We start from the raw sequence: 55,287 nt of genomic DNA, 5'->3' as shown, positions 1-55,287 counted from the left end.
TGGCCAGCGTGTTGCACCTTTACCGCGAAGACTGGATGCGCCGCATGTTGCTGCGTGACAACCGGATCGCCGACGCCAGCGTGATCGGCAATCTGGAACGTAACGCCTCGTTCTTCGCTTCCAGCACGCTGATCATCCTCGCCGGTATTCTCACCGTACTCGGGGCGTCGGAGCGGGCGGTATCGTTGCTGGCAGATATTCCGATGGTGCAGCAGGCTTCGCAGGGCATGTCGGAAATCAAATTACTGTGTCTGGCCCTGGTGTTCGTCTATGCGTTCTTCACGTTCAGCTGGTGCATGCGCCAATATAACTTTGCGGCGATTCTGGTCGGTTCAGCGCCGATGATCGGTGAGCGTCAAGTGACCGAGCAGGAACGCAAGGCCTTCGCTTCGCGTGCGGCACGGGTGATTTCGATGGCGGCCAACCAGTTCAACTTCGGCCTGCGTTCCTACTACTTCGGCATGAGCATGCTGGCGTGGTTCGTCAGCCCGTGGTTGTTCATGATCATGAGCGCGGGAGTTGTGGTGGTGTTGTATCGCCGGGAGTTTCATTCCGACGTTCTCGATGTCATGGTCTATACCCCTACAGAGGCGCCCGTCCCTGAGACAAACAAAGAGGCTGTTTGATGAGTATTCCGTTCTGGTGTGTGTTTATCAGTGCTTTATTGATCTACGTGGCGCGCATGCCGGTGGCCAAGGCCATGAAGGAACAGGGAGGGTATGACAATCATTTGCCGCGGCAGCAACAGGCGCAATTGACCGGGTTCGGTGCGAGGGCGCTGGCGGCCCATCAGAACAGCATCGAAGCGTTTATTTTGTTCGCCGTCGGTGTGCTGATGGCGCACACCACGCAAACCGCAGGCTGGCTGATCGATGCGCTGGCGATCATCTTCGTGATCTCGCGGATCTTGTATCTGTGGTTCTATCTGGCCGACCTGCCGAAGTTGCGCAGCCTGATGTGGCTAGTTGGCTTTGTCTGTTCGTTGTCGTTGATGATTAGTCCGACTTTTAGAACCGTGTTGCTATAAACCGGTAAATCGCAGACAAAAGAAAACCCGCACTTGGCGGGTTTTCTTTTCACACCAGAAAGCTTATTGCTTTTTGGCGGCTTCTTCTTGAGCAGCGGCGTTCGATTCAGCCTGAGCTTTGGCAGCTTCGGCGTTTTCTTTTGCTGCGTCGTTCACTTTATCCTGAGCTTTGTTCATGTCTTGCTGAGCTTGCTCAGCATGTTGGTTGGCATCTTGAGCTTTGTCCTCGGATTTTTTATCGCAGGCAGCGAGACCGAGGGAAGCGGTCAACATCAAGGCAATAGCTAAAGTCTTACGCATGGGGTGTATCTCCTTATGGAAAATAACTACTGGCCTTAAGAACTCGGCGCTACGGGTTAAGTTCCTCATTTGTTTCAGATATATAAGTTTGTTTTATCACGGAACTTTTGCCGTTTTTCTCACTACTGGCACAAGGCCCAAACGCGAGTAATTATCACATGGCCGTAAACCCCGTTTTTGAGCGCGCGACGCGCTTTTTATCGGCATTGCGTCACTGTCAGGTCTTGGGTCTGCAGGTGCACAGTGCCTCGAGCGCAGGTCTGACGGTGATCCTGCCTTACAGCGAAAAAATCGTCGGCAATCCAGAAACCGGAGTCATCCACGGTGGCGCCATCACTTCGCTGATGGACACCGCATGCGGTATGTCGACCTTGTGCGTGCTGCCGGAGTTCGAAGTCTGTCCGACCCTCGATCTGCGCATCGACTACATGCACGCCGCCGAACCGCACAAAGCCGTGTACGGCTTTGCCCAGTGCTACCGCGTCACCACCGACGTGATCTTCGCCCGAGGCTTTGCCTACCAGGACGATCCCGAGCAGCCAATCGCTCATGTCGTCGGCACCTTCATGCGCATGGGCGTTGGTCTGAAGGGCAGTAAGGGCTTCGCCGGCGCGATCAAGGGAGCCAGCCAATGAGCAACGATCTCAGGGAGCAGCTGCAACAAGCCCACGCGCAGGGCGATTACGCGCCGCTGCTGGCATTGATCCCTTATGCCGGGCTGATCGGTATTGAGTGCTCGCGAGTCGGCGATGAGCTGCTGTTCAAGCTGCCGGCGAACAAGGACAACATTGGTAACCCTTTATTGCCGGCGATTCACGGCGGAGTGATTGCCGGTTTCATGGAGCTGGCCGCGGCCCTGCATTTGCTGATCTTCACCGGCACGCCGGGTGTGCCGAAGATCATCGATTTTTCTCTCGATTACCTGCGCGCCGGGCAATTTCGCGACACTTGGGCCAGGTGTCAGGTCTGTCGTCAGGGCCGTCGCGTGGCCAACGTCGCGGTCACGGCGTGGCAGAGTACCGAGGGCGAACCGATCGCCACCGCCCGTGCGCATTTCAAAATCGACGAACCCTTGAAATCCTGAACAGCGCCCCAAACTCAGATGACAACCCGCCGCCGACCACTCGGGTCGCGGCCACTGCCATCTGATTGGAGTTTGATGACCATGAGTGTGGAAACTCAAAAGGAAACCCTGGGCTTCCAGACCGAGGTAAAGCAGCTGCTGCACCTCATGATCCATTCGCTGTATTCGAATAAGGAAATTTTCCTTCGCGAATTGATCTCGAACGCCTCTGACGCTGTCGACAAGCTGCGCTTCGAAGCCCTGGCCAAGCCTGAGTTGCTCGAAGGTGGCGCTGAGCTGAAAATCCGTGTGAGTTTCGACAAGGACGCCAAGACCGTTACCCTCGAAGACAACGGTATCGGTATGAACCGTGACGATGTGATCACCCACCTGGGGACCATCGCTAAATCCGGCACCGCCGATTTCATGAAAAACCTGTCCGGTGATCAGAAGAAAGATTCGCACCTGATCGGCCAGTTCGGTGTGGGCTTCTACTCGGCCTTCATTGTCGCCGACAAGGTTGACGTTTACAGCCGTCGCGCTGGCACCGACGCCAGCGAAGGCGTGCACTGGTCGTCCAAAGGCGAAGGCGAGTTCGAAGTCGCTACGATCGACAAGCCAGAGCGCGGCACCCGCATCGTCCTGCACCTGAAGTCCGGTGAAGACGAATTTGCTGATGGCTGGCGTCTGCGCAACATCATCAAGAAGTACTCCGACCACATCGCTTTGCCGATCGAACTGCCGAAAGAAGTCACTCCGGCCGAAGGCGAAGAGGCTCCAGCCGTTGAATGGGAAACCGTCAACCGCGCCAGCGCCCTGTGGACCCGTCCGCGCACTGAAGTCAAAGACGAGGAATATCAGGAGTTCTACAAACACATTGCTCACGACTTTGAAAATCCGCTGTCGTGGAGCCACAACAAGGTTGAAGGCAAGCTCGAGTACAGCTCGCTGCTGTACGTGCCGGCTCGCGCGCCGTTCGACCTGTACCAGCGTGAAGCGCCGAAAGGCCTGAAGCTGTACGTGCAACGCGTGTTTGTAATGGATCAGGCCGAGTCGTTCCTGCCGCTGTACCTGCGCTTCATCAAAGGTGTGGTCGACTCCAACGACCTGTCGCTGAACGTGTCGCGTGAAATCCTGCAGAAAGACCCGATCATCGATTCGATGAAGACCGCGCTGACCAAGCGCGTGCTCGACATGCTGGAAAAACTGGCGAAGAACGAGCCTGAGCAATACAAGGGCTTCTGGAAAAACTTCGGTCAGGTCATGAAAGAAGGCCCGGCAGAAGATTTCGCCAACAAAGAGAAAATCGCCGGTCTGCTGCGTTTCGCATCGACTCAAGGTGACGACGGCGAGCAGAGCGTCGGTCTGGCTGACTACCTGGCCCGCGCCAAGGAAGGTCAGGACAAGATCTACTACCTCACCGGCGAAACCTATGCGCAGGTCAAGAACAGCCCGCACCTGGAAGTCTTCCGCAAGAAAGGCATCGAAGTGCTGCTGCTGACCGATCGCATCGACGAGTGGCTGATGAGCTACCTCAGCGAATTTGACGGCAAGACCTTCGTCGACGTGGCGCGTGGTGATCTTGATCTCGGCAATCTGGACTCTGAAGAGGACAAGAAAGCCGCAGAAGAAGTCGCCAAGTCCAAGGAAGGCCTGGTCGAGCGTCTGAAAACCGCGCTGGGCGATTCCGTGGCTGAAGTCCGCGTGTCCCATCGTCTGACCGATTCGCCGGCCATTCTGGCCATCGGCGATCAGGACCTGGGCTTGCAAATGCGCCAGATCCTCGAAGCCAGCGGGCAGAAAGTCCCGGATTCGAAGCCGATCTTCGAATTCAACCCAAGCCACCCGCTGATCGAGAAACTCGATGGCGAGCAGAGCGAGGAGCGTTTTGGCGACCTGTCGCACATCCTCTTCGATCAGGCCGCGCTCGCGGCGGGCGACAGCTTGAAGGATCCGGCCGCTTACGTGCGCCGTCTGAACAAGCTGCTGGTTGAACTGTCGGTTTGATCACGTTGTAGGAAAAACCCGCTTCGGCGGGTTTTTTCGTTCTGGTGTTTACGCAATCAGGAGTCAGAAATGAGCCAAGTCACTGTACGTTCCGTGGTCTATCAGATTGACGGCCAGGCCTATGAAGGTCGCCTGGCATTCGACGCCGAGCACAAGGCTGCGCGTCCGGGGTTGCTGATGGCGCCGAACTGGATGGGCGTCAGCGCCGGTGCTGAAGACATCGCCAAAGCGGTGGCCGCCAAGGGCTATGTGGTGTTGATCGCGGATGTCTACGGCCAGACCGTGCGTCCGCAGAATGCTGATCAGGCGCTGGCAGCGATGATGCCGCTCAAGGACGACCGTGCGCTGTTGCGCAAGCGTCTGCAAGTGGCCTTCGAGCAATTGCAAAGCCAGGGCGAAGCGGCGGTTGATACGTCGAAACTGGCGGTGTTCGGTTTCTGCTTCGGTGGTTGCTGTGCGCTGGACCTGGCCCGCACCGGCGCGCCGGTAAAAGCGGCGGTGTCGTTCCACGGCACGCTGGATTCGCCGAACCCGGCGGATGCGCAGAACATCAAGGGCTCGGTGCTGGTGCTGCACGGCGCGTCCGATCCGTTGGTACCGAAGGAGCAATTGCCGGCGTTCGAAGATGAAATGAACGCGGCGAAGGTCGACTGGCAACTGCTCAGCTACGGCGGCGCGGTGCACTCGTTTACCGATCCGCACGCTAACGTGCCGGGCAAGATGATGTACGACGAAAAGACCGCCAAGCGCGCGTTCAAGTCGATGCATGATTTGCTGGATGAGGTGTTCAAGGGCTGATTTTTTCAGCGTCTGAACTGGTCTCTTCGCGAGCAAGCCCGCTCCCACAGGAGATGTGTGGTGTTAATGGGATTCTGAAAACACCCTCCATCACTGTGGGAGCGGGCTTGCTCGCGAAGGCTGACTTACAGGCGACACAGAATTCAAGGTAGTTCGATCCGCTCGACTTCCCCCGGCACCGTCGGCCAATCCCCGGCTGCCCATTTGCGTCGGGCCTCATCAATCGCGGCCGGATCACTGGCAACAAAATTCCAGTTGATTCGCCTCGGGCCATCCAGCGGCGCGCCGCCGAACACCACGGCGTGCACATCGCTTTCAGCAAACAGGCTCATTTCTTCGCCTGCGGGCAGCACGACCAGTGCATGCGGCTCGATCGCCTCGCCATTCAACTGCGCATCACCGCTCAACACATACACCGCGCGTTCTTCGTGTTCGGCCGGAATCAGCAGCGTCGTCGCAGTCTGCATCTTCAGTTCGGCATACAGCGTAGGAGAAAGCACCGGAACCGGTGATTGCAGGCAAAAGCCTGACCCGGCAATCATGCGAATCTGCACACCGAGGTGATCGCTGACCGGCAGCGTCACTGCCGGGTGATGGCTGTAATGGCCCGGGCCCTGCTCGTGTTTCTTGGGGGAGGCCAGCCACACCTGCAGGCCGTGCAGGGTGAAGGTCTCGGCGAGCAGTGGCGCAGGCGTACGCTCGACGTGGGCGATGGCGCTGCCGGCGGTCATCCAGCTGACATCGCCGGCGCTGACAACCTGGTCGGAGCCCAGACTGTCCTTGTGCTGCAATTGCCCTTCGAACAGATAGGTAAGCGTCGACAGACCGATGTGCGGATGCTGGCGGATGTCCATGCCTTTGCCCGTCGGATAAATCGTTTCCAGCATGTGGTCGAAAAACACGAAAGGCCCGACGTTGCGGCATTTGGCTGACGGCAGCGGTCGCAGGATCGGCTGGCCTTCAACGTCTTCGGCGCGCGGGCGGATGATCAGGAGTGGCGTGTCCATGGTGCATTCCAGGCTGAGCGGGAGATGCCAGAAGCATAACCCGCCGCTGGCATCGGGAGGGCTATTGGCTGTCGAAGCCTTGTGGGGCGTGGGTTTCAATGCTGACTTCGCTGGTGGTCATCAGCTTGTGAATCGGGCAGCGATCAGCGACTCGCAACAGTTCCTCGCGCTGGGCGTCAGTGAGTACCCCTTTGAGCGTCAGGGTCACATGCAGGGCGTATTTGCCTTTGTGCTCTTCGCTGTTGTCGCGCTTCACTTCGACGCCCACGCCGGTCAGCGGGATGTCTTTTTTCTTTGCGTACATCTTCAGCGTCAGCGCTTTGCAGGCGCCGAGGGCGGCGTCGAAGTAGTCGTGTGGCTCTGGCGCGGTGCCTTCACCACCGGCGGTTTTCGGTACGTCGGCAAAGAATTCGTGGTCATCGATCTGGACGGTATGACGAAAACCTTCGGCAGAGACGGTATTGACGGTAACAGTCATGGAAACCTCACGGGCGGCAGGAAAAAGCGTGCGATCAAAACAGACCTTGCAGTTATAGAGCATTCCCGACAGTGGGCGTTCCGCTTTTCGGCAGGGATGAACCCTTATCGTTCGGGCGCGGTCTAGGCTATGCCCATCTGCCGGAGATTACTTGTGTCCTTGTCTCGTTTGAGTCTTGCCTGCCTGCTGCTATTCGCCGGCAATGTAGGCGCCCGCGAATACACCTACAGCGATGCGCACCTGCACTACGTGGATTTCTTTCAGGAAAGCGCCGGTATGCAGAAATTGCTTACGGCCATGAAGGAAAATGCCATCGAACACGTGATGATTTCCGGCATTCCCGTGGCGAAGAAATGGCATGAAGACGAACCCAAGCGCCCGCGCTATTACGCCGGCGATGACGCCGATGCCTATTGGTACAGCGCCACGGATGTGATCATTGCCGACGCGGTGCAAAAACTCGCGCCAGAGCAGCGTCCGTACTTTCATCCATTCCTGTCCGGCTTCAATCCCAACGACAAGAATTCCGCTGCGCACATTCAGCGCATGCTCGACCTGTATCCAGGGTTGTGGCAAGGCATCGGCGAGGTGTTTACCCGGCACGACGATCTGACCGCGCTGACCTCCGGCGACACACCTAGAGCCAACAACGAGGCAATGACCAAAATCTATCACCTCGCCGCTGAAAACGATCTGCCGGTGATGCTGCACTCCAACATCACTTCAAAGCGTGAGAAAAATCCGCTGTATCTGCAGGAAGTCGAAGAGCCGCTGCGCAATCATCCGCACACGCGGTTCATCTGGGCGCACGCCGGCACCAGCGCCGAGATTCATCGGCATCAGACGCAATTGCCTTTCTTGTTACCCACTCTGACGCGCATGCTTGAAGCCTATCCGAATCTGTTTATTGATCTGTCGTGGAGCATGCTCACGCCGTACCTGCTGGACGAGCAGGGCAAGCCGCGCGCGCAATGGCTGGCGCTGGTGGAGAAATATCCCGAGCGCTTCATGCTTGGCTCTGACGTAGTAGGACGATTCAACAAACTCGGTCAGGAAATGCACAGTTACAAGCCGTTCCTCGATGCGCTACCGGAAGGGGTAGCGCGCAAAGTCGCGCGGGATAATTTCCTGGCGACATTGCCGCGCGAAACAGGCAAACCCGCTGAGCAGCGCTGAGCCGTCAGCCCAAGGGTTCGAACTCGCCGCTCGTCTGCCTATCGCCTTTTCGTCTTACGTAATTTCCAGACAATGCCGATACCTTCTAAAGCAACCCGCTGCAGGCTGACGCAGCGCTTTTGGAAGGAGCCAGAGTGATGAATATCCGTAGTCTCAATATTGCCCCGCGCGCCGGTCTCGGTTTCGGCCTGCTGGCCTTGATGGTGTTTGCCCTTGGGGCGTTCGCCTTGCTGCAAATGTCGAACATGCGTGCGCAGTCCGATGAAGTCGACAACAACTGGCTGCCGAGTGTAATGGCGGTCGGGGAGATGAGTCAGGACATGCTGCGTCTGCGCGCGTTGACCATGCGCCTGTTGCTCAACCGCGATGCCAAGGCTCTGGAGCAGAACGTCACCAAGCTCAACGAGCTGCGCAGCGGCTTGACTGAAGCGCAGCAGCGCTATGACGTTCTGATCGCGTTGCCCGAGGAGCGCGCGCTGTTCGATCGCTTCAAGGTTGCCGAGCACAAATATCTGGAGCTGCAGGCGCAAGTCCTACAGCTGTCGGCGCAGAATCGGGTCGCTGAGGCTTCGGCGATCCTCAATGATCAGATGAGCCCGCTGGCCGATGAGATTGCCGTGACTCTGCGCGATCTGGTCGAGATGAATAAACACAATGCCAATCTGGCCACCGAGGCTGCACGGGCGGTCTTCAGCCAGTCGCGGGTGTGGGTCGGGGTGATGATCGCCATGGCCGCGCTGATTACCGTTGGGCTGGCAGTGCTGCTGACGCGCAGCATTGTCGTGCCATTATCGCAATCGCTCAGCGTGGCCGAGGTCGTCGCCAGCGGCGATTTGACTGGCGACATTCACATCGCTGGCGCAGACGAGCCGGCGCGCCTGCTGCAGGCGCTGAAAAGCATGCAGCACAATCTGCGCGATACCATCCGCCGCATTTCTGAGTCGTCCACGCAATTGGCCTCGGCAGCCGAAGAACTCAGCAGCGTCACCGAAGACGCTACGCGGGGTCTGCACCAGCAGAGTCAGGAAATCGAACAGGCCGCCACTGCGGTCAACCAGATGACAGCGGCGGTGGAAGAAGTGGCGAACAACGCCGTAGCGACCTCCGAAGCCTCCCGTGAGTCCGACCGCATCGCCCGCCAAGGGCGCGAGCAAGTTCAGCAGACGGTGACGTCGATCGAGTTTCTCGCCGGCGATGTCACCAATAATGCCGCGCAGGTCGAGGCGCTGGCGCAAAAGGTTCATGGCATCAGCAAAGTGCTGGACGTGATTCGCTCGATCGCCGAACAGACCAATCTGCTCGCCCTCAACGCCGCCATCGAAGCGGCGCGCGCCGGTGATGCCGGGCGTGGTTTTGCAGTGGTTGCCGATGAAGTGCGGGCGCTGGCTCATCGCACCCAGCAGTCGACTCAGGAAATCGAGCAGATGATCGGCGGGATTCAGCAGGGCACCGATTCGGCAGTCAACTCGATGCAGCAAAGCAACGCACGGGCACGTTCGACCCTGGAGCTGGCCAAGGGCGCAGGTTCGGCGCTAGAGGAAATCGCTTCGGCGTTTACCTTGATCAACGAGCGCAATCTGGTCATCGCCAGTGCCTCGGAAGAGCAGGCAGCGGTGGCGCGCGAGGTGGATCGCAATCTGATGAACATCCGCGATCTGGCCATGCAGACATCTGCGGGGGCTAATCAGACCAGTGCGGCGAGTCAGGATTTGTCGCGCCTGGCGGTGGATCTGAATGGAATGGTGGCGCGGTTTTCTGTCTGAGTGAACAGGCGGCGCGACCCTGTAGGAGCTGCGGCACGCTGCGATCTTTTGATGTTGATTCAAGATCAAGGTCAAAAGATCGCAGCCTCGTTTCACTCGTCAGCTCCTACAGGGCAAATAAAAAGCCCCGCATTCGCGGGGCTCTTTAGGTCCAGCAGCAGGATCAGCTGCCTTTGACAGCCTTGCCGTTGACCGTGCCGTCCTGGAGCATGATGTTGTACTCCTTGCCGTCAGTCTCGACCTGTTGCAGACGCACCAGCAGGTAATCCCAATCCTTGGCGAACCAGAGCACGGTGATGCGCTTGCTTTGTGTCGGGTCGCGCACGCGTTCGACCTTGATCGCGTCGATCTGGCCGGCCTTGGTGTCGACCTTTTCCGACCCCAGCACACGGAAGTCGTAGGTATCGACTTCGCCGTCGTCGACGACCTGATAGCTCATGCTTTTCTTGCCGGCGGCGACGTCGTGCTGCAGCGCCAGTTGATAGGTCGATTTGTCGACCATGCCGCGATTCAGCGGGATCTTCACCGCATCGCCACGGTCAGTACCGGTCACCAGTTTGTTGGCCCAGTCGAAGTCCAGATCAGCCTTTTTCGCTTTGCCCAGACCGCCGCGTTCGAAGTGGTAGGACTGTGGCAGCAGGGTGTCCTTGTCCAGCTTCAGGGTGCTTTCTTCGGTCAGGCTGGCGATCATCATCGACGCCTTGAAGCTGAGTTTCCAGACACCGTTGGCTTCCTTGGTCAGGCTGCGTTCGGCGGTGCCGCTCATGGGCAGCTGCTTCCAGTCGGCGGTGTAGCTGGCGGAGAACGGTTGAAGGTCCGCTGCCTGCGCGAAGGGCAGGGCGAGCAGAGCGCAAGCGAAGAGCAGGGCGCGACGCATAATATCTCCTAGTGTCGAATCAAGTGGCCGCTGGCGGCGAGCAGCTGGCCGTCGAGTAAAGCACCCTGTTCACCGAGTGTCAGCCTGCCTTCGGCAAACCAGCGTACCGCCATCGGATAAATCAGGTGTTCCTGAACGTGGACTCGTTGCGCCAGACTCTGCGGCGTGTCGTGCAACTCTACCGGTAATACTGCTTGTACGACCAGTGGTCCGCCATCGAGTTCCTCGGTGACGAAGTGCACGGAGCAGCCATGTTCCGTGTCGCCGGCCTCCAACGCACGCTGATGAGTGTGTAACCCTTTGTATTTGGGCAGCAGTGACGGGTGGATGTTGAGCAGGCGACCCTGGTAGTGGCGCACGAAATCAGCGCTGAGAATGCGCATGAAGCCGGCCAGTACCACGAGTTTGGGGTTGAATTGGTCGATCAGTTCGATCAGTGCGGCATCGAAGGCCTCGCGGCCCTCGAATGCCTTGTGATCCAGCGAGCGGGTGGCGATACCCGCGTCGCGGGCGCGTTGCAGGCCGTAGGCGTCGGCGCGGTTGGAAATCACCGCAGCGATGCGGACCGGGCTTTCGCCGGTCCGCGTGCTGTCGATCAGAGCCTGCAAGTTACTGCCGGTGCCGGACAACAGCACCACGACATCACAGGGCTTCGGCATCAGTGAGCCTTGAGGTTCTTCAGCTCGACCTGCGCAGCGCCTTCGGCGGCCACGGCGATCTGACCGATGACCCAAGGCTGCTCGCCGGCGTCACGCAGGGTGTTCAGGGCAACTTCGACGTGCTCCTGAGCCACGCAGATGACCATGCCGACGCCGCAGTTCAATACGCGGTGCATCTCGGTTTCATCAACGTTGCCTTTTTCTTGCAACCAGTCGAACACGGCCGGGCGAGTCCAGCTGGCCACGTCAACTACAGCCTGTGCGCCTTTTGGCAGTACGCGCGGGATGTTGTCGAGCAGGCCGCCACCGGTGATGTGCGCCATGGCCTTGACCGCGCCAGTGTCCTTGATCAGCTTGAGCAGTGGCTTGACGTAGATGCGGGTCGGGGCCATCAGCAGGTCGGTCAGCGGTTTGCCGTCGAGCTGGGTGTTTTCGATGTCGGCGCCGGACACTTCGATGATCTTGCGGATCAGCGAGTAGCCGTTGGAGTGCGGGCCGGACGATGGCAGGGCGATCAGGGCGTCACCGGTGGCGACTTTCGAGCCGTCGATGATTTCCGCTTTTTCCACGACGCCGACGCAGAAGCCGGCCAGGTCGTAGTCTTCGCCTTCGTACATGCCTGGCATTTCAGCGGTTTCGCCGCCAACCAGCGAGCAACCCGACAGTTCGCAGCCAGCGCCGATGCCGGTCACAACCTGGGCAGCGGTGTCGATATTCAGTTTGCCGGTGGCGTAGTAGTCGAGGAAGAACAGCGGCTCGGCGCCGCACACCACCAGATCGTTGACGCACATGGCGACCAGGTCGATGCCGATGCTGTCGTGCTTGTTCAGGTTCAGCGCCAGACGCAGCTTGGTGCCGACGCCGTCGGTGCCGGACACCAGCACTGGCTGCTTGTAGCCGGCCGGGATTTCGCAGAGGGCGCCGAAACCGCCCAGGCCGCCCATGACTTCCGGGCGCGCAGTGCGCTTGGCGACGCTCTTGATGCGTTCGACCAATGCTTCACCGGCGTCGATGTCTACACCGGCGTCCTTGTAGCTCAGGGAGGGTTGCTTGCTCATGATCCAGGCCTTTAGGGGAGGGGATTCAGGGGGTAACGACCGAGTTCAGCGGGAACATCGAACTCGATGGGCGATCGCCTCACGCGAGTTTCGAGGGGCCCGGCTGTTGCCGGTCTGCGAAGGCGCGCGATTTTATCAGGCTTGAGGGGCAGCGGCCATCCTCGCACCGACGGGCAGGGCCATATCGGCGGAAATTTTTTGCAATCGCAGGCTATGACTGCCTGTATAAGGTGTGGCGATTAACCGTCTATCGTTAGGACTGTGCAAAAACTTACCGCCACTGCGTGAATGTTTTGCCAGGGGTGGGGGTCACAGCCTTGCTCAAACGGTTCACGCGGCGTGTTCCAGCCGCTCCTGTCGACGGGAATTTTCCATGCGTTTTTGTAAATTGTTATTTGTAGGCTGCCTGACACTGGTCAGCCTGGCGAGTCATGCCGAAAACCTCAAAGGTCTCTATCAGGTGCGTCAACCGGTCAGCGGCCAGGCGCCGCAAGAGCGTGATCGCGCCACGCAGGCGGCGCTCGACACCTTGGTGCTGCGCCTGACCGGCGATCCGAAAGCCGCGCAGAACCCGGGGCTGGCGCCGATTCGCAAGGATCCGCAGCAGATCATCAGCCAGTTCGGTTTTGACGCCGGGCCACCGGAAGTGCTGAAAGTCGATTTTGATCCGGCGACCACCGAGCAGGCCTTGCGCCGGGCCGGACTGCCGATGTGGGGCGCCAGCCGACCGTCGATCCTCGGCTGGTGGCTGAACGACTCGACCGAAGGCGCGAGTCTGGTCGGCGACGGCCAGGCCGCAGGCGCAACATTGCGCACGGCGGCGCAGCATCGCGGTTTGCCGCTGCGTTTGCCCCTGGCGGATCTCAGCGAGCAACTGGTGGCCACCGCGCCGGCGCTGGAGAGCGCTGACCCCGCGCCCCTGCGCAGTGCTTCGGATCGCTACAACGCGGACGCCCTGCTGGCGGTGCATGCTCGCGAAGAGGGCGGGCAGTGGCAGGCGAAGTGGCGCTTGTGGCTCGGTGATCAGAAAGAGGCCGGCAGTGTGCAGGGCGCCGATCAGGCCGCCATTGCCGATGCAGTGATGCTGGCGGTGGCCGAGCGTCTGGCGCCGCGATTTGTCGCCAAGCCCGGCGTCTCGGGTCAGCAGACCCTGGAAGTGCAGGGCATGAATCTGGAACATTATGCGGCGCTGCTGCGGTTACTCGAACCGTTCGGCGTGCGTCTGCAAAGCGTGCAGGGCGATCGCATCGTCTATCGGGTCAATGGCAGTGCCGATCAGTTGCGCGCGCAATTGTCGCTGGCGAAATTGCAGGAGCTGCCGGCCGAAGCGCCGGCTCCAGTGGCGCCTGCGCAGCCAACAGTGGAAGGTGCGCCGGCGGTTGCTGCGCCTACCCCTGCAGCAGCGGCGTCGTCGTTGCGGTTTCGCTGGTAAGTCTTTCTTTATATAGAAGCATCAGGAGTGGTAAATGGCCGATACGCGGCGTTGGTTCTGGCTCGGTGGGGTGGTCCTGCTTTGCGCATTTGTATGGTTGCTGCACCCGATCCTCACGCCGTTTCTGGTCGCGTTGTTGCTGGCTTATCTGTTCGATCCGCTGGTCGATCGTCTGGAACGGCTCGGTCTGTCGCGAACCTGGGGTGTGATCGCCGTGTTTGCCTTGTTCACGTTGATCGTCACCGCTCTGATGCTGGTGCTGGTACCGATGCTCGCCAAGCAGTTGCTGCGCCTGTACGAGCTGGCGCCGCAAATGCTCGACTGGTTGCAGCACACCGCAGTGCCGTGGGCGCAAGCGAAGCTGGGGCTGTCGGACGGTTTCTGGAAGTTCGACAAGGTCAAGGCTGCGATCAGCGAGCACATGGGCCAGACCACCGACATCGTCGGCGTGGTGCTGAGCCAGGCAACGGCATCGAGTCTGGCGCTGATCGGCTGGCTGGCGAACCTGGTGTTGATTCCGGTGGTGAGCTTTTATCTGCTGCGTGACTGGGATGTGATGATGGGCAAGATCCGCAGCCTGCTGCCGCGCGATCGCGAAGAGCGCGTGGTGTCGCTGGCGGGTGAGTGCCACGAAGTACTCGGCGCATTCGTCCGTGGCCAGTTGCTGGTGATGGTTGCGCTGGGCGTCATCTACGCCGCCGGTCTGATGCTCGTCGGCCTGGAGCTGGGGTTGTTGATCGGCCTGATTGCCGGTCTCGCGGCCATCGTCCCGTACATGGGTTTTGTCATCGGAATTGGCGCGGCGCTGATCGCCGGGTTGTTCCAGTTCGGTGGCGATCTGTATCCGATGGTCGGGATTGTCGCGGTATTCATGGTCGGACAGGCGCTGGAAGGCATGGTGCTGACGCCGTTGCTGGTTGGTGACCGTATCGGCCTGCACCCGGTGGCGGTGATTTTCGCAATTCTGGCTGGCGGTGAACTGTTCGGATTTACCGGCGTGCTGCTGGCGTTGCCAGTGGCGGCGGTGATCATGGTGTTGGTGCGCCATGTGCATGATCTGTACAAGGATTCCGGGATCTACAGCGGCGTCGACGAACCCGAGCTGTGATGGTGCGGGCGGCCCGGCGCTTGGCCAAGCAGGCCCGTATCGTGCTAACGAGGGCGCCAGAGAAACTGTCACAAAAGTAGTGCGTTAACGCAAACCTTTGATTTTGCTTGGAGTCTGTCGCATTGTGCGCTCAGCCTCGCGGGTATAAACTTCGCCAACTTTACACAGAGGCCACTAACGGTTCCTTTGAGAACTGTTCAGTCAGCATGAAACCGATTCAGCTGCCCCTAGGTGTGCGTCTGCGTGACGACGCCACCTTCATCAACTACTACCCAGGCGCCAATGCCGCTGCACTCGGCTATGTGGAGCGTCTGTGCGAAGCCGACGCCGGGTGGACAGAAAGCCTGATCTACCTGTGGGGCAAACACGGCGTCGGGCGCACGCATCTGTTGCAGGCAGCGTGCCTGCGCTTCGAGCAGATGGGCGAGCCGGCGGTGTATTTGCCGCTGGCCGAGTTGATGGACCGCGGCGTCGACATCCTCGACAACCTCGAACAATACGAACTGGTCTGTCTCGACGACTTGCAGGTGATTGCCGGCAAGGCGGATTGGGAAGAAGCGATGTTTCACCTGTTCAATCGTCTGCGTGACAGCGGCCGGCGCCTGCTGATCGCCGCCTCCACTTCGCCGCGCGAATTGCCGGTGAAGCTGGCTGACCTGAAATCACGTCTGACTCTGGCGCTGATCTTCCAGATGCGCCCGCTTTCCGATGAAGATAAATTGCGTGCGCTGCAATTGCGTGCCTCGCGTCGCGGTCTGCACCTGACCGATGAGGTCGGGCACTTCATTCTCACTCGCGGTACGCGCAGCATGAGTGCGCTGTTCGATTTGCTGGAACAGCTCGATCAGGCTTCGTTGCAGGCGCAACGCAAGCTGACCATTCCTTTCCTCAAAGAGACGCTGGGCTGGTAATGGTGGGCTTTTGCCAGCTTTCAGGCGCCAGAAAATCCACTTGAGCAGTGTGATCCGGGTGACGCACTTAGATGTAAACGCGAAACCGGGAAGTCACATAAAGTTCGATTGAATTTGCAAATGGGTTCGATAGCGGGCATAGTCTCGGCTTCTTTACAACTACCAGCCACGGTCGTGCCCATGCTAAAGCGCTTCGCACCCCTCGTGCCTCTCGCACTCGTTACCCTGTTATTCGGTTGTGCTGCTCATTCTCCGGTTCAAGAGCCGCCGCAACAGGTCAAGAATTCTGCTACTGCCCAGTCTTCCGTTATTTACCAGGAAGAGCTGGACACCGAAAAAGAACTCAACCAGTTCAACGGCAGCAAGCCTTATCAGCTTCCTGTCCTGGCTGACAGCATCCTCGAGCGCGGCATGTCCCTGATCGGCACCCGTTACCGTTTCGGCGGTACCTCTGAGGCCGGTTTCGATTGCAGCGGTTTCATCGGTTACCTCTTCCGCGAAGAGGCGGGCATGAACCTGCCGCGCTCCACCCGCGAAATGATCAACGTTGATGCGCCGCTGGTTTCGCGCAGTAACCTTGAGCCGGGCGATCTGCTGTTCTTCGCCACCAACGGTCGTCGCGGTCGTGTAAGCCACGCCGGGATCTATCTGGGTGACAACCAGTTCATTCACTCCAGCAGTCGTCGCAGCGGCGGTGTTCGCATCGACAGCCTGGGTGATAGTTACTGGAGCAAGACCTTCATCGAAGCCAAGCGTGCACTCGCCATGGCGCCGACCGTGGTCACCGCTCGCAAGTAATCCCGATGTCGCTGCGTTCGCGGCGACAAAACGGCACGGCAACGGAGTAGACCTAAACTTTACAAGGTGAAGTTAAAGTCTTACTTGAAGTTTGCCGCGTAGCCGCTAGAATCCTGAATCTATATTGATGGCAAACCGCCTGCGTGATGACGCAGGCGGTTTTGTTTCTGTCCATTCGGCAGAAAAAGCCGCAGCCAGATCAGGATGTTCTGCTTATGACGATGTCGGCCCGCCTCACCTTGATCCTTTGCGCCGCGCTGCTCAGCGCCTGCGCCAGTCGCACGCCGCCGCCAGCCCCCGTGGTTCGCGCACCGATCGTGTTCGCTCCCTCCCAAAATTTTTCCCCTGTTGCTGAAGACGTGTTGTTCCGCGCCCTTGGCCTGGTCGGTACGCCGTATCGCTGGGGCGGCAATACGCCGGATTCCGGCTTCGATTGCAGCGGCCTGATCGGTTTCGTCTACCGCGATGCGGCAGGGATCTCCCTGCCACGTTCGACCCGCGAAATGATCGTCATGCAGGCGCCGAATGTCGGCAAGGAAGGCTTGCAGACCGGCGACCTGATCTTCTTCGCCACAAACGGCGGCTCGCAAGTCAGTCATGCAGGGATTTACGTGGGTGAGGGGCGTTTCGTGCATGCACCGGCAACGGGCGGTACGGTCAAACTCGACAGCCTGTCGAAGGCTTACTGGCAGAAGGCGTATCTGAGCGCCAAGCGGGTGTTGCAGCCGGGGCAGTTGGCGCATAACCCGTAAATCAAACCTGAGAAACCAAAGTGTGCGGGCTGCTCGCGAATGCAGTGTGTCATTCAATAAAATATTGACTGATCTGCCGCTTTCGCGAGCAACCCCGCTCCCACATTTTTGGATCAGGTAAAGGTCGGAGTTATTTGCTGGCCGTCACTCGCCACACTTTGTTCCCGACATCATCTGCCACCAGCAAGCCACCTTGCTGATCGATCACCACGCCCACCGGGCGGCCCAGCGCGTTCTCGTCCTTGTCGAGGAAACCGGTCAGCACATCCACCGGTTGACCAGTCGGTTTGCCACCACTGAACGGCACGAAAATTACCTTGTAGCCACTGTGCGGTTTGCGGTTCCAGGAGCCGTGCTGACCAATGAACGCGCCTTCCTTGAATTGCGCCGGCAAGCGGTTGCCTTCGGCGAAGGTCAGGCCCAGCGAAGCCGTGTGCGGGCCGACGGCGTAGTCTGGAGCGATGGCCTTGGCCACCAGGTCGAGGTTTTGCGGTTTGACCCGCACGTCGACGTGTTGCCCGTAATAGCTGAACGGCCAGCCATAGAAACCGCCGTCCTTAACTGAAGTGATGTAATCCGGCACCAGGTCGCTGCCGATTTCGTCACGCTCGTTGACTGCCGTCCACAGCGCGCCGCTGGTCGGCTCCCAGGCGAGGCCGTTGGGGTTGCGGATGCCTGAGGCGAAGATCCGGTGATTGCCGGTGGCGCGATCGACTTCCCAGATCGCTGCGCGGCCTTCTTCCTGATCCAGACCGTTTTCGCCGACGTTACTGTTCGAGCCGACGGTGACGTAGAGCTTGCTGCCGTCCTTGCTGGCGATGACGTTCTTGGTCCAATGGTGATTCAACGTGCCGCCGGGCAGGTCGACGACTTTGATCGGTTGGGTCTTGATCTCGGTGGCGCCCGGCTCGTAGTTGAAGCGCAGCAGGCGATCGGTGTCGGCCACGTACAAGTCGTTTCCGACCAGTGTCATGCCAAATGGCGAATTGAGATTCTGCAGGAACACCGTGCGGGTTTCTGCGACGCCATCGTGGTCGGCATCACGCAACAGGGTGATGCGGTTCGGGCTCGGCACGCCAGCGCCGGCCTTGCCCATGACTTTTTTCATCACCCAGCCGCGAATGCCTTTGCTGTCATCGGGCTTGGGCGGCGCGTTGGTTTCCGCCACCAGCACATCGCCGTTGGGCAGCACGTAGAGCCAGCGCGGGTGATCGAGGCCTTCGGCAAATGCGGCGACCTGGGTGCCGGCCACAGCAGTCGGTTTTGCACCCTCCGACCAGCCCACTGCGGGGGCGATGTTCACTGTCGGGATCAGCGTCTTGTTCGGTTCGGGCAGCTTCGGTGACGGGCCGGTGCCGTCGGAGACTTGCAGGCTGGAGGTTTCACCGCAGGCGGCGAGCCCGCCAGCGACGGCGATGATAAGAGCGAGTTGGGCCTTGCGCATTGCTGATCTTCCCTATGAATGCATTCCTAATCATAGAGGAGGGCGCAGGCCCGATGGTTCAACTGCTCAACCGCGGGCTTCTTTGAGCAATACGGCGATGCCGGGGTGATAGTTGCCTGCGTCGTTGTGCAATTTGCGATAGGCATAGGGGAAATACCAGGCCACCGCGCAGGTGTGCTCTTTTTGCAGGTCGTCGACCATGTCCTGCAGTTCTTCGGGGCTGGCGCTGTGCTGGGCTTTTTGCGGGGCAACGAACAGGCAGCCGAGCTTGAGATCACTGGCGTAGCTGATGCGCTTGGCATCAACGGTGATGTCGAGCAGGGCCTGGGTCAGGTTGAGGTTGTTGACCCGTGGCCAGCGTTGCGTGGCCTGAATGAACGCGCGATCTTCGGCGCCGGCTATAAGCAGGTCAGCGCGTGCGTTACGCTCGCCTTCTTCGTTCTGTTTGCGCGTGGCCGTGTCGCTCAGGGTCACCATTTCGGCCAGCCATGCTGCTGCCGAGAGCAAACCGAGGTTGGCTTTTTCGTCGTGCCAGTACGGCGTGTCGTTGTCGCCGCGCACGCTGTTGTAGCGATCGATACAGTCAAACCAGCGTTCCAGCACCGGGCGCAGAAATTCCAGGCGCGGGTTGCTGATGATCATGCCTTGCATCGTCGTCATCCTTATTATTGTGATGGGCTTTTCGAGAAAAGCATGGCTCTTTGATATCATTTGTCACAGTCTGGCACAAGATTGCCGCTGCACAATTGATCAGCGGCGGTTATTCGCTCGCAAAGCGCCTCTTCAATTGACGCTCCACCCCCAACCCTCTAACCTTCGCCGCTTGTTTCAGGTGCTCTGTGGCCCCGCGTCGACAGAGTGAAACAGGGAAGCCGGTGAGGATGGTCTTCAAGCGAAGCCACGACGATCCCGGCGCTGCCCCCGCAACGGTAAATGAGTGAAAACTGCGCCTTGAGCCACTGCCTCGAAAGAAGCGGGAAGGCGCGCAGCCCGGCGAAACGCCGCTCATGAGCCCGGAGACCGGCCTGATCCATCTCAGCGGCATCACGGTGGGCGATGCCAGGCTTCTTGCCGTCTATTCTTGTGCCTGCCCGCCGTTATCCAGCCTCAACGGAGAGCTCCCCAATGAACGATTCCCCCGAGCGCGACGAACGCCATCTGGCGCGCATGCAGCGCAAGAAAGCCGTGATCGACGAACGCATCGCCAATTCGCCCGACGAATGTGGCTTGGTACTGGTGCTGACCGGCAATGGCAAAGGCAAGAGCAGCTCGGCGTTCGGCATGCTCGCCCGCGCCATGGGCCACGGCATGCAATGCGGTGTGGTGCAGTTCATCAAGGGCCGCAACAGCACCGGCGAAGAATTGTTCTTCCGCCGCTTCCCCGAGCAGGTGCGTTTCCACGTCATGGGCGAAGGCTTCACCTGGGAAACCCAGGATCGTCAGCGCGACATCGCCGCTGCGACCGCGGCTTGGGAAGTCTCCCGCGAATTGTTGCGCGACCCGGCGATCGGTCTGGTGGTGCTCGATGAGTTGAACATCGCGCTCAAGCATGGCTACCTCGATCTGGATCAGGTGCTCAGTGATCTGCAGGCACGTCCGCCGATGCAGCATGTGGTCGTCACCGGTCGCGGCGCCAAGCCGGAAATGATCGAGATGGGCGACACGGTCACCGAGATGGGCATGCTCAAACACGCCTTCCAGGCCGGCATCAAAGCGCAGAAAGGCGTCGAACTTTGAAGCAACCACGTCACTGCCCGGCGGTGCTGATCGCCGCGCCGGCCTCCGGTCAGGGCAAGACCACCGTCACCGCCGCGCTCGCTCGTTTGCATCGCAACCAGGGACGCAAGGTCCGCGTGTTCAAATGCGGCCCGGACTTTCTCGACCCGATGATCCTCGAGCGCGCCAGCGGTGCGCCGGTATATCAATTGGACATGTGGATGGTCGGCGAGCAGGAAAGTCGCCGGTTGTTGTGGGAAGCTGCGGCCGAGGCGGACCTGATTCTGATCGAGGGCGTGATGGGCTTGTTCGACGGCACGCCGTCCAGCGCTGACCTGGCGCGTCATTTCGGTGTGCCGGTGCTCGGGGTGATCGACGGCACTGCGATGGCGCAGACCTTCGGCGCCTTGGCGCTGGGCCTGGCGAAGTATCAGCCGGACTTGCCGTTCGCTGGCGTGCTGGCCAACCGCGTCGGCACCTTGCGCCACGCGCAATTGCTCGAAGGCAGCCTCACCGAAGGACTGCGCTGGTACGGCGCGCTGTCTCGCGAGACTGGCATCGAGTTGCCGAGCCGCCACCTCGGCCTGGTCCAGGCCGGCGAATTGAATGACCTTGATGTACGCCTCGATGCGGCCGCCGATGCGCTGGCCAGCAGCTGCCAGGTCGCGCTGCCACCGGCCGTGGAATTCGCTGCGCCTGACGTCATCGCCGCCGAGCCTCTATTAAGAGGTGTGCGCATCGCCGTGGCTCGTGATGAAGCGTTTGCCTTTACCTATGGCGCGAGCCTCGATCTGCTGCGGGCGATGGGCGCCGAGCTGCATTTCTTCTCGCCAATCCGCGACACGCAATTGCCCGACGCAGACAGCCTCTATCTGCCGGGCGGTTATCCGGAGCTGCATCACGTCGCGCTGGCGCAAAACACCTCGATGCTTGCAGCGATCCGCGCGCACCATGCGGCGGGCAAGCCGTTGCTCGCCGAATGTGGCGGAATGCTTTATCTGCTCGATTCGTTGACTGATGTCGAAGGCACCCGTGCTGAACTGGTTGGTTTGCTCAAGGGCGATGCGGTGATGCAGAAGCGTCTTGCGGCGCTGGCGTTGCAGGCGGTCGAGTTGCCGGAAGGTTCTTTGCGAGGGCATACGTATCATCATTCGCTGACCACCACTGAGCTGGCGCCGATTGCCCGGGGCTTGAGCCCGAATGGCGGGCGTGGCGCTGAGGCGGTTTATCGTGAGGGGCGGATGACGGCTTCTTATGTGCACTTTTATTTCCCGTCGAATCCGACCGCGATTGCTGCGTTGTTTGCGCCCGACCGTGAGGCCGTCTTCGCGAGCCAGCTCGCTCCCACATTGAATGGTGAGCTTCCTGAAGAAATGAGATCCCCTGTGGGAGCGAGCCTGCTCGCGAAGAGGCCATGACCGACAACACATTCTCCGAAGCTGAACGCGCAGCGGTCTACAAGGCCATCGCCGAACGCCGCGACATGCGCCACTTCACTGGTGGCAGCGTTGAACCGCAGCTGCTGCGACGTTTATTGGAAGCCGCTCATCAAGCTCCAAGCGTCGGTCTGATGCAGCCCTGGCGCTTCATCCGCATCAGCGACCGCAGCCTGCGCGGGCAGATCCGCGATCTGGTCGAGGAAGAACGCGTGCGCACCGCCGAAGCTCTCGGCGAGCGCAGCGATGAGTTCATGCAACTCAAGGTCGAAGGCATCAACGATTGCGCTGAAGTATTGGTCGCGGCGCTGATGGACGACCGCGAAAAGCACATCTTCGGCCGGCGCACGTTGCCGGAAATGGACATGGCCTCGTTGTCCTGCGCGATCCAGAATCTATGGCTGGCCTCCCGTGCCGAAGGCCTGGGCATGGGCTGGGTCTCGCTGTTCGAACCGCAAGCCTTGGCGGATTTGCTCAAGCTGCCGGCCGGTGCCAAGCCGCTGGCGGTGTTGTGTCTGGGCCCGGTCAAGGAATTCTATCCGGCGCCGATGCTGGTGCTTGAAGGCTGGGCGCAGGCGCGGCCGCTGAACGAGTTGCTGTACGAAAATTATTGGGGAGTGAGTCAATGAGTGTGGCGTTGCTGAGTGTCGCCGCGGTAGCGCTGGATGCGCTGCTAGGTGAACCGAAACGCTGGCATCCGCTGGTGGCGTTCGGCAATTTCGCCGGGCGCATCGAGCAACGCTTCAACGCCGGCGGTCGTGGCTGGCGCAGCCATGGCGTGACGGCGTGGGTACTCGCGGTGCTCCCCCTGACCTTGCTCGCCACGGCATTTTCCTGGGCGCCTTACGTGGGCTGGATTGTCGAAATTCTCGCGCTGTACTGCGCCCTCGGCATGCGCAGCCTCGGCGAACATGTCGCGCCGGTCGCAGCGGCGTTGCGCGCCAATGATCTGGACGAGGCGCGCAAGCGCGTCGGATACCTGGTCAGCCGCCAGACCGATGAACTCGACGGCAACGCCGTTGCCCGCGCCGCCACGGAGTCGGTGCTGGAGAACGGCAGCGATGCGGTGTTCGCCGCGCTGTTCTGGTTTGTCGTCGCCGGAGCACCGGGCGTGGTGCTCTATCGACTGAGCAATACCCTCGATGCGATGTGGGGTTATCGCAACGAACGCTTCGAACGTTTCGGCTGGGCGGCAGCGAAAATCGACGACTTGCTCAATTACATTCCTGCGCGTCTGGTGGCGTTGACCTACGCGCTACTGGGCAAAACCCGACTCGCACTGAGGTGCTGGCGTACCCAGGCGCCAAAATGGGACAGCCCCAACGCCGGCCCAGTGATGGCGGCGGGTGCCGGCGCGCTGGGCGTCGAGTTGGGCGGCCCGGCGATCTATCACGGCGAACTGCACGAGCGCCCGCAACTGGGCGAAGGTGCGCCGGCCGATGCCGATTCCATCGACCGTGGCTGGCAATTGGTCCAGCGCGGCGTATGGTTGTGGCTGCTGATGCTTTGCCTGGGGGCGCAATTTTATGCTTGAGCACGGTGGCCGGTTGCGCAAGGCTGCACTCGATTACGGGATCGTCGAGGCCGACTGGCTCGACCTGTCCAGCGGCCTCGCGCCGTGGCCGTTCCCGATCCCCGAGATCCCGCTGCGCGCCTGGGCACGCCTGCCGGAAACCGACGACGGACTGGAGCAGGCTGCCTGCGACTACTACGGCGCGGCGCAGGTGTTGCCGGTGGCCGGCTCGCAAATGGCCATCCAGCTGCTGCCGCGCCTGCGCCGGGCCGGCAAGGTTGGCGTATTGTCGCCGTGCTATGCCGAGCACGCCGAAGCCTGGCGGCGCAGCGGTTATATCGTCCGGGAAGTGCTCGAGCAGGAAGTCGAGTTCTTTCTCGACAGCCTCGATGTGCTGGTGGTGGTCAACCCGAACAATCCGACCGGCCTGAGGCTGACCCCGGCGCGCCTGCTCGACTGGCATGCGCGGTTGGCGCAACGCGGTGGCTGGCTGGTGGTCGACGAAGCGTTTATGGACAACACGCCGCAACTGAGTTTGGCGCCCTATGCGCATCAGGTCGGGTTGGTGGTGTTGCGTTCGTTCGGCAAGTTTTTCGGTCTGGCCGGGGTGCGCCTCGGCTTTGTGCTGGCCGAGCGCAAGTTGCTCAAACTGCTCGCCGAACAGGTCGGGCCGTGGGCCGTGAGCGGGCCGACGCGGGTGCTCGGTACGGCGTGCCTGCAAGACACCGAGGGTCATACCCGTCAGCGGATTCGCAGCGATGAAGCGAGCGAACGGCTGGCGGCGCTGCTGACCCGTTGCGGCTTCGCCCCGCAGGGTGGCTGCGCGCTGTTTCAGTGGCTGATCACCGAGCGCGCCGAAGCGCTGCACGAGTTCCTCGCCCGGCGCGGCATCCTCCTGCGCCTCTTCATTCACAACAGCAGTGTGCGTTTCGGCCTGCCTGCCGATGCCACGCAAGAGCTGCGCCTCGAACAGGCGTTGCAAGCGTTCGCCAAGGACAATTCATGACCACTCTGATGGTGCAAGGCACCACGTCCGATGCCGGCAAGAGCACGCTGGTCACGGCGTTGTGCCGCTGGGCCACTCGCCAAGGCGTGGCGGTGGTGCCGTTCAAACCGCAGAACATGGCGCTCAACAGCGCAGTGACCGCTGACGGCGGCGAGATCGGTCGCGCTCAAGCGGTGCAGGCGCAGGCGGCCGGCCTTGAACCGCACACTGACATGAACCCGGTGCTGCTAAAGCCCAACAGTGACACCGGCGCGCAAGTGATCATTCATGGCCGCGCGGTGACGACGATGAATGCCGTCGCTTATCACGATTACAAGGCCATCGCGATGCAAGCGGTGCTCGCTTCCCATGCGCGGCTCAGCGCGGCGTATCCGCTGGTGATAGTCGAAGGCGCCGGTTCGCCGGCGGAGATCAATCTGCGCGCCGGCGACATTGCCAACATGGGCTTTGCCGAGGCGGTCGATTGCCCGGTGCTACTGATCGCTGACATCAATCGCGGTGGGGTGTTTGCCCATTTGGTCGGCACGCTGGAACTGCTTTCACCGAGCGAACAGGCGCGGGTCAAAGGCTTCATCATCAACCGTTTTCGCGGCGATATCGCTTTGCTGCAACCGGGCCTCGACTGGCTGGAACAGCGCACCGGCAAACCGGTGGTGGGCGTGTTGCCCTACGTGATGGATCTGCACCTTGAGGCCGAGGACGGCATCGACCAACGCCAGACCGACAAGGCCGAGCGAGTGTTGAAAGTGGTGGTGCCGGTGCTGCCGCGCATCAGCAATCACACCGACTTCGACCCGCTGCGTCTGCATCCGCAGGTCGATCTGCAATTCGTCGGCCCGGGGCAGGCGATTCCTGCCGCCGATCTGATCATCCTGCCGGGCTCGAAAAGCGTGCGCAGTGATCTGGCTTATCTGCGCGCCAATGGCTGGGACGCGGCAATCAATCGGCATCTGCGTTACGGCGGCAAGGTGCTGGGGATTTGCGGCGGTCTGCAAATGCTTGGTGAGCACGTGCATGATCCGCTCGGCCTCGAAGGCGCTGCTGGCTCCAGCGCCGGTCTGGGTCTGCTGGCGTTCGAAACGCAACTCGAAGCCGAGAAGCAACTGCGCAACGTGCACGGGCGGCTGGCGTTGGAAAACGCCGCAGTCAGCGGTTATGAAATTCATGCCGGGGTGACCACCGGACCGGCGCTGGAAAACGCGGCCGTGCAACTGGACGACGGACGTTGCGATGGCGCGCAGAGTGCTGATGGCCAGGTGTTCGGTACCTATCTGCATGGTTTGTTCGAATCCCCCGAGGCGAGTGCGGCGTTGTTGCGCTGGGCCGGGTTGAGCGACGTGCAGGAGGTCGATTACCACGGCTTGCGCGAGCGCGATATCGAGCGGCTGGCGGATCTGGTGGAGAAGCATCTGGATACCGGGCTGTTGCGTCAGCTCTGCGGGATTTGAGTTGTCTGGGCTGGCCCTTTCGCGAGCAGGCTCGCTCCCACAGGAAAATGCGATCAACTGTGGGAGCGGGCTTGCCCGCGAAGGGGCCGGTTGCCTCACCACACATTTTTGGATGAACCCATGCTCCAACTGATCCTCGGCGGCGCCCGCTCCGGCAAGAGTCGTCTGGCGGAAAAACTCGCCAGTGACAGCCATCTGGCGGTCACCTACATCGCCACCAGCCAACCGCTCGACGGCGAAATGAACCAACGCGTCGCCCATCACCGCGCACGCCGCCCGGCCGACTGGGCATTGATTGAAGAGCCACTGGAACTGGCCCGCGTGCTGCGCGAATCCGCTGGCGCCGAGTGCTGCGTGCTGGTCGATTGCCTGACGCTGTGGCTGACCAATCTGCTGATGCTCGACGACGCCGAACGTCTCGCCGCCGAGCGTGAAGCCTTGATTGACTGCCTGGCCGCGCTGCCAGGCGAGATCATTTTCGTCAGCAACGAGACCGGAATGGGGGTCGTGCCGCTGGGCGAACTGACTCGTCGTTATGTCGATGAAGCCGGTTGGCTGCACCAAGCTCTGGCCGAGCGCTGTCAGCGAGTTGTGCTGACCGTCGCCGGCCTGCCCCTGACTTTGAAAGGACCTGCGTTATGAGCCCGACCTGGTGGCTGAACCCATGCAAATCCGTGAATGCCGAGATCGTTGCGCAAGCGACCGAGCGCCAGCAGCAATTGACCAAACCGGCCGGTTCGCTGGGACGCCTTGAATCGGTGGCCGTGCAACTGGCCGGCTTGCAAGGTCAGCCCAAGCCAACGCTGGAGCACATCTGGATCGCGATTTTCGCTGGCGATCACGGCGTGGTGTCGGAGGGGGTTTCGGCTTATCCGCAGGAAGTCACCGGACAGATGCTGCTCAATTTCGTCAGCGGCGGCGCGGCGATCAGCGTGCTGGCGCGTCAACTCGGCGCGCAACTGGAAGTGGTCGATCTGGGCACAGTGAATCCAGCGCTGAATCTGCCCGGCGTGCGGCACATGAACATTGGCCCGGGAACGGCGAATTTCGTTCAGGGCTCAGCGATGAATCCGGCCCAGGGCGAATTGGCCTTGCAGGCGGGCCGCGACAGCGTGTTACGCGCCAAGGCTGCCGGTGCGCAGTTGTTCATCGGCGGCGAAATGGGCATCGGCAACACTACCGCCGCCAGTGCGCTGGCCTGCGCGTTGCTCGATTGCCCGGTGGCGCACCTCACCGGTCCGGGCACTGGGCTGAATGCCGCTGGCGTCAGTCGCAAGGCGCAAGTGATCGAACGCGCGCTGGCGTTGCATGGTGCGCAGCGTGGCGATGCCTTGCAGACGCTGTTCAACCTCGGCGGTTTCGAGATTGCCGCGTTGGTCGGCGCTTATCTGGCCTGCGCGCAGGAAGGCATTGCGGTACTGGTCGACGGTTTCATCTGCACGGTCGCGGCGCTGGTCGCGGTGCGCCTGAATCCGGCCTGTAGCCAGTGGCTGTTGTTCGGCCATCGCGGCGCCGAGCCGGGCCATCGCCATGTGCTGGAAACGCTCAGCGCTGAACCGTTGCTGGACCTCGGCCTGCGCTTGGGCGAGGGCAGTGGCGCGGCGTTGGCAGTGCCGTTGTTGCGCCTGGCGTGTGACCTGCACGGGCAGATGGCGACGTTCGCTGAAGCGGCCGTAGCGGATCGCCCGGCATGAGCCTGCGCCTGGATCTGCTGCGCCACGGTGAAACGGAACTGGGCGGCGGCCTGCGCGGCAGCCTCGACGACGCGCTGACCGCAAACGGCTGGGCGCAGATGCGTGCAGCGGTGGTTGAAGGCGGGCCGTGGGATCGCATTGTCAGCTCGCCATTGCAGCGTTGCGCGCGCTTTGCCGCCGAACTCGGTGAGCGATTGAACCTGTCGGTGCATCTGGACAAGGATCTGCAAGAGCTGCATTTCGGCGCGTGGGAAGGGCAGAGCGCGGCGGCGTTGATGGAAACCGATGCCGAAGCGCTGGGGCTGTTCTGGGCTGATCCCTATGGATTTACGCCACCGCAGGGTGAGCCGGTCAGCGAGTTTTCCGCGCGGGTCCTGGCGGCGGTGTCGCGTCTGCACGCGGCCTACTCCGGTGAGCGGATTCTGCTGGTCAGCCACGGCGGCGTGATGCGCTTGTTGCTCACGCAGGCGCGAGGGCTGCCGCGCGAGCAGCTGCTCAATGTCGAAGTCGGCCACGGCGCACTGTTCGCACTGACCGTCGCGGCTGACGGCATGCTCAAGGAAGGTTACTGACATGTTGCCGCTGTGGATCGCCTTGCAGTTTCTCAGCAGCCTGCCGATTCGCCTGCCGGGCATGCCCGAACCGCAACAGCTGGGGCGGTCGTTGCTGTTTTATCCGCTGGTGGGGTTGTTGTTCGGGCTGGTCCTCTATGCGATGCATCTGTTGTTATTCGGCGCTCCGTTGTTGCTGCATGCGGCACTGTTATTGACTGTGTGGGTATGGCTCAGCGGCGCATTGCATCTCGATGGCCTGGCGGATAGCGCCGATGCCTGGCTCGGCGGCTTCGGTGATCGCGAGCGCACGCTGACGATCATGAAGGATCCACGCAGCGGGCCGATTGCGGTGGTCACGCTGGTGCTGGTGTTGTTGTTGAAATTCGCCGCACTGCTGGCGCTGATCGAACAAGGGCATACCTTGGCGCTCATCATCGTGCCGGTGCTTGGGCGAGCGGGGCTGTTGGGGTTGTTTCTGACTACGCCGTATGTGCGTGCGGGTGGTTTGGGGCAGGCGCTGGCCGATCATCTGCCGCGTAAAGCGGGGTGGTGGATGCTGGGGTTGAGTGCCTTGGGATGCGCGCTGATCGCCGGCTTCGGCGCGGTGCTGATTTCGCTGGGTGTGTTTGTCTGGCTGCGGCGGATGATGATGCGGCGGTTGGGCGGGGCTACCGGGGACACGGCGGGGGCATTGCTGGAATTGCTGGAGATGGGGGTGTTGGTCGGCCTCGCTTTGGTCTGAAAGATTTGCGTTGATGATGCTGGCCTCTTCGCGAGCAGGCACCACAAATGTTATGGGTGTGGTCATCTGTAACTTGATTTAACACAGTCGCGGGTATATACACGCATCATGCTTCCTTCTCAGTGTTTGTGCACCAATCTGCGTCGCGCCGCGCGTGGCGTCAGCAGGCATTACGACGGCGCTCTCGACGGCTTCGGGATCAACGTTGCCCAGTATTCTCTGCTGTGCAATCTGCAGCGCCTGGAGCAGCCGAGCATTTCCGAACTGGCCGAGGCCATGGGCCTGGATCGCAGCACGCTCGGGCGCAATTTGCGCGTGCTCGAGGGCGAAGGTCTGGTGGCGCTGGCCGAAGGCGAGGACATGCGCAACCGCATCGTGCGTCTCACCGAAACCGGTGTGCAGCGCCTGGCGGCGGCATTGCCAGCGTGGGAAGCGGCGCAACAGCGGCTGATCGACCGTCTCGGTGTCGAGAAGCGCGAAACCTTGCTCAAACTGCTCGACGAACTGGCCTGACGCCAGTTTGCTCGAGCCCAAGCGGGTATATACCCGCGACCGGAGAACAATAATGACAACGATGTGGCGTACGTGCGGTTGGGTGTTGCTGGGGAGTGCGCTGATCCTGGCGTTGTCATTGGGTGTGCGCCATGGATTTGGTCTGTTCCTGTCGCCAATGAGCGCGCAATTCGGCTGGGGGCGCGAAGTCTTTGCCTTTGCCATCGCCCTGCAAAACCTGATCTGGGGCCTGGCGCAACCGTTTACCGGCGCGCTGGCCGACCGCTTCGGTGCGGCGAAAGTGGTGCTGATTGGCGGTGTGCTGTATGCGCTGGGCCTGGTCTGCATGGGTCTGGCCGATTCGCCGCTGAGCCTGTCATTGAGCGCCGGCCTGTTGATCGGCATCGGTTTGTCCGGCACTTCGTTCTCGGTGATCCTCGGTGTGGTCGGCCGCGCCGTACCGGCCGACAAACGCAGCATGGGCATGGGCATAGCCAGTGCCGCCGGTTCGTTCGGCCAGTTCGCCATGCTGCCGGGTACTCTCGGGTTGATCGGTTGGCTCGGCTGGTCGGCGGCGCTGTTGGTGTTGGGCCTGCTGGTGGCGATGATCGTGCCGCTGGTGAGCATGCTCAAGGACAAACCGCTGCCGGTGCTTGGCCATGAACAGACTCTTTCCGAAGCGCTGCGCGAAGCTTGTTCGCACTCCGGTTTCTGGCTGCTGGCGTTCGGCTTTTTTGTCTGCGGTTTTCAGGTGGTGTTCATTGGCGTGCACTTGCCAGCGTATCTGGTCGATCAGCATCTGCCGGCGAGCGTCGGCACCACAGTGCTGGCGTTGATCGGGTTGTTCAACATCTTCGGTACTTATACCGCCGGCTGGCTCGGCGGGCGCATGTCCAAACCGCGCCTGCTGACTGCCTTGTATCTGTTGCGCGCAGTGGTGATCGTGCTGTTCCTGTGGTTGCCGGTGACGACCACGTCGGCGTATCTGTTCGGCATGGCCATGGGGTTCCTGTGGCTCTCGACGGTGCCGCTGACCAACGGTACGGTGGCAACCTTGTTCGGCGTGCGCAATTTGTCCATGCTCGGTGGCATCGTCTTTCTTTTCCATCAGCTCGGCTCGTTCCTGGGGGGCTGGCTGGGCGGGGTTGTGTACGACCGGACCGGGAGTTATGAATTGATCTGGCAAGTAGCGGTTGTCTTGAGCCTGCTGGCGGCAGCGCTGAACTGGCCGGTGCGCGAGCGTCCGGTGGCGCGGCTGCAAGCTGCGGCGAGCGCAGCATGAGCCGGATCGGCACGCGGTTCGCCATTGCCGCACTGGCGGCGGCGCTGCTGGCGCTGGTGTGGTGGGGCTGGCAGCGCGGCGGTCTGGCGCTGATGCAGTTGGGCATGAGCATTTGCTAGATGGCAGCGTGGCGAGTAACGTCGAAACCTTGATGACTGCCTAAGGATTTCGACATGTTGATGCGCTGGTGTGCTGTTCCCGCGTTGCTGATGGCGTTGACTGGTCTGGCTCAGGCTGGCGAATGTCCGGAGCTGCTGCAAGGCTCGCTGCCGAAGTTGCGCGCCAGGGAATCCATCGATCTGTGCAAGCAGTACGCCGACAAGCCACTGGTGGTAGTCAATACCGCCAGCTTCTGCGGTTTCGCCCCGCAGTTCGAAGGACTTGAAGCGCTGAACAAACGCTACAAGGCGCAAGGGCTGGAAATGCTTGGCGTGCCGTCGAATGACTTCAAGCAGGAGTCCAAGGATAGCGTGGAAACGGCCAAGGTCTGCTACGCCAACTACGGCGTGACCTTCAACATGACCGAGCCGCAGAAAGTTCGCGGCGACGACGCCACCCATCTGTTCCAGGTGCTGGCCGCGCAAAGCAATGCGCCGAAGTGGAATTTCTACAAGTACGTGGTCGACCGGCAGGGCAAGGTGGTGGCGAATTTTTCCAGTTTGACCAAACCGGATGACCCCGAGTTTATCGCCGCGATCGAGAAGGCAATCGCGTCGAAACCGCTGAAGCCCTGACGCCTTGTGATGATCCTGCACGTTGTACGGATTTCAGGCATGAAAAAGCCCCGCCTCTGCGAAGAGAGCGGGGCTTTTTTGGAGGCGAGGGGTTAACCTCGCCAAGGTGCATCAGAAGCGGTAAGTCGCGCCGACACCGAAGCCGTTTGCCGAGTTTTCATACTTGGCATCGTAGGTCTGGCCACGGTTGTTTTCGTTGCGAATGTTGACCGACTCTTCTTTCAGGTACGAGTACGCGACGTCGATGGTCAGGTCGTCGGTCGGGCTCCAGCCGGCACCGATACTGAAGATGGTGCGGTCGCCAGTCGGGATGCGCGGCGAGCGGTCTTCGTTATTGGTTGGCGACTGGTCGAAGGTCAGACCGGTACGCAGTACCCATTCCTTGTTCAGCTGATACGAGGTACCCACGGCGTAGGCCCACGAGTCATGCCAGTTCTGGTCTTCATTGATCGTACCGAACTGACTGGCAAGCAGAGGCTGCACACCGGAGTTCTTCACGGTGATCTTGTCCAGCTGGCTCCAGCGGGTCCAGGTGGTACCGGCGTAGACATTCCAGCGATCGTTGATCGCCTGAGTGACCGACAGGTCCACGGATTCCGGCGTGGTGATCTTCAGCGAAGCGTCGTACTTCTGACTGGCGCCAACGCCCACGAGCGCCAGCGCGTTGTAATTGACCTTGGTGTTGCCTTCGAGCTTGTAGTCGACTTTTGAGTGATAAGTCAGGCCCACACGCGTGGTGTCGGTGGCCTGGACCAGCAAGCCGACGTTATAGCCCAGCGCGGTGTCGTCACCCTTGATCTTGACCTTGCCATCCGGCAGTGCCTGGGTAATCGACAGGTTGGATTCCAGCGAGCCGTCGATGCGGTTGATGGTGGGGCCGAAACCGATCGATACCTTGTCGTTGAAGGCGTAGCTGACGGTCGGCTGGAAGGTGATGACCTGCACTTCGGATTTGCTGCCGAAATAACGGCCGGCGAAGCCGTTTTCATAATCCGTGATCAGGCCGAACGGTACATACACGCCGAGACCGAATGCCCAGTGATCATCGATCGGTTTTACATAAAAGCCCATCGGTACGGCGGTGAGGGGCACCATGTCGCCCTTGTTGCTGCCGCCATTAGGGCTGGAGCTGGTATCGCTGATATCGGTATGCGCGTCGACCAGGGCGACGCCGCCGGTGACCTGTTCGCGCTTGATGCGCGCCATGCCGGCCGGGTTGCCATAAACAGTGCTTGCGTCGTCGGCAGAAGAAGATCGCCCGGCAAAACCAGTCCCCATCCCACTGATGCTTTGTTCGTTGAGGGCAAAACCTGCCGCGAAGACGTGTGTGGAGGCAAGGGTAACGGCGAGGCTAAGGGTGGTTTTGAGCATGACTTTTTTCATTATTAGAACTCCTGGTGATCACCGGGGCGAAAATTACCAACATTTTCGTCCCAGCGCTATAGCCTGAATGCCTTGAGTTAGAGCGGTTTTGTAGGACAATCCGACCAAAATGCCGGCCTGATGCGAGAACTTGTGAAACCGCCCGGTCAGCAAGCGACCTGATTCAGCGGTGAAACACAGGTTTGCCAGGCATAGGTGAAGTCGCGCAAACGGCCTTGCGGCTGGAAGGTCTGGCGCCAGATGCGCGCCATGCCGAGCAGGTCGGTCGGCGCGGGGAGGGTGGGGTTCTGTTCTTCCACCAGCAGCCAGGCGATGGCAGTGGCGTAACGCAGGTTGACGGTCAGTTCCAGATGCGGGCCGCTGAGAAACGCATGCTGGCTGGCGAGGCCGCGCACCAGGCTGGCGCGCTCCGGATCGAGCGCCAGGTAATCATCCCAAAGCGCCTGGTGGCGATGCTCGGCGATTCGGTAGAGGCCGTGGCCACGGCGGTCATGCAGGGCAGAGCCTAGGGCGGATTGGCTGGCAGCGATACCCAGCAGCAGGGATTCGGCGGTTGCGCAGTGGCGTCCCAGATAGATCAATGTGGGACGGATCACATAGCGGCACAGTTCGCTGGCAGCGATACCCATAACACCCTCGGTTCTTGTTGTTGGGGGCGAGTCCTGAAGGGGGCTTTGGCAGCGGTGGATCGACTCAGGCTCGCCGCAAGCGGGTCACGCCGCTTGAGTTGAAGTGTAGTGTCATATTCAGCGTGTAAAGGTTTGTTTTTAAAATATTTGTGCCATGGCTTTCCTGGCGTTAGATCGGAACATGCTTAGAAGCGCAGCGCTAACAGTGAAATATCAGGCAATAAAAAGCCCCGCTTTGCAGCAGGGCTTTGCTTTTGCAGCCTGTCCGGCTTTCAGGCAACCAGTGCCTGACGTGTACGCTCGATCACCGCCTGCAGCGGTTCGGCGCTGGAGTATTGATCGGGGTACAAACGCTCGCTGTGACGAGCAATGCCGTGTTCATTGACCACGGTGAAGCTGAAGCAGCCTTTGCGAGCGGCCATGATCAGGCAGTTCATTGGAGCAAAAGCGTTGGTTAGGGTGCGAATGGCATCCTGAGTCTGGATTTGAGTAGACATAGTTATTAGGTGTTCCTACAAATGACACGGATAAGAACCGTGCAACGTTAAAACGTTCCAGTAACGTTGATCACCATTGATCAAACGAAGAACCCGACTGGAACAAAGCAGCCAGTTTGAAGCGCTGATAAATGAGCGCGCTTGGGCTGGCAGGTAGGTACTTAGGAGGACAGGCATCACAGCGAGGGCAAAGGTTCTGGGCCCGGGGTGAAGATCCTGATCAATTTGCAGGTTGGTTCGGTCAGAGTAAGTGGTCTTCGCAACGCCCTTTGCTTTCATTCAAAGGCAGCGTTGTCGCAAGATTTACCTGGAAACCATCGAGGGGTCGTTCTCGCTTTTTTCGGCACTGGCTTCCTGTTGGAAGTTGACCGTGGGAGATGTTCGACCGGAATTGACTTTCAGCTTGGTACTAACGCCGCGGATAGTAACGGATCCTTTCTGGCGAAGCAAACTCCAGCTCAAAAAAAGGACGAATGGCCGTGGTCGGGTTTGACCATCCGTCGGCGCCCACGTTTTCATAAGCGCTCTTGACCTTTGATAACCGAGCAAAGCGACTCGAAAAAGCGCGTGCATATAACCGGCTCACAGGTACTTGTGCACATTGGTTGCGCAGAGCGTAACGCAACTGTCACATCAATCCTGACTCCAGCCGCTGCCTGTATGAAAAGTTTAAGTCAATGAAAAATATCGCCTTTTTTTGTTGGTGAAAAAATCGTCAGTTTGACTGCGAGCCCCATTCCATAAGGCTTTGCGAGGATTGGAAGGCGGTTGTCCACTGACTTATCCACAGCTTCTGTGGATTGTCCCTAGCGCTTGCTCTAGGACGGGCGTGCCGGGTTTTTTTCGACTTTACCTGTAAGAAAAAGAGAGTAAAGTGGCGCGCCTTCCGATCTGTCCCGCAGTGCTTTATGAAGTTTCGCTCAGTATCAGACTCTGTCACCTCCAACCCGTCCTCTGCTACCGCCCCCAAGCGTTTCTCCGTGCGCGTGGCTGAGTGGCTGCTCGATGCGCCGCGCCTGAGCGACAGCCCGAGCGCCAAGCATCTTGCCGGGCGCCTGCTTAAACAACCGGCCCGGGAAGGCGTTGTCGCCGCGCAAAGCCGCCTCGGCCAGTTGATTTGTCGTGAATGCGGTAACGCCCGTGACCGCCGTATCGGTCAGGAGTTGTTGCGTCAGGCGGCCCGCGCCGGTGACCGACGCGCGCAGCAGGAACTCGGTCTGATCGAAGACTGAGCTGTCCAAGGCCTGACACCTTGGTTAACCTTCAGGCTTTATCCGATTGGCAGGAGTCGCTATGGCTATGGACTTGACCAGCGCATTGCTTGGTCTTGCGGCAGCAGGGTTGCCGCTGCTGGCGCTGGCCTGGCAACTGCAACGCCGGGCCAGCAGCGGCCAGGCCGATCTGGCCTTGCTCGAAGAGCGCCTGGCCATGGCGCAACTGGCCCAGGACGGCCTCACCGCGCAGCTTGAAGCGAGCCGCGATGAAATTGCCGACCTCGGCCAGGCCAACGCTGCCAAGCAGGCAGACCTTGCCGCCCTGCGGCGCGAAGTCGAATTGCTGCAGATCGAGCGTGATGACGCCCGCGATGCTTCCCACGCGTGGAACCTCGAACGCGCCAACAAGGACGCTGAGTTGCGCCGTCTTGATGCTCACGCGGCATCGCTCAGCGCCGAACTGCGTGAGCAACAGGAAAGCCATCAACAACGCCTGAACGATCTGCAGGGCTCGCGCGATGAGTTGCGTGCACAGTTCGCCGAACTGGCCGGCAAGATCTTCGATGACCGCGAGCAGCGCTTTGCCGAAACCAGCCAACAACGGCTCGGACAGTTGCTCGATCCGTTGAAAGAGCGCATCCAGTCCTTTGAAAAACGCGTGGAAGAAAGCTATCAGGCTGAAGCCCGCGAGCGTTTCTCGCTGGCCAAGGAGCTGGAGCGTTTGCAGGCGTTGAATCTGCGTTTGAGCGACGAAGCGACCAATCTGACCCGCGCGCTCAAGGGTCAGAAAACCCAGGGCAATTGGGGCGAACTTATCCTCGAGCGCGTTCTTGAGCACGCTGGTCTGGAAAAGGGTCGCGAGTACCAGACGCAGGTCAATCTCAAAGGCCCGGACGGCGAGCGCTTCCAGCCCGATGTGATCATTTACCTGCCCGGCGACAAGCAGGTGGTGGTCGATTCGAAGGTCAGCCTCACCGCTTATCAACAATATGTTGCGGCAGATGACGACACCCTCGGGCAGATCGCAATCAAACAGCACGTGCTGTCGCTGCGCAATCACGTCAAAGGCCTGGCCGGTAAGGATTACAAACGTCTGGAAGGCTTGCACAGCCTGGATTTCGTTTTGCTGTTCGTACCGATTGAGGCAGCATTTTCCGCGGCGTTACAGGCTGAACCGTCGCTGTTTCAGGAAGCTTTTGACCGCAACATCGTGATTGTCAGCCCGACCACGTTGCTGGCCACGCTGCGGGTGATCGACAGTCTGTGGAAGCAGGAGCGGCAGAGCCAGAACGCCCGGGAAATCGCCGAGCGCGCGGGCTGGCTGTACGACAAGTTCGTGTTGTTTATTCAGGATCTGGACGAAGTGGGCAATCGTCTGCAGCAACTGGACAAGGCTTACAGCTCAGCGCGTAACAAGCTCACAGAAGGGCGCGGCAATCTGGTCAGTCGTAGTGAGCAATTGAAGTTGCTCGGTGCGCGGGCGAGCAAGAGCTTGCCGGCGGATCTGCTGGAGCGGGCGATGACGGATGTTGATGGGTTGGTTGAGTTGCCTGAGTAAAATTCCCAGGCTCGTTTTTTTCTGGCTGATTGGGGGCATATCCGTTGCTGCGGTCGTGGCCGCTGGCGGTTTCGCCTGACGGCGAGTTACTTTTTTACAAGCGCCCGGAATGCCGGCCCCAAAAAAATAAGCAAAAAACGCTAGCTCCTGCGTTCGGCCCTCGCAGGCTCGGGTTCCTTCGCTCCGGGACTGATCCGGGCGCAGCGGCTACGGTTTGCTTCGCTGCACCTATTTGCGCTGTGTCTGGCTGCGCCAGACGGTCGCTGCGCTCCCACGCCCGGATCAATCCCTCCACTCAGCCTCCGACGTCGCCGGTGAATCAAGATCAAAAGCACTCGAGCTTGCGCTCATTGTGTAGGAGCTGCCGAAGGCTGCGATCTTTTGCTTTTGCTTTTGCTTTTCTGTGGGAGCGAGCCTGCTCGCGAAGGCGTCTGCAAGAGCACCCTCTACAGCGGCAAATACCGACTCAACAGTGCCCGCAACGCCGCCGGCTTCACCGGTTTGGCCAGATAATCCAGTCCCGCCGCGTGCACCTGGGCCACGGTCTCCGGGCGCCCATCTGCGCTGATGACCACGCCGGGCACCGGTTCGCCCAGCCGCGTGCGCAACCACGCCATCAGCTCTGTGCCAGTGTCGCCGTGGTCGAGGTGATAGTCGACCAGCGCCAGTTGCGGCCGCACGCCTTCAGCCAGTATCGCCGCGCATTCTTCGCGGTTGCGCGCCGTCCACACCTGGCAGCCCCAGCGGCTCAACAGGCTGTTCATGCCGATCAGAATGCTGTCTTCGTTATCGATGCACAGCACCTGCGCGCCGCTGAGCAGTTTGCCGTTTAGTTCCACGGTGGCACTTGCCGGAGGCGTTTGCGTACGGGCAATGGGCACCGTCACGCTGAACACACTGCCGCGCCCCGGCCATGAGCGAACGCGCAAGGTATGCCCGAGCACGCGGCACAAGCCGTCGGCGATCGCCAGCCCCAGACCCAGGCCCTTCTCGGCGCGGGTCTGGTGGCTGTCGAGGCGTTTGAATTCTTCGAAAATCACCTGCTGCTTGTCTTCCGGAATACCCGGGCCGCGATCCCAGACTTCCAGACACAATTCGTCGCCACGCCGGCGCACGCCCAGCAGCACCGGGCCTTTGGCGTAGCGGAACGCGTTGGTGAGGAAGTTCTGCAAAATCCGCCGCAGCAGCTTGATGTCGCTGTCGATGCGCAATTGGCTACCCCGCACGCGGAACGTCAGTTTCTGCTCCTGCGCCAGCGCTTTGAACTCGGCACCGAGGGTGTCAAACAGCTCATTGACGGCAAACGCTTTGCGATCAGGGTTGATCTTGCCGTTTTCCAGGCGCGAGATGTCCAGCAGATCGCTGATCAGGTCTTCCGCCGAACGCAGTGAGCTGTCGAGGTGTTGCACCAACTGCTGCGCCTCTGCGCTCAAGCCTTCGTTTTGATGGGAGAGGGCGGCGGAGAACAGACGCGCGGCGTTCAGCGGCTGCATCAAGTCATGGCTGACGGCGGCGAGGAAGCGGGTTTTCGACTGGTTGGCCGTCTCGGCGTTGCCCTTGGCTTCGGTGAGTGCGACGTTGAGTTGCGACAGTTCCTGGGTGCGCTCGCTGACCCGTTGTTCCAGCCCTTCGTTGGCCTCGGTCAGCGCCTGTTCGGCTTCGCGGAACGCGGTAATGTCGGTGAAACTCATGACGAAACCGCCGCCGGGCATCGGGTTGCCGATCAGTTCGATCACTCGACCATTGGGGAACAGCCGTTCGGAAGTGTGCGCACGGCCCTGACGCATCCAGTGCAGACGCCGGGCAACGTGCACTTCCGCTTCGCCGGGGCCGCACAAACCGCGTTCGGCGTTGTAGCGAATGATGTCGGCAATCGGCCTTCCGACGCTGATCAGGCCGTCGGGGTAGTTGAACAGCTCCAGATAACGCCGGTTCCACGCCACCAGTTTCAGCGATTGGTCGACCACGCTGATGCCTTGCGTGATGTTTTCGATCGCGCCTTGCAGCAGTGCGCGGTTGAATTGCAGCACTTCCGAGGCTTCGTCAGCGATTCGGACTACGTCCTCCAGCTGCATTTCCCGGCCTTCGATGGCGGCCTTTACTACGGCGCGCGTCGAAGAAGCGCCAAGAACACCGGCGAGCAAACGTTCGGTGTGGGCAATCCATTCGCTGTCGGCGTTCTGGTTGGGGTTGAAGCCTTTGCCCTGGCGGTAAGCGAAACGAATGAAGCTTTGCCGCGCACGTTCTTCGCCGACAAATCGTGCCGCCAGTTGCAGCAGATCGTCGATCTGCACTGCCAGCATCGAACGAGCATTAGGCCGCTCGCTGATTTCCTGGCCAATAAAGCGCCCGGCCTGCCAATGTTCCGAAACCCGCGTGCGCGACAGCACCGAGACCCAGGCAAATAACGTGAAATTACCAGCCAGCGACAACACCACCCCTTGGGTCAACGGTGTGATCGGCAGGTTCAGCGGATTGCTGTGCAGCCACGCCAACCCCGGGAAACTCGTCAGCGACCAACCGAGACTGTGCGCGGCAATCGGCAACACCAGCGTGTAGAACCAGAGGAAAGTGCCAGTGGCCAGACCGGCGAACACGCCACGGCGATTTGCCTGTTTCCAGTACAACGCGCCGAGCATCGCCGGTGCCAGTTGCGTCACCGCCGCGAAGGCAATCTGGCCAATGGTCGCCAGGCTCGCGGTCGAGCCAAGCAAGCGATAACTGACGTAGGCCAGCAGCAGGATCACCACGATGCTCACCCGGCGCACCGAGAGCATCCACTGGCGGAACACTTCGAACGGGCGCTCGGCGTTATTACGACGCAGCAGCCACGGCAACAGCATGTCGTTGGAAACCATGGTCGACAGCGCAACGCTGGCGACAATCACCATGCCGGTCGCTGCCGATGCGCCACCGATAAACGCCAGCATCGCCAGCGCCGGATGGGCCTGGGCCAGCGGCAGGCTGATCACGAACGAGTCGGGTAGCACGTGGCTGGGCAGCATCATCTGACCGGCGAGAGCGATCGGGACGACAAACAGTGCGGCCAGAGCCAGGTAGGCCGGGAACACCCACTTCGCCAAGCGCAGATCCTGCGGATCAATGTTCTCCACCACGGTGACGTGAAATTGCCGAGGCAGGCAGATGATCGCCATCATCGCCACGCCGGTCTGCACCACCATCGACGGCCAGTTGATGGTTTCTTTCCAATAGGCTTCAAGGCGCGGGGCGAGCATCGCCTGATTGAACAGGTCGTCGAAACCGTCATACAGGCCGTACGTGACGAAGGCGCCGACGGCGAGAAAGGCGAACAGCTTGACCAGCGATTCGAAAGCGATCGCCAGCACCATGCCTCGGTGGTGTTCGGTGGCGTCGAGGTTGCGCGTGCCGAAAACGATGGTGAACAATGCCAGCACCAGCGACACGATCAGCGCGGTGTCCTGAGCGCGAGTGCCCATGGCATCGGCGCCGGCGCCGATCAACAGGTTCACGCCGAGGACGATGCCTTTGAGCTGCAAGGCAATATAAGGCAACACGCCAACCAGGCAGATCAGCGCCACGACCACCGCCAGCGATTGCGATTTGCCGTAGCGCGCGGCGATGAAGTCGGCGATGGAGGTGATGTTCTCCTGTTTGCTGATCATCACCATTTTCTGCAGGACCCACGGCGCGCCGACCAGCAGCAGGATCGGCCCGAGGTAGATCGGCAGGAATGACCACAGTTGTTCCGCCGCCTGACCGACCGCGCCGAAGAATGTCCAACTGGTGCAGTAAACGGCCAGCGACAGGCTGTATACCCAGGCACGCACGCGCGGCGGCAATGGTGTGCTGCGACGGTCGCCGTAGAAGGCGATAGCGAACATGATGGCCATGTAGGCCAGGGCAACGACGGCGATCAGCCCGGTGGACAACGACATGCAGCACTCCCGACAAAAGACGCCGGGCACTCCTGCCCGGGCGGACAGTCTCGCATGCGAGAGGCGGTTAGTCAGTGTCGACCAAGGTCGTGGCGTGGCGGGGTGTCGCAGGCATGGATCGTTGCGTTTGTGCGTTGACACTGCCCGGCGCGCAATCGTGTAGGAGCTGCGGCACGCTGCGATCTTTTGATGTTGATGTGTGCCAGTGCAAGCGCGTTCAACCTTGTGGCGGGTGTTGCCATTGAACACTGCAACCTGGGCGCTCGGTGGTTTTTACGCCTCGCTGGCGCCTTCGTTGGTCCGCACGGCCACTGGCTCGACATCCAATCTGATCGGTGGCGCGACCGTCGCGACGCTGACCGTGACCGGGGCGCTGATGATCTTCACGATGCGCAAGCGTCCGGCCAATCAGGCGTTGCGCTTGGGTGCAGGTTTGCTGCCGGTAGGGCTGATTCTGATTCTGCTCGGCGTGCATGGCGCCAGTCTGTCGCTGTTTTTCTTCGGCACGCTGATCGCCGGTTGTGGCTTCGGTTCGGGCTTCCTCGGTGCGGTACGCAGCCTGGTGCCATTGGCTTTGCCGCATGAACGGGCCGGGTTGATGTCGGCTTATTACGTGCTCAGTTATCTGGCGTTCTGTCTGCCGGCGTTGCTTGCCGGACACATTGCGCGCAGCTTCGGGTTGCTGGCGACCACCGACGGTTACGGGGCGGTGCTGATCGTGCTGGCCGTGACCGCGCTGCTGCTCAGTCTGCGTCCACAGGTTTGTAACGTGTGTCGCGCTCCTTAAACGCCGCTGTTTCGGTTAGCCTTGGCCGACTTCTTTCACGGATCGACTCATGAAGATTATCCGCAGCAGATCGTTCACCGCCGAGCGTGCCTGGGGGGCACTGAACATTGCCAACATGAACGGCATCACCACGCGCTTGCACTGGACGGATCAACCGTACAAGTGGCACGTCAACGACGGCGAGGAAGTGTTCGTGGTGCTCGATGGCCAAGTGCAGATGCATTTCCGTGAGGAGGGCGAGGTGAAACAAGCGCTGCTGAACGTCGGGGACATTTTTTACGCGTCGGTCGGCACCGAGCATGTCGCCCATCCACAAGGCGTCGCGCGGATTTTAGTGATCGAGTCGGTCGGCAGCGTGTAGGTGCTTATCTACAAAGCAGATAACAGTTAGAGATATTACCCGTTATATCGATATTCGATTCGGATCTACCATGGACTCAACCTCTCCAGAGGACAGGAGTTCATGATGATCTGCCCCAATAGCGTTACCCCCGGCTACAAACCTTTCAGCCATCTTCAGCATCCGCGTGAAGTGATTCGTCAGTTCACGCCGAACTGGTTTGCCGCAACCATGGGCACCGGTGTGCTGGCATTGGCGCTGGCGCAATTGCCGCTGGCCATTCCCGGACTCCACGCCGTGGCCGAAGGGCTGTGGCTGTTCAACATTCTTTTGTTCACGCTGTTTACGGCTGCCTACGCCGCGCGCTGGATCATGTTTTTCGATGAAGCGCGGCGGATTTTCGGCCATTCCACCGTGTCGATGTTCTTTGGCACCATTCCCATGGGCCTGGCGACGATCATCAACGGCTTTCTGCTGTTTGGGCTGCCGCGCTGGGGCGACGGTGTCATTGAGCTCGTAGAAGTGTTGTGGTGGATCGATGTGGCGATGTCGCTGGCCTGTGGCGTGCTGATTCCGTACATGATGTTTACCCGCCAGGAACACAGCATCGATCAGATGACCGCAGTCTGGTTGCTGCCGGTAGTCGCGGCGGAAGTGGCAGCGGCCAGCGGCGCTTTGCTCGCCCCTCACCTGAATGACGCCCATGCGCAACTCATCGTGCTGACCACCAGCTACGTGCTCTGGGCCTTTTCCCTGCCGGTGGCGTTCAGCATTCTGACCATCCTGTTGTTGCGCATGGCGTTGCACAAGCTGCCCCACGAAAACATGGCGGCGTCGAGCTGGCTGGCGCTGGGTCCGATCGGCACCGGCGCGTTGGGCATGTTGCTGTTGGGCGGTGAGGCACCAGCGATTTTTGCCGCGAATGGCCTGCCCGGCGTCGGCGAAATCGCATCGGGTCTGGGACTGGTGGCAGGGATTACGCTGTGGGGTTTTGGTTTGTGGTGGATGTTGATGGCGCTGCTGATCACCCTGCGTTATCTGCGTGACGGCATTCCGTTCAACCTCGGCTGGTGGGGCTTCACCTTTCCGCTGGGCGTGTATTCGCTGGCGACGTTGAAACTGGCGAGCATTCTCAACCTGACGTTTTTCAGTGTGTTCGGTACGGCGCTGGTGTTTCTGTTGGCGGCGATGTGGATGATCGTCGGCAAGCGCACCGTGCAAGGTGCGTGGCGGGGCGAGCTGTTTGTCTCGCCGTGTATTGCAGGTTTGAAGAAATAAACCGCAAAGTTTAGGTAAGGTGTGGCCTGGATCGTGGTGCGCAACTCCAATAACAAGCACCCCAGGCCTCACTACTCAACATCAGGAAACACGGAAGATGAGTCACCCCTCACAGTTCAACCTGTTGCGCACCCGGCGCTTTTTGCCCTTCTTTATTACCCAGTCGCTCGGCGCGTTTAATGACAACGTGTTCAAGCAGTCGTTGATCCTCGCGATTCTCTATCGGCTGACCATCGAAGGCGACCGTTCGATCTGGGTCAACCTCTGCGCATTGCTGTTTATCCTGCCGTTCTTTCTGTTCTCGGCGCTGGCCGGGCAGTTCGGGGAAAAATTCGCCAAGGACGCGCTGATCCGTCTGATCAAACTCGCAGAAATTGCCATCATGGCCGTAGGAGCCGTCGGATTTCTCTTCGATCATTTGTCGCTGATGCTGGTGGCGCTGTTCGCCATGGGCACCCATTCGGCGCTGTTCGGTCCGGTGAAGTACTCAATCCTGCCGCAGGCTTTGCGCGATGACGAACTGGTCGGCGGTAACGGACTGGTGGAAATGGGCACGTTTCTGGCGATTCTCGCCGGGACCATCGGCGCCGGGGTCATGATGTCGTCCGAGCACTACGCGCCGGTAGTCTCTGCAGCAATTGTCGGCATTGCCGTGCTGGGTTATCTGGCCAGCCGCAGCATTCCGCGCGCGGCGGCCTCGTCGCCGCAAATGCGCCTGAACTGGAATATATTCAGCCAATCGTGGGCGACGCTGAAACTCGGTCTGGGCCAGACGCCTGCGGTGTCGCGCTCGATTGTCGGCAACTCATGGTTCTGGTTCGTCGGGGCGATTTATCTGACGCAGATTCCGGCTTACGCCAAGGAATGGATGCACGGCGACGAAACCGTGGTCACGCTGATTCTGACGGTGTTCTCGGTAGGCATCGCCTTGGGTTCGATGCTCTGCGAGAAGCTCTCGGGGCGCAAAGTCGAGATTGGTCTGGTGCCGTTCGGCTCGTTCGGCCTGACCGTGTTTGGCCTGTTGCTGTGGTGGCATTCCGGGGGGATCCCGGACAGCGTCACCGGCCATAGCTGGACCGCCGTGTTGGGCTTCGTTCACACCTGGGCGGTATTGATCGACATTCTTGGCCTGGGCATTTTCGGCGGCTTTTATATTGTGCCGCTGTACGCGCTGATCCAGTCGCGCACGGCTGAAAACGAACGGGCGCGGGTGATTGCCGCCAATAACATACTCAACGCGCTGTTTATGGTGGTGTCGGCGATCGTTTCGATCGTTTTGTTGAGCGTCGCCAAACTGTCGATCCCGCAATTGTTCCTGGTGGTTTCGCTGCTGAACATTGGCGTCAATGCCTACATCTTCAAAATCGTTCCGGAATTCAGCATGCGCTTCATGATCTGGCTGCTCAGCCATTCCATGTACCGCGTCGAGCATCGCAACCTCGAAGCAATTCCGGAAGAGGGCGCTGCGCTGCTGGTTTGCAACCACGTGTCGTTCGTTGACGCCTTGCTGATCGGCGGCGCGGTGCGTAGGCCGATTCGCTTTGTCATGTACTACAAGATCTACAACCTGCCGGTGCTGAACTTTATCTTCCGCACGGCCGGCGCGATTCCTATCGCCGGACGCCAGGAAGATATCCAGATCTACGAAAAAGCCTTCACGCGCATTGCCCAATATCTGAAGGACGGCGAATTGGTGTGCATCTTCCCGGAAGGCAAATTGACCGCCGATGGCGAGATCAATGAGTTTCGCGGCGGCGTGACACGGATTCTGGAGGAGACGCCGGTGCCGGTGATTCCGCTGGCGTTGCAGGGGCTGTGGGGGAGTTTCTTCAGTCGCGATCCGAACAAGGGCTTGTTCCACCGCTTGTGGTCGCGGGTAACGCTGGTGGCCGGGCCGGCTGTGACCGAAGGGACGGAGCCGGCGAAGTTGCAGGGGTTGGTGGGGGAATTGCGCGGGTGCGTTAGATAAGCGGCGATTTCAAAGGCCTCTTCGCGAGCAGGCCCGCGCCCACAGTTGACCGTATTCCAGTGACGGAGCGCGGATGAATGTGGGAGCGGGCCTGCTCGCGAAGACGGTAGTGGCTTAAGCGCTGACCTTGAGCCCGATCAACCCGGTAACGATCAACGCCACACTGACCAGCCGAATCAATGCCATCGACTCGCCAAACAGAATGATCCCGGCGATCACCGTTCCGACCGCACCGACACCGGTCCAGATCGCATACGCCGTGCCCAATGGCAACTCCTTCATCGCCAGGCCCAGCAAACCCAGGCTGATGGCCATGGCGGCAACGGTCAGGGCGGTGGGGAGCGGGCGGGTGAAGCCGTCTGTGTATTTCAGGCCGACGGCCCAGCCGACTTCGAACAGGCCGGCGCAAAACAGAATGATCCAGGACATGCATAACCTCCATCGATTGACGGGGTCGTCCCCAGATTAATGACTCGATCGAGCCGCAGGGTCGTCCCCGCGTTGCGCAATATACTGACGAGCATTAACCCGGGGATCAAGTTTCCAGCTCAGTCTGCTGCCCGTTGCGCGAGGTTGTCGCGGTCTTCCTTTTCGCTCATGCGGCGGAAGTACGTCGACAGTAGCGCCCCGGAAATGTTGTGCCAGACGCTGAACAGTGCGCTCGGCACCGCCGCCAGCGGCGAGAAATGTGCACTGGCGAGTGCGGCGCCCAGTCCCGAATTCTGCATGCCGACTTCCAGTGCCAGCGATTTACGTTGAGCCAAGGGCAAGCCGAACAGGCGCCCGGTAAAGTAGCCAAGCAGATAACCGAAGCTGTTGTGCAGCATGACCACGGCCATGATCAGCAGGCCGGACTCGGCGATTTTCGCCTGACTCGCGGCCACGACGGCGGTGACGATGATCACGATGCTGACCACTGACACCAACGGCAATACATCTACCGCATGCCGCACCTTGTCGCCGAGCAGGCGCTGCGCGACCACGCCCAGAACGATCGGCAGCAATACCACCTGCAGGATCGACCAGAACAGCTCCATGAACGATACCGGCAACCACGCCGAGGCCAGCAGCCAGATGAGCGCCGGGGTCAGCAGCGGAGCGAGGAGGGTAGTAACTGCGGCAATCGCCACGGAAAGCGCCAGATCACCGCGCGCCAACCAGGTCATTACGTTCGATGAAGTGCCACTTGGGCAACAGCCGACCAGAATCACGCCGACGGCGATCTCCGGCGGCAGATGGAATACCTGGCAGAGCAACCACGCCACACCGGGCATGATCACGAAATGCGCAACCACCCCCAGCGCCACTCGCCAGGGATGGCGAGCGACGGCAGCGAAGTCGTCGAGCTTGAGGGTAAGCCCCATGCCGAACATCACCAGGCCCAGCAGCGGCACGATCGCGCTTTTCAGGCCGATGAACCATGCCGGTTGCAGGAAAGCCACGACGGCAAATATCAGAACCCAGTAAGCGAAGGTATTGCCGACAAAGCGGCTGAGTGCAGCCAGTGCGCGCATGGCTTGATCCTTGTTATGTGAAAGCGTTAGGAAGCTAAGCATACGTCGCCAACAAAAAGATCGCAGCCTTCGGCAGCGCCTACAGGAAAACTCGTCTCATGCAGGAGCTGCCGAAGGCTGCGATCTTTTAAGCTTTCACACGAAAACGGATCAGATCCCCTGCGGCATCTCTTCCCCACCCAGCGCTTCCACCAGTGCCGGCAGGAAGTCGCCGAAGGTCAGCATCATCAGGGTGAAACTGGCATCCAGCTGACCCAACGCTTCATCGCCACCGTCCTGTTCGGCCTGATCTTGCAGCAGATCCTCGAACTTCAGGCGCTTGACGGTCATCTTGTCGTCGAGCATGAACGACAACTTGTCCTGCCAGGCCAGCGACAACTGCGTGACGACTTTGCCGGTGCTCAGATGCAGCTGGATTTCCTCACTGGTCAGGTCCTGACGCTTGCAACGGACGATGCCGCCGTCTTCGTGGGTGTCGCGCAGTTCGCACTCGTCCAGTACATAGAAATCGTCGGCGGCTTTCTGCGTGGTGACCCACTCGGTCATCACGGCGGTCGGTGCCATTTTCACAGTCAATGGACGCACGGGCAGGGTGCCGATCACTTCGCGCAGGGTCGACAGCAAGTCCTCGGCGCGCTTCGGGCTGGCCGAGTTGACCAGGATCAGGCCCTGTTTCGGCGCGATGGCAGCAAAGGTCGACGAGCGACGAATGAACGCGCGCGGCAGGAAGGCCTGGATGATTTCATCCTTGATCTGATCGCGTTCCTTCTTATAGACCTTGCGCATCTGCTCGGCTTCGATCTCTTCGACCTTTTCCTTGACCGCGTCACGCACGACGCTGCCAGGCAGAATGCGTTCTTCTTTGCGCGCAGAGATCAGCAGGAAATCGCCACTGACGTGTACAAGCGGCGCATCTTCGCCCTTACCGAAGGGTGCGACGAAACCGTAAGTGGTCAACTCCTGGCTTGCACATGGACGCGCCAGTTTGGTGGCCAGTGCAGTCTCCAGCGCCTCGGCATCGACAGGCAGGTCTTGGGTCAGGCGATAGATCAGCAGGTTCTTGAACCACATGGGGTGAGTCACTCCTATATACAAAGGGGGGCATTATTGTCTTCGCCGGGGCATAGGCCAACCCTTCTCTAAGCCTTTGGAAGGCCTCGGAAAATTATTTAAAAAAGTGCTTGCCAGAGGTTGGGGTGCTCCGTAGAATGCGCGCCACACCGAAGCGAAGGGTGATTAGCTCAGCTGGGAGAGCGTCTGCCTTACAAGCAGAATGTCGGCGGTTCGATCCCGTCATCACCCACCATTCGTTTTCAAGCGTTTCGCGCAGCGGTAGTTCAGTCGGTTAGAATACCGGCCTGTCACGCCGGGGGTCGCGGGTTCGAGTCCCGTCCGCTGCGCCATATTCGGTATCTGGAACTGAACACCAGACACCACGCAAAGCCCGCCTTGTGCGGGCTTTTTGCTGTCTGCGATTTATAAAATCGCCGCGCTACTGCGCCGCATTACGGGCATGCCGATAATCGCTCACCGCCTCGTACACCGCTTTGCGCAAGCGATTGATCCCGCCAATTGGCCGATGCGCCTCGATGCCGAACCACGGATTGAACGACAGGTTGTCGCATTGCAGATTCAGCGCTGGCGTGTCGAAGTCCTGAGCCGGCAAAGTGATCCGCGCCACGGTTAAAAACGGCGCATCCTGCTCGCTCCACTCAATGCTGGTGTCTTCGATCGGCATGTACTTGTTCGCATCCTGGCGCTGGATCTGCAAGACCAAACATGCTGGCATCCGATCCGTCGATAACTGCTGATTCAGTGCACCACGCAGGAAATTCGGCAGGTCGTGATTCTGTTTTGGCAAGGTGTAAGCCGGGCAACGACCCGTATCCGGCACAACGCGGAATTTCGCATTGGCCTCACCGAATTTGTAAGGCGATACGGAAAAGTACGTGGTCTCGGTCGGGCTGTCCGGCGGTGGTGACAAGGTGGCCAAGGCGATAAACAGATGGCGTACCTGCCAGGTGCGCGGATCCCAGGTGGGAAAAAACGCCATGACCTTCTTGCCGTCAGCCTGCGCCGCCACATTCTGACGGTACTCGGCGACATCACCTACAAAGAAGTTCGGATGACTGAACATCACGAAGTCCTGTTCACGCCGGTCACCGCTGTCACGGAGCAATTGCGTTCCCGGCACGTCAAGAAGCTTGATTGCCATCCCGCGCGCGTCGCGAATGCTGTCGAATTGTGGATAAGCATTGCCGTTGGACAACCGGATCAGCGCTTGCCAGGTCTTGCCCGGCTCGCTGAACACACCTTGTCGCAGCGACTGCGCCAGTTCCGGTAACACCTGCACTTGCGCCTTCACGCAGCCATGCGCCTTGGCGTGGGCATCTCGCAGATAACGCGTGGGTTCACGGTGCTGGTCGACGATGCGCACTGCGGTTTGGATGACGTCTTGGGTCATCGCCGCTTCGCCTGCTGGAATCTGTTCCTGCGCCGACACCGGCCCGCGATGCTGCCAGGCAAACCACGCGGTGGTGATGGCCCAGCCGAGCAGGGCGATGACCAGCAGGATCAGCAGAGTCTTGCCAAGCAAGCGCCCCAACCAGAGCCAGAAGCGCGCGAGTGGCGGCAGTTCTCTTTTGAATGTCGGCATGATCATGGCAACTGCGCCTCCAGTGGTCCGCCCAATACTTTCAGGTATTCGAGCAGCGCCCAGCGCTCCTCGGGTTGCAGGAGGCGGCCGATCACTCCGTTGCCGCGTGCGCCGGCGCGAAATTCGTGGCCGCTGTTGTGGTTGCCGCTGATGTGCGTGTCGAACAGAAAACCGTTAGTGAAAGGTTCGGTGCGATATCCGAGATGCCGGGGGTCGTATTCGACCGTGCCTTTATAGAAGGTCGTCGCGCGCTCATCCTGCGGTGACAGCAACTGATAGATGCTCGGCACCGAGCCGTTGTGCAGAAACGGCGCAGTCGCCCACACACCAGCCAGCGGTCGAGCCTTGTAAGCGACTTTTTCGCGTACGCCGATCGGCAGGCCGAACCCGTCCATGCGCGGTTTTTCTTCTGGCGTGATCTGCGCTTGGCGATAGGCACGGATTTCCACGAACGCAGTGACGTAAGCCAAGCCCTTGGCCACCGACAGTTGGCTCAAATCGAGCGGCACTTCGGATTCGGGATGCAGCTTGACGTCCATCTTCTCCAGCTCTTTGACATCCCATTGCAGCGCGCTCAGGTCGAAACGGTGGCTGGCGATGTTGTTGGCCGCGTTCGGATCGGTGCCGATCACGTCCACGGGCAGCATGTGCAAGTGCTGCACCCAGCGTTCACCCTCCCAGGATTGGCGCGGGACGTGGCAGCCGGCGCAGTTTTCGACGAACAGCGCGCGGCCCTTGGCGGCCAACGGCTTGTCGATCGCACCGAGCAGATTTTCCGGCCATGTTGGTGGCTTGAGCTGTTGCAAGATTTGTTCAATGGCGTGCAGATCGCGCACGCGCACGCTGGAAGGGTAGCGCTCGGCGCCTTGCAGCGGCTGACCGTTGCCGTCGAAGAAATTCAGCGTGGCACCGACGCCCAGCGCTTCGCCGATATTGCGCGCCATCGGCTGCTGTGCCGAGCCATTCCACTGCACCCATTCGAACGTCCACATGTCCCATAGCTGCGGATAATCTACCGGGGCATCGGCCACGCGGTAGTTGGCAGGGGAAATCGCGTCACCGAAGGTGGCGTTGGCAATTCGGCCGAACGCATCGGTGCGTCCCGGGCCTTCCTCGGTCGGATAGAGGCCGCGATGGGTGTCGTTCCAGGCGACTTTGACGAAAGTGTTCAGCGAGGTTTTGAAGTCTTTGCGCAGTTGTGCGTGGCGCGCGTCGTACTCGTCGGCGAGAACTCGGCGGGCGAAGCGCTCGAATTTCCAAGGGTTGTAATAAGTCGATACCAAACTGGCGACCAAGGCCTGTCCGAAACTGCCTCCGCGCAATGTCGGAACGCTGGACGGCAATACATGTTGCGCGGTGCCGCCATCGATGCGCACGGCCTGACCTTTAAAACGCAACTCGCCGGTGTGGCAAGCGGCGCAGGTGATATCCAGAAAGTGCTCGGAGGCGTTGCCTGGATTCTGGTGGCGGGCAAAACCTACCGGGAGATTGCCGGGGTTGTTCGCGCTGGCTTGCTGTAGCGGATCGACCAGGAAGCCGAAACGGGCGAGGTACTCAGGTGAGGCGAAGCGCTGCTCGGAGAAAGGCAATTCCAAGGCCTGGAACCACTCGTAACGCAGGCCTTTGACTTGCGTACCTTGCGGCGTGAAATAGTAGGTCTGCCGTTGCTGCTCGCTCCACTGATTTAGGTAAAGCACCTGTTGGGGCGGCGTGTAGAAGGGCAACTTAGGATTGGCGACGTAATAGACGATCACCGCAACGGCGATGACCGCCAGCACGATCACCAGACTGATAACGCGGGATAAGAGGCGCAAGTTAAACATCCTTGTCGAATTGTTGCGCTGTTATGCCTGAGCGGCGCTGGCTGGGCAAGTGGCCATTACGCCAGGCGCTGGGGCAAGCGCCAATGATGCTTGTCGTCCATGGATGACAGAAGCTTCATCCAGCCGTTGCCTAAATGCGTTTTAATCCCTGAACTTATCGGAAGATTCCTGCTCTCATGCCGGTAGCCATTGGTCGTGGCGGCCTGATAAGCTCGCGGCTTTACTCGATTGCCCATTCGGCGCATGAACAAGGAAATAGCATGAAACAGCATCGGTTGGCGGCGGCGGTAGCCCTGGTTAGCCTGGTACTCGCGGGTTGTGACTCGCAGACCAGCGTAGAGCTGAAAACCCCGGCGCAAAAAGCTTCCTACGGCATCGGCCTGAACATGGGCAAAAGCCTTGCCCAGGAAGGCATGGATGATCTGGACTCCAAAGCGGTAGCCCAGGGCATCGAAGATGCCGTTGGCAAGAAAGAACAGAAGCTGAAAGATGAAGAGCTGGTCGAAGCCTTCGCCTCGCTGCAAAAGCGTGCTGAAGAGCGCATGGCCAAGATGAGTGAAGAGTCGGCAGCCGCTGGCAAGAAATTCCTCGAAGAAAACGGCAAGAAGGCTGGGGTAACCACTACCGCGTCCGGCCTGCAGTACGAAGTAGTGAAGAAGGCCGATGGCGCCCAGCCCAAGCCGACCGACGTCGTTACTGTTCACTACACCGGCAAGCTGACTAACGGCACCGTATTCGACAGCTCCGTGGAGCGCGGCAGCCCGATCGATCTGCCCGTCAGCGGCGTGATTCCGGGTTGGGTTGAAGGTCTGCAACTGATGCACGTTGGTGAGAAGTACAAACTGTACATCCCTAGCGATTTGGCGTACGGCGCTCAGTCGCCAAGCCCGGCGATCCCGGCCAATTCGGTTCTGGTTTTTGACCTGGAGCTGCTGGCCATCAAGGATCCAGCCAAAGAAGACGCCGCAGCCAAGTAACACGCAGCGGCTCGAAAACAACGCCTCGCTTATGCGGGGCGTTGTTGCATCTGGAGGTTGGCAAGGGTAAACAGAGCGAACTGACGCCGTTCAACACAGTCATAGCTTTGAGGCCGCCCGCGCTAGACGCCCTGAGCCGCCAAGTCAATGAAATATTGGGCTTTTTTATGTGAGTAAAAAACGCCCGATCTGAGCGCAGCCCTTATGAAACGGGGCTCTCAGCGCTGAAATGCAGCTCTGTTCACAAGGTTATCCACAATTTGTGTGGATAACATTTCAACGGGAAGAATAGATGAAAGCTCCGTGGAATTTCGCTCGATTCCTGCCCTTGGCCGGTCGCCTTCTGGCCCGTGGACGGCTGCCTACTTTGCTGTTTGCCGTGGCCAGCAAAGGCGCCGCGCAAGGCAATCGTCTCGGCAAACTCAAAGATGATTTGCGCTTGCTGCAGTCGCTGTGCCTGGCCTACTGGCGCGGCGAATACCGGGCGATCAGTGCCAAGTCGCTGATCTCGGTGGTGGCCGGGCTGATGTATTTCCTGAGCCCTGTGGATGCGATTCCTGACTTCATCCCGATGTTCGGCATGCTCGATGACATCGCGGTTCTCGCCTGGCTGATGAAAACTCTCGACGACGAGCTCAACGCCTTCCGCCTGTGGCGCAAGCGCCAGCAACCGGAGAAGCTGGCGGTGGTCGAACGCCTGCCCGATACCCCCGAGCAGCTGCAACTGCAGGGCCCGAAAAAGCCTTGACCGATAAAGACTGCCTGTAGATAGATACCCCCCGCGACCTTGGCCGCTGTTAGGATTACACTTCTAGGGAAAAGTGCCGACTCGCTAAGTGTTGTTGTCCTACGGGGTAGTCATGGATATTCAGATAATTGCACGCGATGGCGAACCCGAATACGCGGTTCTGCCGTGGGCTCAATATCAGGCTCTACTGAAAGCAGCAGGGATCAACGCAACACCGGCGCAGCAGCCTGCAGCGCCGCTCGCCGCCGCACCGGAGCCGATTCTTCCGGGTCTGGATCAATTACGCAGTTTGCGCGAAGGGAAGGGCATCGCCATCGAGGCGCTCGCCCGCACGGTAGGCATCAGCCCGTCTTATCTGGCCATGATCGAAAGTGGTGAGCGTCAGCCCGACGCCGCGATTCGCCGCAGCCTGGCCTGGGAACTGACGGTGCCAGGTTGGAGGGACGAATCGTGAGCGTACGCATCAGCCGTCAACATTGGGATGGATTGCTGGGGGAACTGGACCAGGCGCGCCGTCAGCGCCATCTTCTGACCTATCGAGCCTTGCTTGAGCGTTTGCAGCTGCCGACGCCGGCGATGCAGACGCTGACGGCTGCGCTTGAGCATCTGGCCGCACTGGATGCGAGAGCCGAGCAGCCGTTGCGCAGTTCGCTGGTCATCAGTCAGGGCGCCAGCCGTTTGCCGCGTACCGGTTTTTTTGAATGTGTCGAGCGCCTGGGGCGCTTTTCCGGGCCGTCGGATGGCGTCGCGGCGGCGTCCTGGCATGCGTCGGAAGTGGTGCGCGTCTTCGAGTACGAGTACCCGGAATCGGCGGAGGCCTGAGTGTTTCTGCGCCTCAAGGCGCGGGCCGGCTACTGGCTGGCCCGCAGGTTGTTTCATTGGTCGTGGTTCGTCCGCCAGCCGCGTGGTTGGCGCTGGCTCGAAGGCCAGTTTGCGCGCATGGCCAACCTCGGCGATGTCGGTGCGCAAAGCTTTTATGGACACATCCTGGCCTTTCGTGGCGTTGGGCTGGGCGCACGTGAAGAAGGCGTGCGTTTACTGCGTCTGGCCGCGTTGGCCGGCGATGGTAAAGCGGCCTATCAAGTCGGCGTGATCAGCCTCGCCGGTACGCCGAGCAAAGCGCCGGATACCGCTGAAGCCGCTCGTTGGTGGAGCATGGCTGCCAAGGCCGGTCACCCGTTGGCCGAGCTGAAGCTGCAACAGCTGAAGGCTGGTGATTCAACGCATTAATTGCATGTATGGCTTTTAAATCAAACGCGGCGTGAGGTTTCCTCACGCCGCGTTTGCGTTTCTGTCTGTATTTTTTTCGGTGGATGTTGGGTTGCAGATTATTCCTACATCCTTTGCCTACTCGCCTGACTTCTTTCTTATTTGATCCCCCGCACAGTTCCCGCGACTCATTTCTTGCGCGAGGGACCGCTCATGTTTCAGCCCGTTTTTCAGCTCATCTTGTCTGCCCGCGTGTGTTGATGGAAGCCATCGCTCGCATCGAGCAGGAGCTCGACAGCTTTCCGCAAACACTCAATCTCTACCGCAAACAGCTCGATCACTGGATCAGTCGCGCAGCCGACCAGGTCAGCGACGCGGCGGACCTGTCGTCGCTGGTGGGCATGGAGCGGATCATCCGCTTCGGCGACCGCAGTACGGCGGTCAGCAGCAGCGACGAAGAATTTTCCTCCAGCGTCGTGCAGTGCCAGCAGGGCGGGCTGATGCAGATCGAGAGCAAATTCGAGTCTGTCTACGATATTCCGCTGGGCAACATTTCCGTCGATGTGGTCGACGTGGATAGCGGCAAGACCAGCCCGGTCACCCTTGATCATCAGGGCAGGGGTGAATTCAGAGGCGAAGAGGGCAAATTCTACCGCGTTCTGGTGCACAGCGCAGTCACCCCCAATCAAGTCGAGAAGCTGTTCCAATCCTACGACGGTTTGACCGGCAAACTAGAAGGCTGGCTGCGTAGCGAATGGCAGGACTTTAAGCCGCAGTGGTCACAGTCGGTGGCCACTGCGGCCAGCAACGGCATGCTCGCCGGCAGTTGGGCAGCCATCGAGGGGGTATGGGACAGCCTCGGTCTGCTGTCGGAAATTCTCCAGGACCCTGGCAAATTTGCCGAGCGTCTGGGCAGCGGCGCAGCTGACCTGATCGAGCTGGCACAGATCGCGCCGGATCTCATGGAAAAGCTGCAGTTGCTGGTCAGTGACGAGGCGGCGATGTGCTTGCTGTTACGGTCGGCGAGCCTGTGGCTGGACATGCTGCCGCCCAGCGAGATTGCCGGCAAGTCCGCTGAAGTGGCGTCGATGATGATCGTGCAATTGATCATCGATGTGCTGATCAGCGTGGTGCTGACCTTTGTCGGAGCGGGTGCGGGGATCGCTTATCTGACGCTGCGTCTGGCTGACCGAGCAGCGCAGTTGTTTAACGTCGCCAAGCGTCTGGTCAAGGCGCTGTTTGGCATCGTCAGCACATTTATTGAATACGTCGACCACTACAAAGCCGTTGCCGCGCGGGGCATCGCCGCCGGGGTGAAAAACGGCCGGATGCAATTGCGTTGGAGCGCTAAGCGCAACGCTTTGTTGAAGAAAGATGAGCCCCACGACGACGTCCCCGAACAGTCAAAAAACCCCAATGGCGACCCCGCCGACTGCGTACCCAAAACTTGCAAAAACGGCTGTCCGGTGTCGATGGTCACCGGCGAAGAACTGCTGACGCTCACCGATGCGGT

54 protein-coding genes, 2 tRNA genes, 3 pseudogenes and 1 riboswitch (1 of these 60 only partly in view) are annotated in these 55,287 nt (G+C 60.3%); of the genes and pseudogenes, 42 read left to right on the top strand and 17 right to left on the bottom strand.

Features of this window, described 5'->3' with window-relative positions; all coding sequences use genetic code 11:
• Positions 1-626, top strand: partial view of a DUF599 domain-containing protein gene (locus ACIGDJ_RS23550; RefSeq protein ID WP_101158691.1) — the 3' portion only. Its footprint begins 112 nt before the window's first position; 626 of the gene's 738 nt are visible here — the last part of the coding sequence; the start codon falls outside the window, past its left edge; its stop codon occupies positions 624-626.
• Positions 626-1,027, top strand: coding sequence for an MAPEG family protein (locus tag ACIGDJ_RS23545; protein WP_101158692.1), 402 nt, complete (start codon positions 626-628; stop codon positions 1,025-1,027). Before ACIGDJ_RS23550 ends, ACIGDJ_RS23545 begins: the two co-directional genes overlap by 1 nt.
• A gap of 63 nt (positions 1,028-1,090) precedes the next feature.
• Here ACIGDJ_RS23545 and ACIGDJ_RS23540 read toward each other — a convergent pair whose 3' ends face one another.
• Positions 1,091-1,327 carry a hypothetical protein gene (locus ACIGDJ_RS23540; RefSeq protein ID WP_007959016.1) on the bottom strand — a complete coding sequence of 79 codons (237 nt, stop codon included), beginning with the start codon at positions 1,325-1,327 and terminating at the stop codon, positions 1,091-1,093.
• Between the two features lie 158 nt (positions 1,328-1,485).
• Here ACIGDJ_RS23540 and ACIGDJ_RS23535 point away from each other — a divergent pair, with 158 nt between their 5' ends.
• The 4 genes from ACIGDJ_RS23535 (at position 1,486) to ACIGDJ_RS23520 (ending at position 5,195) form a co-directional block, all read left to right on the top strand.
• Positions 1,486-1,962 carry a PaaI family thioesterase gene (locus ACIGDJ_RS23535; RefSeq protein ID WP_397479688.1) on the top strand — a complete coding sequence of 159 codons (477 nt, stop codon included), beginning with the start codon at positions 1,486-1,488 and terminating at the stop codon, positions 1,960-1,962.
• The gene (locus tag ACIGDJ_RS23530; protein WP_042607592.1) at positions 1,959-2,411 is read left to right on the top strand and encodes a PaaI family thioesterase; all 453 of its coding nucleotides are present in this window, start codon (positions 1,959-1,961) and stop codon (positions 2,409-2,411) included. Before ACIGDJ_RS23535 ends, ACIGDJ_RS23530 begins: the two co-directional genes overlap by 4 nt.
• Before the next feature lie 81 nt (positions 2,412-2,492).
• Positions 2,493-4,397, top strand: coding sequence for a molecular chaperone HtpG (gene htpG / locus ACIGDJ_RS23525; RefSeq protein WP_101158748.1), 1,905 nt, complete (start codon positions 2,493-2,495; stop codon positions 4,395-4,397).
• A gap of 69 nt (positions 4,398-4,466) precedes the next feature.
• Positions 4,467-5,195: a dienelactone hydrolase family protein gene (locus tag ACIGDJ_RS23520; protein WP_101158694.1), complete on the top strand. Its 729-nt coding sequence runs from the start codon at positions 4,467-4,469 to the stop codon at positions 5,193-5,195.
• Positions 5,196-5,338: 143 nt separating this feature from the next.
• Here ACIGDJ_RS23520 and ACIGDJ_RS23515 read toward each other — a convergent pair whose 3' ends face one another.
• Entirely contained in the window at positions 5,339-6,202 is an 864-nt protein-coding gene (locus ACIGDJ_RS23515) for a pirin family protein (protein WP_101158695.1), read from the bottom strand.
• 61 nt (positions 6,203-6,263) lie between these two features.
• A complete protein-coding gene (locus ACIGDJ_RS23510) occupies positions 6,264-6,680 on the bottom strand; it encodes an OsmC family protein (protein WP_101158696.1) in 417 nt (138 codons plus the stop codon).
• A 129-nt stretch (positions 6,681-6,809) separates the two neighbouring features.
• Here ACIGDJ_RS23510 and ACIGDJ_RS23505 point away from each other — a divergent pair, with 129 nt between their 5' ends.
• The 3 genes and pseudogenes from ACIGDJ_RS23505 (at position 6,810) to ACIGDJ_RS23495 (ending at position 9,619) form a co-directional block, all read left to right on the top strand.
• The gene (locus ACIGDJ_RS23505) at positions 6,810-7,856 is read left to right on the top strand and encodes an amidohydrolase family protein (protein WP_101158697.1); all 1,047 of its coding nucleotides are present in this window, start codon (positions 6,810-6,812) and stop codon (positions 7,854-7,856) included.
• Between the two features lie 137 nt (positions 7,857-7,993).
• Positions 7,994-8,764, top strand: a pseudogene (locus ACIGDJ_RS23500) (MCP four helix bundle domain-containing protein); the annotation flags it as partial.
• Positions 8,756-9,619 (top strand): methyl-accepting chemotaxis protein, encoded by an 864-nt coding sequence (locus ACIGDJ_RS23495; RefSeq protein WP_371918380.1) that lies wholly within the window; start codon positions 8,756-8,758, stop codon positions 9,617-9,619. The pseudogene ACIGDJ_RS23500 and the gene ACIGDJ_RS23495, both read left to right, overlap by 9 nt.
• Before the next feature lie 163 nt (positions 9,620-9,782).
• Here ACIGDJ_RS23495 and ACIGDJ_RS23490 read toward each other — a convergent pair whose 3' ends face one another.
• From ACIGDJ_RS23490 to purM, 3 genes are read right to left on the bottom strand one after another with little or no spacing between them, the layout of a single operon-like run.
• Positions 9,783-10,496, bottom strand: coding sequence for a DUF3108 domain-containing protein (locus ACIGDJ_RS23490; protein ID WP_101158699.1), 714 nt, complete (start codon positions 10,494-10,496; stop codon positions 9,783-9,785).
• 8 nt (positions 10,497-10,504) lie between these two features.
• A complete protein-coding gene (purN, locus tag ACIGDJ_RS23485; protein WP_397479689.1) occupies positions 10,505-11,155 on the bottom strand; it encodes a phosphoribosylglycinamide formyltransferase in 651 nt (216 codons plus the stop codon).
• The gene (gene purM / locus ACIGDJ_RS23480; protein ID WP_397479690.1) at positions 11,155-12,213 is read right to left on the bottom strand and encodes a phosphoribosylformylglycinamidine cyclo-ligase; all 1,059 of its coding nucleotides are present in this window, start codon (positions 12,211-12,213) and stop codon (positions 11,155-11,157) included. The genes purN and purM overlap by 1 nt, the downstream gene beginning before the upstream one ends.
• Before the next feature lie 373 nt (positions 12,214-12,586).
• Here purM and ACIGDJ_RS23475 point away from each other — a divergent pair, with 373 nt between their 5' ends.
• From ACIGDJ_RS23475 to ACIGDJ_RS23455, 5 genes are all read left to right on the top strand, one after another.
• Complete coding sequence (locus tag ACIGDJ_RS23475; RefSeq protein WP_397479691.1) at positions 12,587-13,645, top strand: DUF2066 domain-containing protein; 1,059 nt, start codon at positions 12,587-12,589, stop codon at positions 13,643-13,645.
• Positions 13,646-13,679: 34 nt separating this feature from the next.
• The gene (locus tag ACIGDJ_RS23470) at positions 13,680-14,753 is read left to right on the top strand and encodes an AI-2E family transporter (RefSeq protein WP_101158703.1); all 1,074 of its coding nucleotides are present in this window, start codon (positions 13,680-13,682) and stop codon (positions 14,751-14,753) included.
• Between the two features lie 206 nt (positions 14,754-14,959).
• On the top strand, positions 14,960-15,664 hold the full coding sequence (gene hda / locus ACIGDJ_RS23465; RefSeq protein ID WP_101158704.1) for a DnaA regulatory inactivator Hda: 705 nt from the start codon (positions 14,960-14,962) through the stop codon (positions 15,662-15,664).
• 180 nt (positions 15,665-15,844) lie between these two features.
• Positions 15,845-16,462 carry a C40 family peptidase gene (locus ACIGDJ_RS23460; RefSeq protein WP_016773699.1) on the top strand — a complete coding sequence of 206 codons (618 nt, stop codon included), beginning with the start codon at positions 15,845-15,847 and terminating at the stop codon, positions 16,460-16,462.
• Between the two features lie 215 nt (positions 16,463-16,677).
• Positions 16,678-17,214, top strand: a complete 537-nt coding sequence (locus tag ACIGDJ_RS23455; protein ID WP_101158749.1) for a C40 family peptidase — start codon at positions 16,678-16,680, stop codon at positions 17,212-17,214.
• Between the two features lie 130 nt (positions 17,215-17,344).
• Here ACIGDJ_RS23455 and ACIGDJ_RS23450 read toward each other — a convergent pair whose 3' ends face one another.
• Complete coding sequence (locus tag ACIGDJ_RS23450) at positions 17,345-18,658, bottom strand: sorbosone dehydrogenase family protein (protein ID WP_101158705.1); 1,314 nt, start codon at positions 18,656-18,658, stop codon at positions 17,345-17,347.
• Positions 18,659-18,724: 66 nt separating this feature from the next.
• Complete coding sequence (locus ACIGDJ_RS23445; protein ID WP_101158706.1) at positions 18,725-19,309, bottom strand: hypothetical protein; 585 nt, start codon at positions 19,307-19,309, stop codon at positions 18,725-18,727.
• A gap of 162 nt (positions 19,310-19,471) precedes the next feature.
• Positions 19,472-19,702, top strand: a riboswitch (cobalamin riboswitch).
• Positions 19,703-19,783: 81 nt separating this feature from the next.
• Between ACIGDJ_RS23445 and cobO the strand changes: the two genes are divergently transcribed.
• The 14 genes from cobO (at position 19,784) to ACIGDJ_RS23375 (ending at position 31,275) form a co-directional block, all read left to right on the top strand.
• Positions 19,784-20,395 carry a cob(I)yrinic acid a,c-diamide adenosyltransferase gene (gene cobO / locus ACIGDJ_RS23440; protein WP_101158707.1) on the top strand — a complete coding sequence of 204 codons (612 nt, stop codon included), beginning with the start codon at positions 19,784-19,786 and terminating at the stop codon, positions 20,393-20,395.
• Positions 20,392-21,792: a cobyrinate a,c-diamide synthase gene (locus ACIGDJ_RS23435; RefSeq protein ID WP_101158708.1), complete on the top strand. Its 1,401-nt coding sequence runs from the start codon at positions 20,392-20,394 to the stop codon at positions 21,790-21,792. The genes cobO and ACIGDJ_RS23435 overlap by 4 nt, the downstream gene beginning before the upstream one ends.
• The gene (bluB, locus tag ACIGDJ_RS23430) at positions 21,789-22,439 is read left to right on the top strand and encodes a 5,6-dimethylbenzimidazole synthase (protein ID WP_101158709.1); all 651 of its coding nucleotides are present in this window, start codon (positions 21,789-21,791) and stop codon (positions 22,437-22,439) included. The genes ACIGDJ_RS23435 and bluB overlap by 4 nt, the downstream gene beginning before the upstream one ends.
• Positions 22,436-23,344 carry an adenosylcobinamide-phosphate synthase CbiB gene (cbiB, locus tag ACIGDJ_RS23425; RefSeq protein WP_101158710.1) on the top strand — a complete coding sequence of 303 codons (909 nt, stop codon included), beginning with the start codon at positions 22,436-22,438 and terminating at the stop codon, positions 23,342-23,344. Before bluB ends, cbiB begins: the two co-directional genes overlap by 4 nt.
• Positions 23,337-24,329: a threonine-phosphate decarboxylase CobD gene (gene cobD, locus ACIGDJ_RS23420; protein WP_397479692.1), complete on the top strand. Its 993-nt coding sequence runs from the start codon at positions 23,337-23,339 to the stop codon at positions 24,327-24,329. The genes cbiB and cobD overlap by 8 nt, the downstream gene beginning before the upstream one ends.
• On the top strand, positions 24,326-25,777 hold the full coding sequence (locus tag ACIGDJ_RS23415) for a cobyric acid synthase (protein WP_313005976.1): 1,452 nt from the start codon (positions 24,326-24,328) through the stop codon (positions 25,775-25,777). The genes cobD and ACIGDJ_RS23415 overlap by 4 nt, the downstream gene beginning before the upstream one ends.
• A 120-nt stretch (positions 25,778-25,897) precedes the next feature.
• Positions 25,898-26,419: a bifunctional adenosylcobinamide kinase/adenosylcobinamide-phosphate guanylyltransferase gene (cobU, locus tag ACIGDJ_RS23410; protein WP_101158713.1), complete on the top strand. Its 522-nt coding sequence runs from the start codon at positions 25,898-25,900 to the stop codon at positions 26,417-26,419.
• Complete coding sequence (gene cobT / locus ACIGDJ_RS23405; protein WP_101158714.1) at positions 26,416-27,471, top strand: nicotinate-nucleotide--dimethylbenzimidazole phosphoribosyltransferase; 1,056 nt, start codon at positions 26,416-26,418, stop codon at positions 27,469-27,471. Before cobU ends, cobT begins: the two co-directional genes overlap by 4 nt.
• Positions 27,468-28,043 carry an alpha-ribazole phosphatase family protein gene (gene cobC / locus ACIGDJ_RS23400; protein WP_397479693.1) on the top strand — a complete coding sequence of 192 codons (576 nt, stop codon included), beginning with the start codon at positions 27,468-27,470 and terminating at the stop codon, positions 28,041-28,043. The genes cobT and cobC overlap by 4 nt, the downstream gene beginning before the upstream one ends.
• Before the next feature lies 1 nt (position 28,044).
• Positions 28,045-28,767 (top strand): adenosylcobinamide-GDP ribazoletransferase, encoded by a 723-nt coding sequence (locus ACIGDJ_RS23395; protein WP_101158716.1) that lies wholly within the window; start codon positions 28,045-28,047, stop codon positions 28,765-28,767.
• Positions 28,768-28,875: 108 nt separating this feature from the next.
• A complete protein-coding gene (locus ACIGDJ_RS23390) occupies positions 28,876-29,280 on the top strand; it encodes a MarR family winged helix-turn-helix transcriptional regulator (protein WP_101158717.1) in 405 nt (134 codons plus the stop codon).
• A gap of 52 nt (positions 29,281-29,332) precedes the next feature.
• Positions 29,333-30,541: an MFS transporter gene (locus tag ACIGDJ_RS23385; protein WP_101158718.1), complete on the top strand. Its 1,209-nt coding sequence runs from the start codon at positions 29,333-29,335 to the stop codon at positions 30,539-30,541.
• A complete protein-coding gene (locus ACIGDJ_RS23380; protein WP_256589799.1) occupies positions 30,538-30,660 on the top strand; it encodes a hypothetical protein in 123 nt (40 codons plus the stop codon). Before ACIGDJ_RS23385 ends, ACIGDJ_RS23380 begins: the two co-directional genes overlap by 4 nt.
• 54 nt (positions 30,661-30,714) lie before the next feature.
• A complete protein-coding gene (locus ACIGDJ_RS23375) occupies positions 30,715-31,275 on the top strand; it encodes a glutathione peroxidase (protein WP_101158719.1) in 561 nt (186 codons plus the stop codon).
• Between the two features lie 111 nt (positions 31,276-31,386).
• On the opposite strand, the gene ACIGDJ_RS23370 is transcribed toward ACIGDJ_RS23375, so the two are convergent.
• From ACIGDJ_RS23370 to ACIGDJ_RS23360, 3 genes are all read right to left on the bottom strand, one after another.
• Positions 31,387-32,658, bottom strand: a complete 1,272-nt coding sequence (locus tag ACIGDJ_RS23370; protein ID WP_313005993.1) for an outer membrane protein transport protein — start codon at positions 32,656-32,658, stop codon at positions 31,387-31,389.
• A 146-nt stretch (positions 32,659-32,804) separates the two neighbouring features.
• Positions 32,805-33,287 carry a hypothetical protein gene (locus ACIGDJ_RS23365; RefSeq protein ID WP_024012180.1) on the bottom strand — a complete coding sequence of 161 codons (483 nt, stop codon included), beginning with the start codon at positions 33,285-33,287 and terminating at the stop codon, positions 32,805-32,807.
• Between the two features lie 272 nt (positions 33,288-33,559).
• On the bottom strand, positions 33,560-33,784 hold the full coding sequence (locus tag ACIGDJ_RS23360) for a hypothetical protein (protein WP_016773719.1): 225 nt from the start codon (positions 33,782-33,784) through the stop codon (positions 33,560-33,562).
• A gap of 908 nt (positions 33,785-34,692) precedes the next feature.
• On the opposite strand from ACIGDJ_RS23360, the gene ACIGDJ_RS23355 reads away from it, so the two are divergent.
• Positions 34,693-35,016: a sel1 repeat family protein gene (locus ACIGDJ_RS23355; protein ID WP_313005997.1), complete on the top strand. Its 324-nt coding sequence runs from the start codon at positions 34,693-34,695 to the stop codon at positions 35,014-35,016.
• A gap of 175 nt (positions 35,017-35,191) precedes the next feature.
• Positions 35,192-36,556, top strand: a complete 1,365-nt coding sequence (gene rmuC, locus ACIGDJ_RS23350; RefSeq protein ID WP_178081178.1) for a DNA recombination protein RmuC — start codon at positions 35,192-35,194, stop codon at positions 36,554-36,556.
• A gap of 446 nt (positions 36,557-37,002) precedes the next feature.
• Here the strand turns inward: rmuC and ACIGDJ_RS23345 are convergent, their stop codons facing one another.
• Complete coding sequence (locus ACIGDJ_RS23345) at positions 37,003-40,473, bottom strand: NahK/ErcS family hybrid sensor histidine kinase/response regulator (RefSeq protein WP_397479694.1); 3,471 nt, start codon at positions 40,471-40,473, stop codon at positions 37,003-37,005.
• A gap of 199 nt (positions 40,474-40,672) precedes the next feature.
• On the opposite strand from ACIGDJ_RS23345, the pseudogene ACIGDJ_RS23340 reads away from it, so the two are divergent.
• From ACIGDJ_RS23340 to ACIGDJ_RS23325, 4 genes and pseudogenes are all read left to right on the top strand, one after another.
• Positions 40,673-41,260, top strand: a pseudogene (locus ACIGDJ_RS23340) (MFS transporter); the annotation flags it as partial.
• Between the two features lie 49 nt (positions 41,261-41,309).
• Positions 41,310-41,621 (top strand): cupin, encoded by a 312-nt coding sequence (locus ACIGDJ_RS23335; protein WP_313006003.1) that lies wholly within the window; start codon positions 41,310-41,312, stop codon positions 41,619-41,621.
• A gap of 105 nt (positions 41,622-41,726) precedes the next feature.
• A complete protein-coding gene (locus ACIGDJ_RS23330) occupies positions 41,727-42,878 on the top strand; it encodes a TDT family transporter (RefSeq protein WP_397479695.1) in 1,152 nt (383 codons plus the stop codon).
• A gap of 97 nt (positions 42,879-42,975) precedes the next feature.
• Positions 42,976-44,847: an MFS transporter gene (locus tag ACIGDJ_RS23325; RefSeq protein WP_101158726.1), complete on the top strand. Its 1,872-nt coding sequence runs from the start codon at positions 42,976-42,978 to the stop codon at positions 44,845-44,847.
• A gap of 114 nt (positions 44,848-44,961) precedes the next feature.
• On the opposite strand, the gene sugE is transcribed toward ACIGDJ_RS23325, so the two are convergent.
• From sugE to rdgC, 3 genes are all read right to left on the bottom strand, one after another.
• On the bottom strand, positions 44,962-45,276 hold the full coding sequence (gene sugE, locus ACIGDJ_RS23320; RefSeq protein ID WP_024012188.1) for a quaternary ammonium compound efflux SMR transporter SugE: 315 nt from the start codon (positions 45,274-45,276) through the stop codon (positions 44,962-44,964).
• A gap of 119 nt (positions 45,277-45,395) precedes the next feature.
• Positions 45,396-46,361 carry a bile acid:sodium symporter family protein gene (locus tag ACIGDJ_RS23315; protein ID WP_041479525.1) on the bottom strand — a complete coding sequence of 322 codons (966 nt, stop codon included), beginning with the start codon at positions 46,359-46,361 and terminating at the stop codon, positions 45,396-45,398.
• Between the two features lie 150 nt (positions 46,362-46,511).
• A complete protein-coding gene (gene rdgC / locus ACIGDJ_RS23310; protein WP_024012190.1) occupies positions 46,512-47,432 on the bottom strand; it encodes a recombination-associated protein RdgC in 921 nt (306 codons plus the stop codon).
• Between the two features lie 159 nt (positions 47,433-47,591).
• Between rdgC and ACIGDJ_RS23305 the strand changes: the two genes are divergently transcribed.
• Both ACIGDJ_RS23305 and ACIGDJ_RS23300 read left to right on the top strand, forming a co-directional pair.
• Positions 47,592-47,667: transfer RNA gene (locus tag ACIGDJ_RS23305), tRNA-Val, on the top strand.
• Between the two features lie 20 nt (positions 47,668-47,687).
• Positions 47,688-47,764, top strand: a tRNA-Asp gene (locus ACIGDJ_RS23300).
• A gap of 89 nt (positions 47,765-47,853) precedes the next feature.
• On the opposite strand, the gene ACIGDJ_RS23295 is transcribed toward ACIGDJ_RS23300, so the two are convergent.
• Both ACIGDJ_RS23295 and ACIGDJ_RS23290 read right to left on the bottom strand, forming a co-directional pair.
• Positions 47,854-49,023, bottom strand: a complete 1,170-nt coding sequence (locus tag ACIGDJ_RS23295) for a catalase family protein (RefSeq protein ID WP_101158728.1) — start codon at positions 49,021-49,023, stop codon at positions 47,854-47,856.
• Complete coding sequence (locus tag ACIGDJ_RS23290; protein ID WP_313006016.1) at positions 49,020-50,831, bottom strand: di-heme-cytochrome C peroxidase; 1,812 nt, start codon at positions 50,829-50,831, stop codon at positions 49,020-49,022. Before ACIGDJ_RS23290 ends, ACIGDJ_RS23295 begins: the two co-directional genes overlap by 4 nt.
• Before the next feature lie 269 nt (positions 50,832-51,100).
• On the opposite strand from ACIGDJ_RS23290, the gene ACIGDJ_RS23285 reads away from it, so the two are divergent.
• The 6 genes and pseudogenes from ACIGDJ_RS23285 to ACIGDJ_RS23260 form a co-directional block, all read left to right on the top strand.
• Positions 51,101-51,817, top strand: a complete 717-nt coding sequence (locus tag ACIGDJ_RS23285; RefSeq protein WP_101158730.1) for an FKBP-type peptidyl-prolyl cis-trans isomerase — start codon at positions 51,101-51,103, stop codon at positions 51,815-51,817.
• 292 nt (positions 51,818-52,109) lie between these two features.
• Positions 52,110-52,565, top strand: a complete 456-nt coding sequence (locus tag ACIGDJ_RS23280; RefSeq protein ID WP_016773733.1) for a YkvA family protein — start codon at positions 52,110-52,112, stop codon at positions 52,563-52,565.
• 112 nt (positions 52,566-52,677) lie between these two features.
• Complete coding sequence (locus ACIGDJ_RS23275; protein ID WP_101158731.1) at positions 52,678-53,019, top strand: helix-turn-helix domain-containing protein; 342 nt, start codon at positions 52,678-52,680, stop codon at positions 53,017-53,019.
• Positions 53,016-53,387, top strand: coding sequence for a hypothetical protein (locus ACIGDJ_RS23270; protein ID WP_007898892.1), 372 nt, complete (start codon positions 53,016-53,018; stop codon positions 53,385-53,387). The genes ACIGDJ_RS23275 and ACIGDJ_RS23270 overlap by 4 nt, the downstream gene beginning before the upstream one ends.
• Entirely contained in the window at positions 53,388-53,795 is a 408-nt protein-coding gene (locus ACIGDJ_RS23265) for a sel1 repeat family protein (protein WP_101158732.1), read from the top strand. It abuts the gene before it with no gap.
• Between the two features lie 239 nt (positions 53,796-54,034).
• A pseudogene (locus ACIGDJ_RS23260) lies at positions 54,035-55,287 on the top strand (type IV secretion protein Rhs); the annotation flags it as partial.

Source organism: Pseudomonas sp. NPDC079367 (genome assembly GCF_044542195.1).
GTDB lineage: Bacteria > Pseudomonadota > Gammaproteobacteria > Pseudomonadales > Pseudomonadaceae > Aquipseudomonas.
The sequence above is the reverse complement of the archived record's forward strand: the minus strand, read 5'-3'. Positions and strand labels throughout refer to the sequence as shown.

Coding starts and splice junctions, on each gene's coding strand:
- ACIGDJ_RS23545 (WP_101158692.1), top strand. CDS start 626: ATGAGTATTCCGTTCTGGTGTGTGTTTATCAGTGCTTTATTGATCTAC.
- ACIGDJ_RS23540 (WP_007959016.1), bottom strand. CDS start 1,327: ATGCGTAAGACTTTAGCTATTGCCTTGATGTTGACCGCTTCCCTCGGT.
- ACIGDJ_RS23535 (WP_397479688.1), top strand. CDS start 1,486: ATGGCCGTAAACCCCGTTTTTGAGCGCGCGACGCGCTTTTTATCGGCA.
- ACIGDJ_RS23530 (WP_042607592.1), top strand. CDS start 1,959: ATGAGCAACGATCTCAGGGAGCAGCTGCAACAAGCCCACGCGCAGGGC.
- htpG (WP_101158748.1), top strand. CDS start 2,493: ATGAGTGTGGAAACTCAAAAGGAAACCCTGGGCTTCCAGACCGAGGTA.
- ACIGDJ_RS23520 (WP_101158694.1), top strand. CDS start 4,467: ATGAGCCAAGTCACTGTACGTTCCGTGGTCTATCAGATTGACGGCCAG.
- ACIGDJ_RS23515 (WP_101158695.1), bottom strand. CDS start 6,202: ATGGACACGCCACTCCTGATCATCCGCCCGCGCGCCGAAGACGTTGAA.
- ACIGDJ_RS23510 (WP_101158696.1), bottom strand. CDS start 6,680: ATGACTGTTACCGTCAATACCGTCTCTGCCGAAGGTTTTCGTCATACC.
- ACIGDJ_RS23505 (WP_101158697.1), top strand. CDS start 6,810: ATGCCCATCTGCCGGAGATTACTTGTGTCCTTGTCTCGTTTGAGTCTT.
- ACIGDJ_RS23495 (WP_371918380.1), top strand. CDS start 8,756: ATGCAGCACAATCTGCGCGATACCATCCGCCGCATTTCTGAGTCGTCC.
- ACIGDJ_RS23490 (WP_101158699.1), bottom strand. CDS start 10,496: ATGCGTCGCGCCCTGCTCTTCGCTTGCGCTCTGCTCGCCCTGCCCTTC.
- purN (WP_397479689.1), bottom strand. CDS start 11,155: ATGCCGAAGCCCTGTGATGTCGTGGTGCTGTTGTCCGGCACCGGCAGT.
- purM (WP_397479690.1), bottom strand. CDS start 12,213: ATGAGCAAGCAACCCTCCCTGAGCTACAAGGACGCCGGTGTAGACATC.
- ACIGDJ_RS23475 (WP_397479691.1), top strand. CDS start 12,587: ATGCGTTTTTGTAAATTGTTATTTGTAGGCTGCCTGACACTGGTCAGC.
- ACIGDJ_RS23470 (WP_101158703.1), top strand. CDS start 13,680: ATGGCCGATACGCGGCGTTGGTTCTGGCTCGGTGGGGTGGTCCTGCTT.
- hda (WP_101158704.1), top strand. CDS start 14,960: ATGAAACCGATTCAGCTGCCCCTAGGTGTGCGTCTGCGTGACGACGCC.
- ACIGDJ_RS23460 (WP_016773699.1), top strand. CDS start 15,845: ATGCTAAAGCGCTTCGCACCCCTCGTGCCTCTCGCACTCGTTACCCTG.
- ACIGDJ_RS23455 (WP_101158749.1), top strand. CDS start 16,678: ATGACGATGTCGGCCCGCCTCACCTTGATCCTTTGCGCCGCGCTGCTC.
- ACIGDJ_RS23450 (WP_101158705.1), bottom strand. CDS start 18,658: ATGCGCAAGGCCCAACTCGCTCTTATCATCGCCGTCGCTGGCGGGCTC.
- ACIGDJ_RS23445 (WP_101158706.1), bottom strand. CDS start 19,309: ATGCAAGGCATGATCATCAGCAACCCGCGCCTGGAATTTCTGCGCCCG.
- cobO (WP_101158707.1), top strand. CDS start 19,784: ATGAACGATTCCCCCGAGCGCGACGAACGCCATCTGGCGCGCATGCAG.
- bluB (WP_101158709.1), top strand. CDS start 21,789: ATGACCGACAACACATTCTCCGAAGCTGAACGCGCAGCGGTCTACAAG.
- cbiB (WP_101158710.1), top strand. CDS start 22,436: ATGAGTGTGGCGTTGCTGAGTGTCGCCGCGGTAGCGCTGGATGCGCTG.
- cobD (WP_397479692.1), top strand. CDS start 23,337: ATGCTTGAGCACGGTGGCCGGTTGCGCAAGGCTGCACTCGATTACGGG.
- ACIGDJ_RS23415 (WP_313005976.1), top strand. CDS start 24,326: ATGACCACTCTGATGGTGCAAGGCACCACGTCCGATGCCGGCAAGAGC.
- cobU (WP_101158713.1), top strand. CDS start 25,898: ATGCTCCAACTGATCCTCGGCGGCGCCCGCTCCGGCAAGAGTCGTCTG.
- cobT (WP_101158714.1), top strand. CDS start 26,416: ATGAGCCCGACCTGGTGGCTGAACCCATGCAAATCCGTGAATGCCGAG.
- cobC (WP_397479693.1), top strand. CDS start 27,468: ATGAGCCTGCGCCTGGATCTGCTGCGCCACGGTGAAACGGAACTGGGC.
- ACIGDJ_RS23395 (WP_101158716.1), top strand. CDS start 28,045: ATGTTGCCGCTGTGGATCGCCTTGCAGTTTCTCAGCAGCCTGCCGATT.
- ACIGDJ_RS23390 (WP_101158717.1), top strand. CDS start 28,876: ATGCTTCCTTCTCAGTGTTTGTGCACCAATCTGCGTCGCGCCGCGCGT.
- ACIGDJ_RS23385 (WP_101158718.1), top strand. CDS start 29,333: ATGACAACGATGTGGCGTACGTGCGGTTGGGTGTTGCTGGGGAGTGCG.
- ACIGDJ_RS23380 (WP_256589799.1), top strand. CDS start 30,538: ATGAGCCGGATCGGCACGCGGTTCGCCATTGCCGCACTGGCGGCGGCG.
- ACIGDJ_RS23375 (WP_101158719.1), top strand. CDS start 30,715: ATGTTGATGCGCTGGTGTGCTGTTCCCGCGTTGCTGATGGCGTTGACT.
- ACIGDJ_RS23370 (WP_313005993.1), bottom strand. CDS start 32,658: ATGAAAAAAGTCATGCTCAAAACCACCCTTAGCCTCGCCGTTACCCTT.
- ACIGDJ_RS23365 (WP_024012180.1), bottom strand. CDS start 33,287: ATGGGTATCGCTGCCAGCGAACTGTGCCGCTATGTGATCCGTCCCACA.
- ACIGDJ_RS23360 (WP_016773719.1), bottom strand. CDS start 33,784: ATGTCTACTCAAATCCAGACTCAGGATGCCATTCGCACCCTAACCAAC.
- ACIGDJ_RS23355 (WP_313005997.1), top strand. CDS start 34,693: ATGAAGTTTCGCTCAGTATCAGACTCTGTCACCTCCAACCCGTCCTCT.
- ACIGDJ_RS23345 (WP_397479694.1), bottom strand. CDS start 40,473: ATGTCGTTGTCCACCGGGCTGATCGCCGTCGTTGCCCTGGCCTACATG.
- ACIGDJ_RS23335 (WP_313006003.1), top strand. CDS start 41,310: ATGAAGATTATCCGCAGCAGATCGTTCACCGCCGAGCGTGCCTGGGGG.
- ACIGDJ_RS23330 (WP_397479695.1), top strand. CDS start 41,727: ATGATCTGCCCCAATAGCGTTACCCCCGGCTACAAACCTTTCAGCCAT.
- ACIGDJ_RS23325 (WP_101158726.1), top strand. CDS start 42,976: ATGAGTCACCCCTCACAGTTCAACCTGTTGCGCACCCGGCGCTTTTTG.
- sugE (WP_024012188.1), bottom strand. CDS start 45,276: ATGTCCTGGATCATTCTGTTTTGCGCCGGCCTGTTCGAAGTCGGCTGG.
- ACIGDJ_RS23315 (WP_041479525.1), bottom strand. CDS start 46,361: ATGCGCGCACTGGCTGCACTCAGCCGCTTTGTCGGCAATACCTTCGCT.
- rdgC (WP_024012190.1), bottom strand. CDS start 47,432: ATGTGGTTCAAGAACCTGCTGATCTATCGCCTGACCCAAGACCTGCCT.
- ACIGDJ_RS23295 (WP_101158728.1), bottom strand. CDS start 49,023: ATGATCATGCCGACATTCAAAAGAGAACTGCCGCCACTCGCGCGCTTC.
- ACIGDJ_RS23285 (WP_101158730.1), top strand. CDS start 51,101: ATGAAACAGCATCGGTTGGCGGCGGCGGTAGCCCTGGTTAGCCTGGTA.
- ACIGDJ_RS23280 (WP_016773733.1), top strand. CDS start 52,110: ATGAAAGCTCCGTGGAATTTCGCTCGATTCCTGCCCTTGGCCGGTCGC.
- ACIGDJ_RS23275 (WP_101158731.1), top strand. CDS start 52,678: ATGGATATTCAGATAATTGCACGCGATGGCGAACCCGAATACGCGGTT.